The organism is Parvimonas micra (assembly GCF_037482165.1).
In the GTDB taxonomy this organism is placed as follows: domain Bacteria; phylum Bacillota; class Clostridia; order Tissierellales; family Peptoniphilaceae; genus Parvimonas.
Map to the genome: position 1 here is coordinate 1 of NZ_CP148048.1, position 57,671 is coordinate 57,671.

At 29.3% G+C, this 57,671-nt stretch carries 51 protein-coding genes and 1 other annotated feature (1 of these 52 running past the window's edge); of the genes, 46 read left to right on the forward strand and 5 right to left on the reverse strand.

The features are described from left to right. The 20 genes from dnaA to WFJ11_RS00100 all read left to right on the forward strand — a co-directional run bounded on the left by dnaA (position 1) and on the right by WFJ11_RS00100 (position 26,785). Positions 1–1,416, forward strand: a complete 1,416-nt coding sequence (dnaA, locus tag WFJ11_RS00005; protein ID WP_009354385.1) for a chromosomal replication initiator protein DnaA — start codon at positions 1–3, stop codon at positions 1,414–1,416. Positions 1,417–1,692: 276 nt separating this feature from the next. Next, complete coding sequence (dnaN, locus tag WFJ11_RS00010) at positions 1,693–2,799, forward strand: DNA polymerase III subunit beta (RefSeq protein ID WP_323988762.1); 1,107 nt, start codon at positions 1,693–1,695, stop codon at positions 2,797–2,799. 9 nt (positions 2,800–2,808) lie between these two features. Next, positions 2,809–3,030 (forward strand): S4 domain-containing protein YaaA, encoded by a 222-nt coding sequence (gene yaaA, locus WFJ11_RS00015; protein ID WP_338817386.1) that lies wholly within the window; start codon positions 2,809–2,811, stop codon positions 3,028–3,030. Positions 3,031–3,032: 2 nt separating this feature from the next. After that, a complete protein-coding gene (gene recF, locus WFJ11_RS00020) occupies positions 3,033–4,133 on the forward strand; it encodes a DNA replication/repair protein RecF (protein WP_278478296.1) in 1,101 nt (366 codons plus the stop codon). After that, positions 4,126–6,042, forward strand: coding sequence for a DNA topoisomerase (ATP-hydrolyzing) subunit B (gene gyrB, locus WFJ11_RS00025; RefSeq protein WP_338817387.1), 1,917 nt, complete (start codon positions 4,126–4,128; stop codon positions 6,040–6,042). Before recF ends, gyrB begins: the two co-directional genes overlap by 8 nt. A 9-nt stretch (positions 6,043–6,051) precedes the next feature. After that, a complete protein-coding gene (gene gyrA / locus WFJ11_RS00030; RefSeq protein ID WP_338817388.1) occupies positions 6,052–8,481 on the forward strand; it encodes a DNA gyrase subunit A in 2,430 nt (809 codons plus the stop codon). Positions 8,482–8,490: 9 nt separating this feature from the next. Beyond that, a complete protein-coding gene (locus tag WFJ11_RS00035) occupies positions 8,491–8,796 on the forward strand; it encodes an STAS domain-containing protein (RefSeq protein ID WP_009354501.1) in 306 nt (101 codons plus the stop codon). A gap of 2 nt (positions 8,797–8,798) precedes the next feature. Then, the gene (locus WFJ11_RS00040; protein ID WP_041953162.1) at positions 8,799–9,146 is read left to right on the forward strand and encodes an ATP-binding protein; all 348 of its coding nucleotides are present in this window, start codon (positions 8,799–8,801) and stop codon (positions 9,144–9,146) included. 4 nt (positions 9,147–9,150) lie between these two features. After that, positions 9,151–9,915 (forward strand): SigB/SigF/SigG family RNA polymerase sigma factor, encoded by a 765-nt coding sequence (locus WFJ11_RS00045; protein WP_248111278.1) that lies wholly within the window; start codon positions 9,151–9,153, stop codon positions 9,913–9,915. Between the two features lie 465 nt (positions 9,916–10,380). Next, entirely contained in the window at positions 10,381–11,763 is a 1,383-nt protein-coding gene (locus WFJ11_RS00050) for a DUF4026 domain-containing protein (protein WP_338817389.1), read from the forward strand. Positions 11,764–12,699: 936 nt separating this feature from the next. Further along, complete coding sequence (locus WFJ11_RS00055; RefSeq protein WP_338817390.1) at positions 12,700–17,538, forward strand: S8 family serine peptidase; 4,839 nt, start codon at positions 12,700–12,702, stop codon at positions 17,536–17,538. A 457-nt stretch (positions 17,539–17,995) separates the two neighbouring features. Further along, entirely contained in the window at positions 17,996–19,132 is a 1,137-nt protein-coding gene (locus WFJ11_RS00060) for a cysteine desulfurase family protein (RefSeq protein WP_338817391.1), read from the forward strand. Beyond that, positions 19,132–20,304 carry a tRNA uracil 4-sulfurtransferase ThiI gene (gene thiI, locus WFJ11_RS00065; protein ID WP_313961391.1) on the forward strand — a complete coding sequence of 391 codons (1,173 nt, stop codon included), beginning with the start codon at positions 19,132–19,134 and terminating at the stop codon, positions 20,302–20,304. Before WFJ11_RS00060 ends, thiI begins: the two co-directional genes overlap by 1 nt. A gap of 170 nt (positions 20,305–20,474) precedes the next feature. Continuing rightward, entirely contained in the window at positions 20,475–21,272 is a 798-nt protein-coding gene (locus tag WFJ11_RS00070) for a DUF6612 family protein (protein ID WP_338817392.1), read from the forward strand. Positions 21,273–21,401: 129 nt separating this feature from the next. Beyond that, the gene (locus tag WFJ11_RS00075) at positions 21,402–22,247 is read left to right on the forward strand and encodes a DUF6612 family protein (RefSeq protein WP_313961393.1); all 846 of its coding nucleotides are present in this window, start codon (positions 21,402–21,404) and stop codon (positions 22,245–22,247) included. Positions 22,248–22,365: 118 nt separating this feature from the next. Next, the gene (locus WFJ11_RS00080; protein ID WP_338817393.1) at positions 22,366–23,085 is read left to right on the forward strand and encodes a DUF6612 family protein; all 720 of its coding nucleotides are present in this window, start codon (positions 22,366–22,368) and stop codon (positions 23,083–23,085) included. Between the two features lie 257 nt (positions 23,086–23,342). Continuing rightward, positions 23,343–24,191, forward strand: coding sequence for a DUF6612 family protein (locus WFJ11_RS00085; RefSeq protein WP_338817394.1), 849 nt, complete (start codon positions 23,343–23,345; stop codon positions 24,189–24,191). A gap of 130 nt (positions 24,192–24,321) precedes the next feature. After that, a complete protein-coding gene (locus WFJ11_RS00090; RefSeq protein WP_009354831.1) occupies positions 24,322–25,233 on the forward strand; it encodes a DUF6612 family protein in 912 nt (303 codons plus the stop codon). A gap of 135 nt (positions 25,234–25,368) precedes the next feature. Further along, the gene (locus WFJ11_RS00095) at positions 25,369–26,253 is read left to right on the forward strand and encodes a DUF6612 family protein (RefSeq protein WP_293439801.1); all 885 of its coding nucleotides are present in this window, start codon (positions 25,369–25,371) and stop codon (positions 26,251–26,253) included. A 28-nt stretch (positions 26,254–26,281) separates the two neighbouring features. Further along, a complete protein-coding gene (locus WFJ11_RS00100; protein WP_338817395.1) occupies positions 26,282–26,785 on the forward strand; it encodes a hypothetical protein in 504 nt (167 codons plus the stop codon). A 551-nt stretch (positions 26,786–27,336) separates the two neighbouring features. On the opposite strand, the gene WFJ11_RS00105 is transcribed toward WFJ11_RS00100, so the two are convergent. The 4 genes from WFJ11_RS00105 to brnQ all read right to left on the reverse strand — a co-directional run bounded on the left by WFJ11_RS00105 (position 27,337) and on the right by brnQ (position 31,021). Then, positions 27,337–27,837 carry an HXXEE domain-containing protein gene (locus WFJ11_RS00105; protein WP_338817396.1) on the reverse strand — a complete coding sequence of 167 codons (501 nt, stop codon included), beginning with the start codon at positions 27,835–27,837 and terminating at the stop codon, positions 27,337–27,339. 82 nt (positions 27,838–27,919) lie between these two features. Next, positions 27,920–28,657, reverse strand: a complete 738-nt coding sequence (locus WFJ11_RS00110; protein WP_338817397.1) for an ABC transporter permease — start codon at positions 28,655–28,657, stop codon at positions 27,920–27,922. Next, positions 28,650–29,561 (reverse strand): ATP-binding cassette domain-containing protein, encoded by a 912-nt coding sequence (locus WFJ11_RS00115; RefSeq protein ID WP_323988740.1) that lies wholly within the window; start codon positions 29,559–29,561, stop codon positions 28,650–28,652. The genes WFJ11_RS00110 and WFJ11_RS00115 overlap by 8 nt, the downstream gene beginning before the upstream one ends. Positions 29,562–29,686: 125 nt before the next feature. Then, positions 29,687–31,021 (reverse strand): branched-chain amino acid transport system II carrier protein, encoded by a 1,335-nt coding sequence (gene brnQ, locus WFJ11_RS00120; protein WP_338817398.1) that lies wholly within the window; start codon positions 31,019–31,021, stop codon positions 29,687–29,689. A gap of 100 nt (positions 31,022–31,121) precedes the next feature. Then, positions 31,122–31,345: a binding site (T-box leader), on the reverse strand. 192 nt (positions 31,346–31,537) lie between these two features. Here brnQ and WFJ11_RS00125 point away from each other — a divergent pair. From WFJ11_RS00125 to WFJ11_RS00180, 12 genes are all read left to right on the forward strand, one after another. Then, complete coding sequence (locus WFJ11_RS00125; protein WP_313961402.1) at positions 31,538–32,230, forward strand: Crp/Fnr family transcriptional regulator; 693 nt, start codon at positions 31,538–31,540, stop codon at positions 32,228–32,230. 521 nt (positions 32,231–32,751) lie between these two features. After that, positions 32,752–33,570, forward strand: coding sequence for a molybdate ABC transporter substrate-binding protein (gene modA, locus WFJ11_RS00130; RefSeq protein ID WP_338817399.1), 819 nt, complete (start codon positions 32,752–32,754; stop codon positions 33,568–33,570). 43 nt (positions 33,571–33,613) lie between these two features. Next, on the forward strand, positions 33,614–34,276 hold the full coding sequence (gene modB, locus WFJ11_RS00135; protein WP_338817400.1) for a molybdate ABC transporter permease subunit: 663 nt from the start codon (positions 33,614–33,616) through the stop codon (positions 34,274–34,276). A gap of 19 nt (positions 34,277–34,295) precedes the next feature. Further along, positions 34,296–35,339 (forward strand): sulfate/molybdate ABC transporter ATP-binding protein, encoded by a 1,044-nt coding sequence (locus WFJ11_RS00140; RefSeq protein ID WP_338817401.1) that lies wholly within the window; start codon positions 34,296–34,298, stop codon positions 35,337–35,339. 21 nt (positions 35,340–35,360) lie between these two features. Further along, positions 35,361–36,302: a GTP 3',8-cyclase MoaA gene (gene moaA, locus WFJ11_RS00145; protein WP_338817402.1), complete on the forward strand. Its 942-nt coding sequence runs from the start codon at positions 35,361–35,363 to the stop codon at positions 36,300–36,302. A 1-nt stretch (position 36,303) separates the two neighbouring features. Then, entirely contained in the window at positions 36,304–36,789 is a 486-nt protein-coding gene (moaC, locus tag WFJ11_RS00150; RefSeq protein WP_338817403.1) for a cyclic pyranopterin monophosphate synthase MoaC, read from the forward strand. Then, on the forward strand, positions 36,789–37,220 hold the full coding sequence (locus WFJ11_RS00155) for an MOSC domain-containing protein (protein ID WP_338817404.1): 432 nt from the start codon (positions 36,789–36,791) through the stop codon (positions 37,218–37,220). The genes moaC and WFJ11_RS00155 overlap by 1 nt, the downstream gene beginning before the upstream one ends. Positions 37,221–37,813: 593 nt before the next feature. Then, positions 37,814–38,818, forward strand: coding sequence for an ABC transporter ATP-binding protein (locus tag WFJ11_RS00160; protein ID WP_313961409.1), 1,005 nt, complete (start codon positions 37,814–37,816; stop codon positions 38,816–38,818). After that, on the forward strand, positions 38,818–39,753 hold the full coding sequence (locus WFJ11_RS00165; protein WP_313961410.1) for an ATP-binding cassette domain-containing protein: 936 nt from the start codon (positions 38,818–38,820) through the stop codon (positions 39,751–39,753). The genes WFJ11_RS00160 and WFJ11_RS00165 overlap by 1 nt, the downstream gene beginning before the upstream one ends. A 1-nt stretch (position 39,754) precedes the next feature. Next, a complete protein-coding gene (opp4B, locus tag WFJ11_RS00170; protein ID WP_313961411.1) occupies positions 39,755–40,711 on the forward strand; it encodes an oligopeptide ABC transporter permease in 957 nt (318 codons plus the stop codon). Positions 40,712–40,727: 16 nt separating this feature from the next. Beyond that, on the forward strand, positions 40,728–41,642 hold the full coding sequence (locus tag WFJ11_RS00175) for an ABC transporter permease (RefSeq protein ID WP_313961412.1): 915 nt from the start codon (positions 40,728–40,730) through the stop codon (positions 41,640–41,642). Positions 41,643–41,847: 205 nt separating this feature from the next. Beyond that, complete coding sequence (locus WFJ11_RS00180) at positions 41,848–42,279, forward strand: hypothetical protein (RefSeq protein WP_009354526.1); 432 nt, start codon at positions 41,848–41,850, stop codon at positions 42,277–42,279. A gap of 651 nt (positions 42,280–42,930) precedes the next feature. On the opposite strand, the gene WFJ11_RS00185 is transcribed toward WFJ11_RS00180, so the two are convergent. After that, positions 42,931–43,347, reverse strand: a complete 417-nt coding sequence (locus tag WFJ11_RS00185) for a hypothetical protein (protein WP_338817405.1) — start codon at positions 43,345–43,347, stop codon at positions 42,931–42,933. A gap of 234 nt (positions 43,348–43,581) precedes the next feature. Here WFJ11_RS00185 and greA point away from each other — a divergent pair, with 234 nt between their 5' ends. The 14 genes from greA to WFJ11_RS00255 all read left to right on the forward strand — a co-directional run. Beyond that, complete coding sequence (gene greA / locus WFJ11_RS00190; RefSeq protein WP_009354343.1) at positions 43,582–44,064, forward strand: transcription elongation factor GreA; 483 nt, start codon at positions 43,582–43,584, stop codon at positions 44,062–44,064. Between the two features lie 35 nt (positions 44,065–44,099). Then, complete coding sequence (gene lysS / locus WFJ11_RS00195) at positions 44,100–45,557, forward strand: lysine--tRNA ligase (protein WP_338817756.1); 1,458 nt, start codon at positions 44,100–44,102, stop codon at positions 45,555–45,557. Positions 45,558–45,566: 9 nt separating this feature from the next. Then, positions 45,567–45,956 (forward strand): hypothetical protein, encoded by a 390-nt coding sequence (locus WFJ11_RS00200; RefSeq protein ID WP_338817406.1) that lies wholly within the window; start codon positions 45,567–45,569, stop codon positions 45,954–45,956. Between the two features lie 12 nt (positions 45,957–45,968). Then, positions 45,969–47,159, forward strand: coding sequence for a DegT/DnrJ/EryC1/StrS family aminotransferase (locus WFJ11_RS00205; protein ID WP_313961646.1), 1,191 nt, complete (start codon positions 45,969–45,971; stop codon positions 47,157–47,159). 2 nt (positions 47,160–47,161) lie between these two features. Further along, entirely contained in the window at positions 47,162–48,046 is an 885-nt protein-coding gene (locus WFJ11_RS00210; RefSeq protein ID WP_338817407.1) for a UTP--glucose-1-phosphate uridylyltransferase, read from the forward strand. Positions 48,047–48,048: 2 nt separating this feature from the next. Next, on the forward strand, positions 48,049–49,875 hold the full coding sequence (locus WFJ11_RS00215; protein WP_009354424.1) for a polysaccharide biosynthesis protein: 1,827 nt from the start codon (positions 48,049–48,051) through the stop codon (positions 49,873–49,875). Between the two features lie 418 nt (positions 49,876–50,293). Next, positions 50,294–51,214, forward strand: coding sequence for an aspartate carbamoyltransferase (pyrB, locus tag WFJ11_RS00220; protein ID WP_338817408.1), 921 nt, complete (start codon positions 50,294–50,296; stop codon positions 51,212–51,214). After that, positions 51,214–51,657, forward strand: a complete 444-nt coding sequence (locus tag WFJ11_RS00225; RefSeq protein ID WP_009355043.1) for an aspartate carbamoyltransferase regulatory subunit — start codon at positions 51,214–51,216, stop codon at positions 51,655–51,657. Before pyrB ends, WFJ11_RS00225 begins: the two co-directional genes overlap by 1 nt. Then, a complete protein-coding gene (locus WFJ11_RS00230) occupies positions 51,641–52,828 on the forward strand; it encodes a dihydroorotase (protein ID WP_338817409.1) in 1,188 nt (395 codons plus the stop codon). The genes WFJ11_RS00225 and WFJ11_RS00230 overlap by 17 nt, the downstream gene beginning before the upstream one ends. Further along, on the forward strand, positions 52,828–53,682 hold the full coding sequence (gene pyrF / locus WFJ11_RS00235) for an orotidine-5'-phosphate decarboxylase (protein WP_338817410.1): 855 nt from the start codon (positions 52,828–52,830) through the stop codon (positions 53,680–53,682). The genes WFJ11_RS00230 and pyrF overlap by 1 nt, the downstream gene beginning before the upstream one ends. Next, entirely contained in the window at positions 53,672–54,400 is a 729-nt protein-coding gene (locus WFJ11_RS00240; RefSeq protein WP_338817411.1) for a dihydroorotate dehydrogenase electron transfer subunit, read from the forward strand. The genes pyrF and WFJ11_RS00240 overlap by 11 nt, the downstream gene beginning before the upstream one ends. Further along, positions 54,400–55,296 (forward strand): dihydroorotate dehydrogenase, encoded by an 897-nt coding sequence (locus tag WFJ11_RS00245; RefSeq protein WP_338817412.1) that lies wholly within the window; start codon positions 54,400–54,402, stop codon positions 55,294–55,296. Before WFJ11_RS00240 ends, WFJ11_RS00245 begins: the two co-directional genes overlap by 1 nt. 9 nt (positions 55,297–55,305) lie before the next feature. Beyond that, positions 55,306–55,887 carry an orotate phosphoribosyltransferase gene (gene pyrE / locus WFJ11_RS00250; protein ID WP_338817413.1) on the forward strand — a complete coding sequence of 194 codons (582 nt, stop codon included), beginning with the start codon at positions 55,306–55,308 and terminating at the stop codon, positions 55,885–55,887. A 407-nt stretch (positions 55,888–56,294) separates the two neighbouring features. After that, positions 56,295–57,671: the beginning of a Cna B-type domain-containing protein gene (locus WFJ11_RS00255; RefSeq protein ID WP_338817414.1), read on the forward strand. The gene runs 2,196 nt beyond the window's last position; only the first 1,377 of its 3,573 coding nucleotides appear in the window; it begins with the start codon at positions 56,295–56,297; its stop codon lies beyond the right edge, outside the window.

Sequence of the window (57,671 nt, forward strand, 5' to 3'; positions counted from 1 at the left end):
ATGTTTGAGAATGAAATAGTGGTTGATAGCTTATGGCTTGAAGTTTGCAATGAGTTAAAAGATAAACTCGGAGAAAGTCGATTTGCGACTTGGATTGAAGTTTTAAAGCCAATTTGTTATGAGAATCATAAGTTAATGGTGCTTTGTCAGTCTAATTATATTAAAACTTTTATTAATGGAAATTTTAAAGATTATATTGAAGATGCAATAAATAATCAACTTTTTCCTTTAACAAAAGAAAAAACTGAGCTTTTACCTGTTGTCGCTACTGATGAAATCTATCTAGAAGCGATTAAAAATTTAGGAGGTCAAACTTCTTTCTTTTCAAAATCTTCTGAAAAAGGCTCAAAAAAGGGAAAATTAAAGAAAATTTCTTCTTCAAATAATTCTTCAGCTTTTTCAGAGAGATTTACTTTTGATAATTTCGTAAAGGGTAAAAATAATGAATTTGCTATGGCTGCAGCTGAGGCAGTTGCCAAAAATCCTGCTGGTACTTACAATCCTCTTTTCATTTATGGAAATTCAGGACTTGGAAAAACTCACCTTATGAAAGCTATTGGTTATGAAATTCACAAAAATTTTGATTGTAAGGTCTTATATTTGAGTAGTGAGAAATTTACAATTGACTTGATTGACTCAATTAGGGATAAAAATCAAAATTCAGAATCTGAATTTAGAAAGAAATATAGAAATGTCGATGTTTTGCTTATAGATGATATTCAATTTATTGCAGGAAAGACTGCAACACAAGAGGAATTTTTCCATACTTTTAATGAATTATACAGTAGAAATAAGCAAATTATAATTTCATCAGATAGACCACCAAAGGAGATTAAAAATCTGGAGGACAGACTTAAGAGTAGATTTAATATGGGTCTAACTGTTGATATTCAACCACCTGATTTTGAGACGAGAATGGCTATTTTACAAGATAAGGTAAAGTATGAGCCTATAGCTCTTTCAAATGAAGTTTTAGAATTTATTGCAATGAATATAAAGACGAACATAAGAGAGCTCGAAGGGGCTTTAATTAATGTTTTGGCTCATTATAAATTGAAACAAGATGCTCCAATGACTGTTGATTATGTAAAGGGAATTTTATCCCAAAAACTTAATGAACTAAATAGGAGAGAATTGGATATTGATTTGATAAAGGAAACTGTAAGTGAATATTTTAAAATAGAAGTTTCCGATTTAAGCTCTAAAAATAGGGCTAACTCAATTGCTTATCCAAGACAGGTTGCGATGTATCTTTGTAGAAATATGTTAGACTGTGCTTTAGGAAATATAGGTTCAGCCTTTGAGAAAGATCATACTACCATAATGCATGGGGTTAAGAAAATTGATGAAAAGATAAAGACTACTGAATCTGTAAGAAAAGATATAGAAAACATAAAGAAAATGTTAGAAGATTAATATTACAAAAAAGTAATATTATTTTTAAAGAAATTTTTAGTTATTCGACTTATACTGTTTATAAGTATGTTGATAAGTTGTTGATAACTTTGTAAGATTTTTTTAGTTGTTAATATGTTTATAAGTCTATAATTATTTTGTGATTTATACAGTAGTTATACAGTAAATAAATATTGATATTTCAATGTTTAAAAGGGTTGTTTAAGATATCCACAGCCCCTACTACTATTACTACTAAATTATATATTTTTTATATGTGAAAAAAAGGAGAAAATTATGGAAATAAAGATAATGCAAAATGAACTTTTGGGTTTGATAAATATATCTTTAAGAGCTATAAGTTTAAAAAATAACACTTCAATACTAGAAGGAATTTTATTTATTGCAAAGGATAATAGATTAACTTTAAAGTCAACTGATTTGGAACTTGCAATTGAAACTTCAACTGAATGTAAAGTTGAAAAAGAAGGAGAAGTTTTACTTAATGCTTCAATGATTTCTAATATAGTGAGAAAATTACCTAATGATGAAGTATATATAAAGGTTGATAGAGAAAAAGTCTTTATTCAAAGTGAAAATGCGAAATTCAATATAATTGCAATGGATATTTATTCATATCCTGAATTTCCAACTTTTGAAAACAAAGTGGACTTTTATGTTCAAGAAAATTTGCTTAAAGTTGCAACTAAACAAACTATTTTTGCAACAGCTATTGATGATTATAGAATAGTTTTAAATGGTGTTGATGTTGAAATAGAAAATAAAAATGTTGATTTTGTTGCACTTGATGGACATAGAATTGCAAAGAGAAGTTTTAAGATAGAAGAAGATATTGAGAAAAAAGTTATAATTCCACCAAGAGCTTTAAACGAAATTTCAAAGATTGTTCCTGAGGGCTCTGTTGTTGGAGTTTCACTGGTAAGAGGAAGTGCGATTTTCACTTTTGAAAATACAATCTTTTCAACAAGAGTAATTGACGGAGAGTATTTGAACTACAAGGCACTATTCTCTTATGAACATAAGACAAAAGTTATTGTTTCAAGACGTGATTTAATAAATGCAATTGAAAGAGCAAATATTATCTATAAGGCAGAAAAGGGCGATTTAGTTACTTTTACAATAGATGATAATAGTATTTTAGTTGAGGGATCATCTGAAATTGGAGATTTAAAAGATATTATCGACATCAAAAAAGAGGGAGATAATTTAAAAATAGCCTTTAATTCAAAATATGTTTTAGAGGGATTAAAGACGATTGAGCAGGATTTTGTTGAAATTACATTTAATGGTAGAGCAGGAGCTTGTATCATAAGACCTGAAGATGAAAATATAGATTATACTTATTTAGTTTTACCTGTTTTGTTGCAAGATTCTCAATACTAGGAGTTTAAAATGGAAGAAATTATTATTGATACCGAATTTATAAAATTGGATTCGTTGTTGAAATATGCAGCTGTTGTTCAAACTGGAGCTGATGCTAAATTCTTTATTTCTGAAGGATTAGTTTTAGTTGATGGAGAAGTTGAAACAAGACGTGGTAGAAAAATTTATGACGGAATGACTGTTAAGATATTGTCAGACGAAGAAGTAAATTTGATTGTTAAAAAGAGGTAGAGTTGATAGTTGAAAAAATACATTTGACCAACTTTAGAAATTTAAAAGATATTTCTTTTGAGTTTAAAGAGAATATAAATGTTTTTGTCGGAAAAAATGGAATCGGAAAGACGAATGTTTTGGAGGCGATTTATATTTCTCTTGTTGCGTCAAGTTTTAGGCAGGCAAAACAAGAAGATTTTATAAGTTTTGGAGAGAATTTTACGAAAGTTGATACTTTCGTAAATGAAAAGGGATTTGAAAATAAAATTTCTTTTTTATATACTGACGATAAGAAAAAAGTTTTTAAAATTGATGATATTAAACTTAAGAGTATAAATGAACTTTACGACTTTTCAAATGTTATTGGATTTTTCCCTGATGAACTTAAAATCATCACAGAAAGTCCAAATTTTAGAAGGAATTTTTTTGATAGCTTTATTATGAAGATGACAAAGGGCTATAAACAAAAATTAAATTTATATAGAAATGTTATTTTCAGAAGAAATTTACTCTTAAAGGGAATGAATTTATCCAGTTTTTATAAGCAGGAGATGAATGCTCTTACAAAAAAACTTGCTCTTTTGTGCTATGAAATAAGTATGGAGAGAAAAAAGCTGATTGATTTGATAAATATGGAAATAAATTCAATTCATCAACAATTATCAGGAGAAACTCTTTCTATAGAGTATGAGTCAATTTTATCAGATTATAAAAAATCAGAAAATGAATGTCTAAAGGAAATTTTAGAAAATTTTTCTAAGTCCTATAAATTGGATAGTGAAAACAAGACTACAAACTTTGGTATTCACAAGGAAAATTTTAAATTTATCTTAAATGGTAAAGATGCAAAGAGTTTTTCTTCACAAGGTCAAAAGAGAAATATTATAATTACAGTTAAGATGTGTCAAAAGAATATTTTTGAAGAGTATAAGAGAGTAAAGCCAATAATTTTACTCGACGATCTATTTAGTGAATTGGACGAAGATAGAAGATATGAAATTTTGGAATATTTAACGGATAATCAAGTCTTTATAACGACTACAGATAAATCTTTTGTAAATAATTTTAAGAATATTAATGTTATAGAAATGGAAAAAGTGAGAAAGGAAAAATATGAGTAAAGAAAAAATTAGAAATTACGGGGCGAAAGACATTAAGGTTTTAACAGGTCTTGAACCAGTTAGACTTAGACCTGGTATGTATATAGGTTCGACAGGAGTAAAGGGACTTCACCATCTAGTTTATGAAGTTGTTGACAATAGTATTGACGAAGCTTTGGCAGGAGTTTGTGATACAATTACAGTTACAATCTTTGAAGATAATTCTGTAAGAGTTGAAGATAATGGTAGTGGTATTCCAGTAGAAGTGCATCCACAAACAGGAAAATCAACACTTGAAACAGTTTTGACAATTCTACATGCCGGAGGTAAGTTCAATAACAATGCTTACCAAGTTTCAGGGGGACTTCATGGAGTTGGGGTTTCTGTTGTAAATGCTCTTTCAGAATGGCTTATTGCAAATGTAAAAAGAGATGGAAAACTTTATGAACAACAATTTTCAAGGGGAAATGCGACTTCAAAGCTTGAAGTGGTAGGTACTTCAAATGAAACTGGAACAATAATAACTTTTAAACCTGATTCTGAAATTTTTGATACAATTATCTATGAAAAAGAAATTTTAAGAAACAGATTTAGAGAAATGGCATTTTTAAATAAAGGTGTTAAAATTATTTTTACAGATGAAAGAGAAGATTTTACAGAAACTTTTCATTATGAAGGTGGAATAAAATCTTTTGTTGAGTATATGAATAGAAATAAAAATAGTCTTCATAGCGAAGTTATTTATTTTCAAGGACAAAGAGGAGATTCACAAGTTGAAATTTCTATGCAATATACAGACGGATATTCTGAAAATGTCTTAACTTTTGCAAATAATATCCATACACCTGAAGGTGGAAGCCATTTAGTAGGATTTAAGACTGCTCTTACTCGTACTTTAAATGACTATGGAAGAAAATACAATTTAATTAAGGATAAGGATGCAAATCTTCAAGGTGACGATACAAGAGAAGGTCTTACTGGAATTGTTTCAATAAAACTTCCTAATCCACAATTTGAAGGACAAACTAAGGCAAAACTTGGAAATAGTGAAAGTCGTGGTATTGTTGAAGCTTTCTTATATGATAATTTAATGACTTTCCTAGAAGAAAATCCAAAAGTTGGTAAAATTATTATAGAAAAGGCTCAAAGTAGTGCAAGAGCGAGAGAAGCTGCAAGAAAGGCAAGAGATTTAACTCGTAAAAAATCCATTCTTGACAATACTACTTTACCTGGTAAATTATCCGACTGCCAAGAAAGTGATATTTCTGTAAATGAAATTTATCTTGTCGAAGGTGACTCTGCGGGTGGCTCTGCAAAACAAGGTAGAGATAGTAAATTCCAAGCAGTTTTACCACTTAAAGGTAAGATTATGAATGTTGAAAAGGCAAGAATTGACAAGATTTTAGGTTATGAAGAAATTAAGTCAATGATTACTGCTTTTGGAACAGGAATCGGAAAAGATTTTAACTTAGATAATTTAAGATATGGAAAAATAGTTATAATGACAGATGCCGACGTTGACGGTGCACATATTAGAACTTTGATTTTAACATTTTTCTATCGTTATATGAAAGAATTAATCGAACAAGGTCATGTATATATTGCACAACCACCACTTTATGGAATTATTAAAGGTGTTAAGGTTGTAAAATATTGTTGGACTGATGAAGAATTACAAGCAAGTTTAGATGAACTTGGTCGTGATTCACATAGAATTCAAAGATATAAAGGTCTTGGGGAAATGAATCCTGCACAACTTTGGGAAACAACTATGAATCCTGAAAACAGACTTTTCCTACAAGTAAATATTGATGATGAAGAACTTGTGTCAATAGATGAAACTTTCTCAACTCTTATGGGAGATAAGGTTGAACCAAGACGTGAATTTATAGAACAAAATGCGAAATATGTTGAAAATATTGACGCATAGGAGGAATAGATGGCTGATATAGAAAATAAAATGAATATAGTCGATGTAGATATCGAAAAGGAAATGAAAAAGTCATACCTTGAATATGCCATGAGTGTTATTGTTGCAAGAGCTTTGCCTGATGTTAGAGATGGTTTAAAGCCTGTTCATAGAAGAATTATTTATGCAATGCAAGGTCTTGGACTTTTACCAGACAAGCCTTATAAAAAATCTTCAAGACTTGTTGGGGAAGTAATGGGTAAATATCACCCTCATGGTGACTCTGCAATTTATGATGCAACAGTTAGACTTGCGCAAGATTTTAACTTGCGTTATCCTCTTGTTGACGGTCAAGGTAACTTTGGTACTATTGACGGAGACGGTGCTGCCGCTCCTCGTTATACAGAAGTTAGAATGCAAAAACTTGCTCTTGAAATGTTAAGAGATATAAATAAAGATACAGTTGACTTCGCACCAAACTATGACGAAAACGAAAAAGAACCGGTTGTTTTGCCAAGTAAATTTCCAAATCTTTTGGTAAATGGAGCAGCGGGTATAGCCGTTGGTATGGCTACAAATATGCCACCACATAATTTAAATGAAGTAATTGATGCAACTTGCGAATATATCGACAATTTCGACATTTCCGTTGAAGAACTTATGAAATTTGTAAAAGGTCCTGATTTTCCAACAGGTGCATATATTATGGGACTTGAAGGAATCAAACAAGCTTATCATACAGGACGTGGAAAAATTACTGTAAGAGCTGTTGCAAATATTGAAGAACATAATAATAAAACTAGAATTATAGTTACAGAAATTCCATATCAAGTTAATAAAACTAATTTGATTATGAAGATTGTTGAACTTATCAAGGATAAGAGAATTGAAGGAATTTCAGATCTTAGAGATGAAAGTAATATGAAAGGGATTAGAATTGTAATCGAATTAAAGAGAGATGCTAATCCGAATATTATTTTAAATAATCTTTATAAACATACACAAATGCAAACTACTTTCGGGGTAATAAATCTTGCACTTGTAAATGGTGAACCTAAAGTTTTAAATTTAAAGGAATTAATCGGACATTATGTTGAACATCAAAGAGATGTAATCACAAGACGTTGTAGATTTGAACTTAAAAAAGCTGAAGACAGAGCTCATATTGTTGAAGGACTTTTAAAAGCGATTGATCATATCGACGAAATAATTAAGATAATTAGAGCTTCTTACTCAGACGCGCAAGAAAAACTTATGGAACGTTTCGGTTTTACTAAAATTCAAGCTGAAAGCATCCTTGAAATGCGTTTAAGAAGACTTCAAGGTCTTGAAAGAGAAAAATTACAAGATGAATATAATTCTTTGATTAAAGAAATTGCAAGACTTAAAGAAATTTTAGGAAATGAAAGATTAATCTTAAATATAATTAAAGAAGAATTAATAGAAATTAAAGAAAAATTTGGCGATGACAGAAGAACTGAAATCAAACCTAATTTTGATGAAATTGAAATTGAAGAGTTAATCAAAGAAGAAGATGTTGTAATAACTCTTACAAAACAAGGTTACATCAAGAGAATTCCTTCCGATACTTACAAAGTACAAAACAGAGGTGGAAAAGGTGTTGTTGCCCTTACTACAAAAGAAGATGACTATGTTGACAGTCTTTTCGTAACTTCAACTCATAGCTTGATTTTATTCTTTACGAATAAGGGAAGAGTATATAAACTAAAGGCTTATGAAATTCCTGAAGGAAAAAGACAAGCAAAAGGTCAAAATATTATAAATCTTTTAGAATTAATGCACGGAGAAAAAGTAAATGCAGTAATTCCAGTAAAAGATGCAGAAGCTGATGAATACTTGATTATGGCTACAAAGAAAGGTACAATCAAGAGAACATCTGTTGAACTTTTCAAATCAATTAGAAAAGTTGGAATGAAAGCAATTAATTTAGTTGACGATGACGAACTAATCCAAGTTAGAGTTTCACCAGTTGAGGACTCAGCAATTCTAGTTACAAAAAAAGGTCTTGCTATTAAATTTGCACTTTCAGATCTTAGAGAAATTGGAAGAACAGGACAGGGTGTAAGAGGAATTAAACTTGATAAAGATGACGAAGTTGTTTCAATGAATCTTGACTCTGAAGGAAAACACCTACTTGTATTCTCTGAATATGGCTATGGAAAGAGAACTTTAGCTTCAAACTACAAAGTGCAAAACAGAGGCGGAAAAGGTGTTAAAACTTATAAAGTAACTGAAAAAACTGGTTTTGTAGTTTCATCTAAAATGGTAAATCCAAATGATGAAGTCATCGTACTTTCACAAAGTGGAGGAATTATTAGACTTCTTGTTAAAGACATACCAGTAAAAGGTAGAGATACACAAGGTGTTATAATAAAAGATGTAAATAAAGACGAAGATAAAATCGTTGCAGTTGCAAAATATGTAAATGATGTTGAATAAGGAGATGCTATGGAATTAAAAGTTGATTTAAGACAAGATGGTGAAAAACTTTTTGTAGACTTACAAGGTGATTTGGATATAAATTCCAATAAAGAATTTAAAGAAAAAGTTAATTCCGTTCAAGGAGTAAAAAAAATAACAGTGAATTGTGAAAATCTTTCGTATATTGATTCAACAGGACTCGGTGCTTTTATAAGTATCTACAAACATATAAAAGAAAAGGGAGAGAAACTTGTTATTACAGGCTTAAAACCACATATCAAAAAAATCTTCCTTATAACTGACTTAGATAAAGTTTTTGAAATCGAGGGGTAATTATGGATAAAATATTTGTAAAATTTCCTTCAGAAAAAAAATACATTTCAACTTTAAGACTTTCAATCTCTTCCATAGCTAATACAATCTCTATGGATATTGAAAATATTGAAGATTTAAAAGTTTCAATTTCTGAAGTTGTAAATTTATTTGTAGATGAAAGTGAATTTTTTGAAATCAGTATGGATGTCTTTGATGATAAAATTGAAATTGAAGTAATGCCTGACATTTCCCTTTTAGGAATTCAAGAAAAAGAAGAAAATAAATTCGCTTTACTAATTTTGGAAAATTTAGTTGATAAAGTAGAATTCAGAGAAAATAGTGTACTTTTAGTTAAAAATAAAGGATAAAAAAATGAAAAAGGTATATAACAAACCGGACTCAGAACAAATAAAAGCTCTATTTAAAGAGTATTTTGAAAATCCCACACCAGAACTTAGAGACAAACTAATAGAAAAAAATCTATATATGGCTGAAATCTTAGCTAAAAAATATGTAAATCGTGGAATTGATTATGATGACCTATTCCAAGTTGCAAGTCTTGGCTTAATCTATGCCATAGATAGATATGACATCTCAAAAGGCTTTGAATTTTCAAGTTTCGCTATGCCGACTATCGTTGGAGAAATAAAGAGATATTTCAGAGATAAAGGTTGGGTAATTCGGGTTCCAAGAAGAATACAAGAGAACTCTAAAAAAGTTAATAATGCAAAATATCATTTAACACAAGAGCTTGGAAGAACTCCAACAATTAAAGATATTGCCGACTATGTAGAACTTTCTGAAGAAGAAGTGTTGGAAATTATGGAAGCTAGTAAAGTTTATACACCTCAATCATTAGATCAAAGTTTTGAAAATTCAGATAGTGAAGACAAAGACACAAACTTAATTGATATTGTTGGAGAAGAAGACAAAGAATTTGACTTTGTTGACAATCAAGATTTTATTAAAAAAACTTTAGAAAAACTAACTGAAGTTGAAAAACAAATAATACTTGGAAGATATTTTGAACAAAAAACACAAGTTGCCCTTGCAAAAGAGCTCAACATTTCACAGATGACAGTAAGTCGTCTCGAAAAAAAAGCCCTTGCAAAATTTAGAGAAGAATTAAATATGTAAATTTAGGAGAAAAATCAACGGAAAGCCGTTGATTTTTTTGTTTTTAGGAAATTTGTTTAGGAAAGATTGTTGATTTAAAATAAATATTTCACGTCATATAAGTTAGCAAAGGAAAGCCTCCAACACGTCATCTCGACCGGAGTGAAACGGAGTGGAGAGATCTCAACTATTGCTTGTAAACAAGCAATAGTATTTCTGAAAGAAATCCTAATAAATTATTTTATGTATCTTCGATACATTTACTTTTGCTGATGCAAAAGTATGAGATCTCTCGACTACGCTCGAGATGACGTATAAGGAAAGTACCTTCGTTTAATAGCTAGACGTTAAAAGTAAATAAGCTAACGAAAACGAAAAATAATTTTATAAAATTACAATATCTTTAGTACGAAAAAACATTGAATCTACTCAATTATTGTGATATACTTCTTATAAGTTTTTAATTAATTACAAAGGAGAAAAATAATGAGTTTTTTAAAAAAAGTTATTAACGGATTATTTAATGATTCAAAAGAAAAGAAAGAAGAGCATTCTAATGACGAGTATTCTCCTACTTTGATTAAAGAAGCACCTCTTACTTATTGGGAAGAATTTTCATATATGTTGGCTTTAGTACCTGAAAATTACACAATTACAGAAGATACTTTTGCTAATATTAAAGCTATAGATGGTGTTGAAATTAAAGAAAAAATTATGCCAAGTGAGGATTTACCAGGAAAACTTGTTATATCATACGATGGAGTAGAATATGATGTAGGATTTTATCTTGGAGATTTTTATACAGAAGAAATGTATCAATGGCAATTACAATATTTTACGGAAGAGGAAAAAGAAGAGATTTTAAAAGTAAAGAATGCCTTAAATGTTTATATGAAGTTTGAAGGCAATCCTAAAAAGTGTTATCATTTACAGCTAAAACTTGTATATGCTATGATTCCTGAAATGGTGGCTCTTTGTGATGAAAGTGCTGAGAGAATGTTAAATAAAAAATGGGTTGAATTAGTAGCAAATTCTAATGTACTTCCTGCTCCTACAAGTTTATATACTGTTCAAGCTGTTTATGATGAAAATGAAGTTTGGCTACATACACATGGATTATGTAGATGTAATTTGCATGAAATTGAAATTTTAGGTTCAAATAAGGACGACTCCGGAACACATTATGACTTAATTTCAAGTTATGCTTGTAGATTGTTAGATGAAAATAATCCTGTTGAAGAGGATGATGGAAATGAAATTGGTGAAGAAACTATAAATATGGGAGTTTTTTACGATGGAGAACCAATAGTTGCTACATCTAAAAAATGGATAAATGTCTTGAAATATTATCATAAGGATATTCTTGGAGGTATTGAAGATAGAAAAGAATCACATAATTCTAAAACAAATATACTTTTCCTTTATGGGAGTGAAGAAGAGTTTAATAAAAATTATTTAAGAAAGCCTACAGAGTTCACAAAAAAACTGGAGAATAATCCTCTGTATTATATAAGTTCTGAAGAAACTGCAAGAATGAGTTCTTTGGCGAGAGAAAGATTTTCTTATGTTGAAAGAATGCTTAAGGAAAAACAAGATGGTAAAGATATTGGGATTATTATTAAATTAGGTCTTGAAACAATTGATGAAGATGGTAATTTGGATAGTGAAAATCGTGAACATATTTGGTTTGAGGCTCTTTCTATGGAAGGAGATAGTTTTAAGGCAAGATTGACTCAAGAGCCTTATAACATTCCTAATTTACATGAAGGTGATGAAGGGACTTATTCTATAGATTATGTGAGTGATTGGAGAATTCATACTGAAAATGGTGTCGTAAGTCCAGAGACTGTATATTTATTGGATTTATAAGGAGAATAATATTTAAAATAGTGAAAAAATCAACGAAAATTCGTTGATTTTTTATTTGGATAAATATGTAATTTAAATAATTTTATGTATTTACGATACATTTACTTTTGCTAAAGCAAAAGTATAAGATTTTCACAGTCGATTGTACTCAAATCAAAGATTTGAACAATCTTTGCGTCAGACCTACTTTTGTTTACAAGTAAACAAAGTTAGGGATAGATTGACTACGTTACACTTCGCTCAAGATGACGCATAAGGAAAAAATCTTCGTTTGACAGCTAGACGTTAAAAGTAAATAAGCATCATATTAAAAAAGAATAGAATAAAATATTTTACGTCATAATACTTTGCTGACAAAAGTCCCCAACACGTCATTTCGACTGTAACGTTAGCGAAATGGAGAAATCTCAACTATTGCTTGTTCACAAGCAATAGTATTTCTGAAAGAAATCCTAATAAATGATTTTATGTATCTGCGATACATTTACTTTTGCTAACGCAAAAGTATGAGATCTTTCGACTACACTTCGCTATGCTACGTTTCGCTCAAGATGACGTATAAGGAAAGTACCTTCGCTTAATATTTAGACGTTAAAAGTTAATAAAATTGCCCTTAAATATTGATTTATCCCTTAAAATATACAATATTTAAGGGCTTTTTTACATTGAAGATTTATGTCCGATGTATTCATATATTAAGACTTTTATATTTTTTAGTAAGGAATAATGATTAAGTAAATAAGGTTGGATAATAAATTTTAAAAAAATGCTCCTTTTTTATTGTGTTTTTAGAAATATTTTTTAAATTTTATCACGTCTTCGGAAATATTACTTTAAATAGTATATACAAAACTAAATAAATATGTTATACTGATAAAGTAGTATATTTTATACTCAAGAAATTTATTTATTTTTACGTTTAAGGAGGATTTTTCTATGAAGAAAAGATTTTTGACTCTGCTATTAACGTTTTCATTATTATTAGGAAGCACAAGCACTCTTTTTGCTAATGAAAAAGTTAATACAGCTCCAAAAATTACAAAAACTGAAAATAAGTTTAAAGGCGACGAAAACGAAGAAAAAACTTATATTGTAGTTTTAAAAGAGGATTCTAAAGTAGATTTTGAGAGCTTAAAGACAGCAGAAGGAAAGAAAGCAAGAGAAGCTAAAAGTAAAGCATTAATCAAAGCTTTTAAAGATGAGCTTGCTAAAGCTGAAATAGGTTATGAAGCATATTATGAATATGACTTATTATTTGCTGGAATTGCCTTAAAAACTAAGGTTAAAAATATTAAAACAATTTCAAAAATGAATTCTGTTGAATCCGTTGAAGTTTCAAATGAATATTTAAAACCTACAGTTAAAGAATCTAATAAAGAATTTAATTCTAAGAGAAGAACAAGAAGTTTAGATTCAAACAATCTAATGAAAGTTACAGACGAACTTAGAAAGAAATATAATGGTCAAGGTCGTGTTGTATCTGTATTAGACACAGGTGTTGATATAAATCATGATATCTTAAGAGTTACAGATGTTTCAAAAGGAAAATATCCAACTAAAGCGTCTATGGATGATAAGATGAAAGAAGCTGGAATTAGTTATGGTAGCTGGAGAACTGACAAAGTTGTTTATGCTCATAATTACAGCACAAACGGAAAAAATGTAAAAGAAGAAATCAGAGAAGAATCTCACGGTATGCATGTTTCCGGTATTTCAGTAGGTAATCCTAAAAATGAAGCTGAATTTAATAAAGAAGATGGAACAACTAAAAAAGAAAGAATTATAGGTACTGCTCCTGAAGCACAACTTATTTTTATGGGAGTTTTCCAAGGACAATCAACATTTACTCATATCTATGCGAAAGCTGTTGAAGACTCTGTAAAACTTGGTGCTGACAGTATTAACTTAAGTTTAGGTGCTCCTAACGGATCTATCGCATCTGTTGGTAAAGCTATGGAAAAAGCTATTGCTTATGCAAGAAAAATGGGAGTTATCGTAGCTATCGCAGCTGGTAATGACGGCCATTTTGGTGCATTCAATGACAAACCTCCTGTTACAAATCCTGACTATGGTACAGTTGGAAGTCCAGGGGTTGCAAAAGACGCTTTGACTGTTGCAGCTATGTATACTGATGTTGAAAGAGTAAGAACTATAAGTATTGAAGGAGTTAAGGGTGGATTAAAGACAGGTGATTTCTTCCCTGCTTATGATGATGAGGGAGATCCTATTCCTGAACAAAACTTTATTCCTTCTGGTCAAGATTCACAAAGCTATAATGTAGTTGATGCAGGTCTTGGAAATTCAGAAGCTGACTATAAAGATAAAGAAGTTAAAGACAAACTTGTTATTGTAAAAAGAGGTGGAGCTACTTTTGCAGATAAGATTATTATGGCTCACTCTAAAGGTGCAAAAGGTGTTATAATATACAACCACGAAGACGGTGGAGATGATATCATCAATATGGCATTTGGAGAACAAATGTCACAAGTAAAGATTCCATCTGTATTTGTTGGAAACACAGCAGGTAAGAAAATTCTTGCAAATTTAGATAAAAAAGTTAAATTTACAAAACAATTAAGCATTATACCTTATGCTAATGGTGGACAACTAACAGATTTCTCATCTTATGGTTGGGCATCTGACGGAACTTTTAAACCTGATATAACTGCTCCAGGTGGACTTATTTATTCTTCAATAAATAATAATAAATATACAACAATGAGTGGTACTTCAATGGCAACTCCTCATATAGCAGGTGCTGTTGCTCTTATAAGAGAAAGTTTAAGCCAAAGACATCCTGAAATTAAGGGAGAACAAGAATATGATATTCTAAAGGCAATGATGATGAGTACAGCAGATCCTGTTAAGGAAGCTGGAACTGAAAATTATGTTTCTCCTAGAAAACAAGGTGCTGGTGCTATCAATGTTGAAAAAGCTACTTCAAGTGAACTTTATGTATTAGATAGCAATAATAATCCAAAAGTTTGGTTAAATGATGTTGATAGTAAATTTGATATCAAATTAAAAGTTGTAAATATTGGAAATGAAGCAAAAACTTTAAAATATAAGACAGTTTTAGGTACTGATGAAAATGATGGTAAAAAATTTGCTTTAAAGACAAGAACTCTTGAAACAATTCAAGGGAAAGAAATCACTGTACCTGCAAAGGGTTCAGTAGATGTAACAATAACAGTTGATGCAAGTAAGTTTGAAGAAAAATTAAGTAAACAAATGCCAAACGGTTACTTCTTAGAAGGCTTTGTATTCTTTGAAGATGCAAAAGACGGAACGAAAGAAGTTAATATAGCATTTAGTGGATTTAAAGGAAAATGGGCAAATGTACCTCTTTGGGAAAAACCTATTTATGAATTTGATTTAAACAAAGAATTTCCAATGTATATGTTACAAGGAAATACTTATACAGGAGATGTTACATCTCTTGTAACTTCTGAAAATAATCCTTATGCAAGAGGAAAACAATGGAATGACGGTAAAGGAACACAATATAATTTTGTTGGAAGCAAGGGAGAAATTCCTTTAGGTTTCGATGCTGGTAATTTCAAATTTTCAAAAGAAAACTTGGCAATCTCTCCAAATGGAGATAATAATAAAGACTTTGTTGCATTCAAAGGTGTGTTCTATAGAAATGCGCAATATATAAAAGCTAGTGTTTACGATGAAAAGGGAAATCTTGTTTATGAAAATGGCTCAGGTTATGCATATAAAAATAGTGATAACTACAGTGCAGATGCTTCAAGATCAAACTATGTAAATCAAACTTATTGGGCTGGAACAACAACTGATGGCAAAGCTCTTCAAGAAGAAAAGTACAAATATGTTATAAGTGCTAACTCTGAAACAGGTGGTTCTGCTTTTGCTGAACAAAAAACAGAATTTGAAGTAAAAGTTGACGTTACTGCTCCAAAGATTGCTAAACCTAAGGTTGAAGGAAATATCTATAAACCAGAAATTACAGATAATCTAAGTGGTGTTGAAGAAACATTCTTAAGATATATTGATAAAGATGGAAAAACTCAATGGATTACTGCTAAAGATGATGGTACTTTTGAAATTCCTGAAGGAATAGATCATAAGAATATTTATATTCATACTTTTGACCATGCAGGAAATATCGCATCACTTAATTTAGATGGCTCAGAATATGGTGCACCTGAACAACAACCAGAAGATTTAGGAGCAAATATTAAGCCAGTATTTAGAGTAACAAATTATCAAGACTTTGAAGGAAAACATATAGAAGGTTCTGAAAAACTTAATATGTTCCCAATTGAAATTAATTGGAGAGAAAAAGTTTGGATTAACTCTAATGGACAAGGTTGGAATTCTATGAGTGCATTTAACTATGTTAATGGATTACTAAATGTTACTCCAGGAAGTCATGAATTCTATATAGACCAAATTCCTGATGTTTATGAACCTTTGAAAGAACAATCAAAGACTGTTAAGGTTGAAAAAGGTAAAGAAGCAGAAGTTGTTTTTGAAACAAAACAAAAAGAAGAAAAGATTCCAAAGGGATTTGGAGAAGTTAATATCAGATTACAAATAAACGACTATTCTGATAATTATATGGGACCAGGCGCTACTTATGTAATCAAAGATAAAGACGGAAAAGAAATTAATAGAGATACTTTAAAAACATATACTAAACTATATGAAACTGCAGTAAAAGATAAAAATGGAAAACTAACAGGACTTAATTTCTTTAAAGATTTAATGACTATTTTACCTGTTGGAGAATATACTGTAGAAATTAAAACAAAAGATGATTCTCTAAAATTTGAAACAACTTCAATTAAATTTACAGTTGAAGAAAACAAACCAAAGAGAGTAGTTTTCAAAACACAAGAAACTATCAATGATATTGTAAATATTTCCTTTGAAGGTTTAGATAAACTTCCTGAAGGAATCAAAGTAACTCTTGAAAATCTTGAAACTAAAGAAAAAATTGCTCTAAAAGAAAGTAAATTTAATAAAAAAGTATTCTATGGAGATATTCCAAATGGTAAATACAAAGTTACAATAAAAGTTCCAGAAGGATACAAAGTTGATAGAGATTCATTTGATATTACAGTTAATAATGCTAAAGTTAAAGAAATTGTAAATATTAATAAGTTAGTAACATTAACAGACAAAAACAAGAAAGTTACAGTTTCAAGTTTTGATTTAAAAGAAGATTGGACTTTAGTTGCTGAAGTTAAGGATAAAAATTCAGTTGAAAAACTAAAAGATTCTGAAGCTGATTTATACGACATTTACTTCCTTGATAAAAATGGTCAAAAGATTAAATTACCTAAGGGAGAATATAATGTTTCTATAGTAAAGGCTGAAGGAAAGACTGCAAAAGATGTTTACTATGTAAATGAAAAAGGCGAACTCGATGCAGAAAAATTTAAAATTAAACAAGACGATAAAAATGTAACATTTACAACAACTCACTTCTCAGGTTATGCAGTTGATTACGGTAAGATTAATCAAGATCCACAAAAACCAGAAGACCCACAAAAACCAGAAGATCCTCAAAATCCAAATCCTAACCCAGGACAACCAGGACAACCGGGAGATGATAATAATCAAAAACCTGGACAAGATGGAAATAACCCAACAAATCCACCTAAAGATAATAGTAGAAAGGGTTCTAAGAAAAAAGGACTTGTTAAGACAAATCTTGATTCTAAAGTTTTAGGACTTGTTGTAGTTGCAATTGGCTCTTTGGGAATGACAGTAGTTGTAGGTAAAAAAAGAAAAAATAAATAGAAAAAGATAATTTAAAAAGTGGTTACAATGTAACCACTTTTTTGTGTCTTTTTGTAAATATTTATTAAAGGACTTAAAAATAAAAGGATAAAATAATTATGAAAATCTCTTAAAGTCATATTTAATAAGAAAGTTTTACTTTTATGTATCTACGATACATTTGTTTTACTTGTAAACAAAAGTAGGTCTGACGGAGTCGTTGTATATAAAAATGAAATAACTCACGTCACAATACTTTAAATAGAAATTTTCCTTAACACGTCATCTCGACCGGAGTGTAACGGAGTGGAGAGATCTCATACTGTTATTTGTTTACAAATAATAGTAAGTCCTGCAAAGGACTAAAAAATAAAGTTATTATGTAAGTCGTTTAAATGCTTATTTATTAATAAAGTTGCTTATTTCCCAATTTTATATTAAAATATTGTTAATGAAATGAGTTTTTTAAGGAGTTATTATGATTTATTTAGATAATGCCGCGACTACAAGAGTTCGCGATGAAGTTATAGATATTATGGTCAAATATTTAAAAGAAAATTATGGAAATCCATCATCTCTTTACGATTTTGGATATTCTGTTTCTAAAGATATAAATTCTTGTAGAGAAGTTATAGCAAAATATATAAATTGCAAGGCTGAAGAGGTATTTTTTAACTCCTGTGCAACAGAAGGAAATAATACTGCAATTTTTGGAGCGATTTCAACTGCAAAGGGGAAAAATATAGTTTCAACGGAGATTGAACACTCCTCTGTTTTTAATGTCTATAAATTTTTAAAAGAGAAAAAAGAGATTAGATTTTTAAAATTGGATGAATTAGGCTATATCGACATTGAGAGTGTAAAAAATCTCGTAGATGAAAATACTGAAATAGTTTCAATAGCCTATGTTCATAATGAGCTTGGCATTATTCAAGATGTTGAAAGCATTGGAAAAGCTATTAAGGAAAAGAATAAGAAATGTATTTTTCATGTTGACTCTGCACAGGCTTTTGGGAAAGTCAATATTGATGTAAAAAAATCCAAGATTGATATTTTAACTTTGAGTGGACATAAAATTCATGCTCAAAAGGGAATTGGAGCAATCTATGTAAATAAAAATATAAATTTAAGACCTTTTGTTTTAGGTGGAGGTCAGGAAAAAGACTTTAGATCAGGAACTGAAAATGTTGCTGGAATAATGGGTTTAAAAGTCGCTACCGAATTTATGTATGAAAATCTGGAGAATAGAAAAAAATATTTGGAAAATTTAAGAGATATTTTGATTTCAGGTATTTCAAAAATTGAAAATCATAAATTTTTAACTAATAAAGACGGAGTTCCAAATATTGTAACAGTCGCTTTTGAAAATATCAGAAGTGAGGTGCTTTTACATTTCTTGGAGAGTGAAAAGATTTATATTTCAACAGGATCTGCTTGTAGTAAGGGTAAAAAGAGTAGAACTTTTGATGGAATAGGTCTTGATAACAAATATAATGATGGAGTTGTAAGGATTTCTCTTTCCGAGTTTAATACAGAAGAAGAAATTAAAGTTTTTATTGAAAAATTAGAAAAGTATGTAAATGAAATTAGAATGATTATGAAAAGAGGAAGATAATGGATTATTTAATCAGTGTCAGCTTTGGAGAGCTGACTTTAAAGGGCGATAATAGAAAAGATTTTGAAAATAGAATAATAAGAAAGATAAAAAAGGCGATAGCGGATTTTGAAGTTGAAGAATTTTACAAAGAGCAGGGAAAAGTCTATATAAAGGCAGATAGAGAGCTTTTTGATGAAATGATTGAACAAATTAAAAAAGTTTTTGGAATTTTTTATATCTGTGAAGTTTTAAGAACTGAAAAAAAGCTTGAAAATATAAAAGAAGCTACAAGAGTTTTAGTGAGTGATTTAGGAATAAATGAAGAAAAGACTTTTAAAGTTTTTGTAAATAGAGTTGATAAGAAATTTACTCCAAAATCTCCTGAACTTTCAAGAGAGCTTGGAGGAGTTGTACTTAGAAATTTTGGAAATCTTTTAAAGGTTGATGTTCATAATCCACAAATGCCGATTTTCGTAGATGTTAAAGAATATGTTTATGTTTATGTAAAGAGATATAAGGGCTTTGGTGGGCTTCCAATAGGCTCAAGTGGAAGAGGACTTTTGCTTCTTTCAGGTGGAATCGACAGCCCCGTTGCTGGTTTTGTCATGGGTAAAAGAGGTATGGAAATTGGTGCAATACATTTTCATTCCTATCCTTTTACAAGTGAAAGAGGAGAGGAAAAAGTTAAAGACCTTGCGAAAATCCTTTCAAATTATGTTGGAAAATTCACAATGACAAGCATAAATCTTTTACCTATTCAAAAGGAAATTGCAAGTAAATGCCCTGAAAAAGAAATTACTATTCTAGGTAGAATTTTTATGATGAAAATTGCAGAAAAACTTGCGATTAAACAAAATTATCATGCACTAATTACAGGAGAAAGTCTTGGACAGGTTGCAAGTCAAACTATTCAAGGAATTACAGTTGTGGATAAATCTACTGAAATTTCAATTTTAAGACCTTTAATTGCAATGGATAAAACTGAAATCATTGACATTGCAAGAACGATTGACACTTATGAAACAAGTATCTTACCTTTTGAGGACTGTTGTACTGTGTTCTTGCCAAAACATCCGGTAACAAAGCCAAAGATTGAAGATATAAATAATAGTTTAGCTCTTTTAGAAGTTGATAAACTTATTGATGAAGCATTGGCAAATAAGAAAGTGTATGAAATAAACGAACTATAATATAGAAGAATTTTATATACAATTATGTGAATAGCTTTATTAAGGATTTGAACTAAAATAGTGTTTTTTAAGAATAATTTCAGATAATATTAAGTAAATTAATTTAATCACTTTACTTTTTATTAGAAATGTATTACTATATAGTTATACATTTATTAAGGAGGTGTATTATGAAAAAAATACAAAAAATAATGATGGCTCTTGCTCTTTGTTCAATTTCTATTGGAGCGGTTGCTTGTTCATCTAGTAAGATAAGCAATGAAGACCTTGTTAAAAAAGTTAATGAAGCTACAAAATCAGTAACAAGTTTAAAATCTAAAAATGCAAGTACAGTAAGTATAGATGTTAATAGTAAAAAAGTAACAACTAAATTTGATTTAGAAACTGAAATGACTAAAGAACCATCAGTGGTAAAAATTAGTGGAAAGTCTGAAACTTCCGGAAATACTGTTATTAATAATCAGTATATTACTACAGATACTTATTATTTTCAAAATAATTATAATAAACAGTGGTATAATCTTAAAGAAGAAAGTACTAGAAAATTATATGATGGTCAAAAAAATTCAGCTGATTATGCAAATATAGTTGAACTTTTGACTGCTTTGGAAAAGAATTTGAAAATAGAACAAAAAGATTCAAACTATGAAGCTACTTACTCAGGAACTGATGATGCAATTAAGGAACCTTTGAAAAAAGTTATAATAGCTAGTCAACCTACTTCAAAAGGTGTTCTTAATAATGATATAGAATTGGAACAATTTGATGTAAAATTTATAATTGATAAAAAAACATTTAACCCAACAGAATTTAATATAAAAACTAAATTTAAAGTTCTTGTTGCAAAACAAACATTAAATATAGATGTAGATTTTAATATTAAATATTCTGATGTAAATGGTGTTAAAGAAATAACTATTCCTGATGAAGTTAAAAATTCTCAAGAATGGAATAACAAAAAAAATTAAATATAAAAAATTTTTAATACAGATAAGCTCTAGTTTGTCTGTATTTTTTTACGAAATTTATTTTAAGTCTTTACATTTTTAAAAAAATATATTACTATATAGTTGTACATTTTATTTAGGAGGTATAATATGAAAAAAATAAAAAGAATTTTAATGGCATTAGCTATTTGTTCACTTTCTATAGTTGCAGTAGGATGTTCTTCTGATGAAAAGAAAAATACTACTAACAATACGAATGAAACAAAAGAAACAAAATCTGAAAAATTATCAAATGAGGAAATTGTAAAGAAGATAAATGAAGCTACAAAAGAAATTAAGAGCTCAAAAATACAAGCTGAAAATAAGATGGTTATGAATTTAGCCGGTAACAAAACAGAAACAGCTATAAATATGAATATGGAAACAAGCTCTGATCCTGTTGTTGTTAAAATGAGTGGCTCAATGAATGCAATGGGACAACAAGTTAGCTTAGATATGTATTTTACAGAAGATGCTGTTTATTCTAAAAATGTTATAACAAAAGAATGGGTTAAGATTACAGATCCATCAATGAGAAAAACAATGGAAGCTCAAAAAAATGCTTCAAATATGGATCAAATGTTAAGTATTATGGATTCTGTTCAAAAAAATCTAAAAATTGAAGATAAAGGTTCAGAATATGAAATTTCTTACTCAGGAAATGATGAATCAGTTAAGGAAGCATTGAAAGAAGCTATAGCTAAGAGCCAACCAAACTTAAAAAATTATATGCAAAATGTAAGTATTGAAAAATTTGATTTCTTCTATAAGGTTGATAAAAGTACATTTATGCCAAAAGAATATTCAATGAAAACTGTTATAAAAATTTCTCAAGGTGAAAAAGAAATGTCTTTTGATATGGATTTAAAAGCAACACTATCAGATATCAATAAGGTTGCTCCAATTACATTACCTGATGAAGTTAAAAATGCAAAAGAAATGAAAACTAATCAATAATTAAAAAATTAATGCAGATAAACTCGTGTTTATCTGCATTTTTTATGCAATATTTTAAGTCTTTACTTTTTTAAAAAAATATATTACTATATAGCTAGATATTTATTTAGGAGGAGTTATGAAAAAAACACAAAAAATTCTAATAATGCTAGCAATTTTTTTGATTTCTATTGGGGTAGTTGGTTGTTCTTCAAATAAGGAGGAAGATAAGAAAAATATAGCAACTCAAAAAAAGGAAAATAAATCTAGTAAATTATCAGGTGAAGAAATTTTTAAAAAAGTTAATGATGCCACAAAAGAAATTAAGAGTTCAAAAAGAAAAATGGATTATAGCGAAATTATGTCGGCAGCTGGTAAGAAAACTGAAACATTAGTAAATACAGAGGCAATAACAACTGATAATCCAAGCATTACTAAATTGTATAGTACAGTGAATTTACTAGAAAAAAAATCTAGTGTTGAATCATATTTTACCGATGGAGTTGTTTATGCTAAAAATGAGAAATCAAATGAATGGTTTAGTATTGAAGATGAGGAACTAAAAAAATCATTATACACAGAAAAAGAATTTACAGAAATTAATGGAATTATGGAAATTATGAATTCTGTAAAAGATAAGTTAAAAATGGAAGAAAAAGATTCTGAATATGAAATTACCTATTCAGGTGCAGATGCATCCATTAAAGATTATTTAAAAAAAGTTACTTTTACGGATGAAGATGTTTTAGAAAAACTTCTGGATATAGTGGATATAGAAAAAATTGAGATAAATTATAAAGTTGACAAAAGTACTTTTATGCCAAAAGAATATACTCTTCAAATTAAACTAAAAATATGAGAAGGCAAAGAAGATGATCATTTTAAAATAAATTTAAAAGCAGTATATTCTGAAATCAATAAAGTTGAACCAATAAAATTACCAGATGAAGTAAAAAATGCACAGGAATATAAAGGTAATTAAAATTTTAAAATTTTAAAATTTTAAGCAGATAAACTAGAGTTTGTCTGCTTTTTGACTTAAAAATAATCAAAAACTTTACTTTTTATTAGGTATGTATTACAATATAGTTGTACATTTTATTTAGGAGGTATAATATGAAAAAAGTACAAAGAATATTAATGGCTCTTGCTATTTGCTTAGTTTCTCTTGTAGCAGTAGGATGTTCATCAAAAGATAACAACAATAATAACAACAATAATAACAATAATTCAAATAATAATCAAAAAAAAGAAAATGTTATATCAGCTGAAGAACTTTATAACAAAGTTTTAGAAGCTTCAAAAAATGTAAAGAGTTCAAAAGTTAAAGTTCAAAGTAAAGTAACAAGTGATATTTTTGGGAAAGGTGCGACTAGTAATTCGGAAATTGAAGCAACCATTTCATCAGAACCACTTATAGTTAAATTAGATGGTAAGACTACTATAGTTGGACAAAAATCTAGTGAATATGGGATGTATTTTACTAAAGAAGAAATGTATTTTCTATCATCATTGGATAAAAAATGGTATAAAGTTAAGGAAGGAAATTTCAAAAAAATTTTTGGACAACAAAAGAATGTTGGAAATTTAGATGCTATTCCTGAATTAATTAAGGTTCTAGGAGAAAATCTTTCAATAGTTGAAGAGGGTTCAAACTATGTAGTTTCTTATTCTGGAAAGAACGAAACAGCTAAACAAGCACTTACAAAATCCATACTTTCAACTCAACCTACTTTGGCAAAATCATTTGAAAATATGACAGTTGAAAATTATGAAGTAAAATATGTAATTGATAAAAAAACATTTTATCCGGTAGAATCTGAGACAAAGATAAAAGCTACTGTTAAAAAAGAACAAGGGTCTGTATCATTTGATTCAGAAACGAAATTTACCTATTCTGATATAAATAAGGTTGAGTCGTTAAAAATACCAGATGAAGTTAAAAATGCAAAAGAAATGAAATAAAGGAAAAAAACAGAAATATTTTAATGCAGATAAAATTCGATTTATCTGCATTTTTTATATTAGTTTAAGGCTTTACTTTTATGAAAAAATATATTACTATATAGTTGTACATTTATTAAGGAGGTTTAATATGAAAAAAGTACAAAGAATTTTAATGGCTCTTGCTATTTGTTCACTTTCTGTTGTCGTGGTAGCTTGTTCATCTAAAGAGGATAAAAAGAAAACTACTACAACAGAAAATAAAGATAATAGTAAAAAAGAAGAAAATAAAAAAGAAGAAGAAAAAGGAACTAAAGTAGATAGTTCAGAGTTTCTTCAAAAATATACTGAAGCAATTAAAACAGTAAAAAGTTCAAAGGCTGTTGTTGAAAAAAAACAAACAATAAATGGTGATAATGGAACATTTGTTTCTACTGTAACTATGGATATGTCAATGTCTGATAATCCAACTATTATAAAAATTTATCGTACTAGTCTAAGTTCTGAAAATAAAAAGACAGATAATGAGCAATATATTACAGATAGTGTAATTTATAGTCAACATTATCAAACTAAAGAATGGTCAAAAGCTACATTTGAAGCCATTAGAAAGCTAAGTGATGGAAGAAGAGATCTTGTAAACTATAAGAATGCTCTAGAATTTTTGACATCTGTAAAAGATAATTTGACTGTAGTACAAAAAAGCTCAACTTATGAAGTTACTTATTCAGGAAATGATTCTTCATTTGGAGATGTAATTTCAAAGGTCTTAATTTATATTGATAGGAGTACAGAAAAATTACTTAAACAGGTAAAATCTAGTGGTTTTGAATTTAAATTTATAGTAGATGCAAAGACTTTTTTACCAACAGAATTTTATATTAAAGCTAATTATGATTATTATGAAAACGGGCAAAAAGTTGATGGACTTGGAATGGTTGAAGAAATATCCGCAAAATATTCAGATGTAAATAATGTTGAAGCTATAACAATTCCTGAAAATGTTCTAAATGCGAAAAATGCAGATCCAAATTTGCCTGAAGCACCTTCAGTTCCAAAATAATGATGTGAACCCCTAAATCTGAACAAAGACTTTGGGGGTTTTTGTATGTCAAAATATAAATACTCCAAATATAGCAATTCATTCCTTATATTTACTTTTTATTATAAATATATTACAATTTAGTGGGGGTTTTATATGAAAATAATGAAAAAAATTCTTTTTGTTTTTTCTATTTGTCTATTTTTTACCATAGCAGTTGGCTGTTCATCTAAGGTTGACAATACTAAAAATGATGAATTGGTCAAGAAAGTAACAGAAGCTACAAAATCAGTAAAAAGTGCAAATGCAAAAATAGAAACTATACAAAATTTTACAAGTCCAGATCAAAATGCCCACTCAATTATAAAATTAGATACATCAATGACAGTAAATCCAGCCATTGTAAAAATAGAACGTAATGCAGAAAGAGATGGACAGAAGTTTGAGAGCATATTATATATTACAGATGATACTATCTATATAGAAGATATTAAAAATACAAGTTGGAAGAGGGCTACTAACGAGAAGTTTAGAGAAGGATATAATGGAAAAAGAAAACTTACAAACTTTGAAATAGTAACGGAATTTCTAACTGCTATTCAAAATAAAATGAAAGTAGAAGAAAAGGAATTAAGCTATGAAATTACTTACTCAGGAAGTGAAACCGTTGTTAGTAAAGTCCTTAATGAAATTCTAGACTCTGTTCAAACAGGAACTGAAAAAATAAGAAAGCAACTATTGGTTGAAAAAGTTGAAGTAAGATATATAATTGATAAAAATACATTTTTACCAACAGAATGTGAAATAAAAGCTAAATTTGCATATTTCAAAGATGGGCAAAGAATAGTTTCCGTTTCTTTAGACGAAGAATTTACCGTAAAATATTCTGATATAGACGAAGTTAAGGAAATAATAATCCCTGAAGATGCTAAAAATGGAAAACTAATTGAAACTGATTTATCTTATAATAAGAACCCCACCCTTCCACGATGCTTTGCATCGGGAGGGTACCCGGGAACCTTGTTGTTTCACAATAAATAAAAAATTATCGAAAAGGAGTTAAAATCTGATGTATATTCTAGAAGGAATTGTAAAAGCAATAGGATTAGTTGTTTTAATATCAATTTTAATGTTCTTTGCAAAGAAACCAACAAAAGAAAATAAATTTGAAGCAAAAAAATACATAAAATGGATTATTTTAATAGAAATTATCTTGATTTTTTATGTAATATTAATGCGATTATATTTTGAATACAGTTTTCTTTCATATACATTTGTTATTGGAATAATCATATCCGTAACAACAGCTTATAGACTTATGGTTTATGTTAGAGAAATGGCTTGGTTATCGTTTTTTAAAAAATATGGAGATTATAGTAAAGGAAAAGCTCCATTATACTACTTTAAATATCATCTTTACAGTCTCTTTTTTGGAGAAAGAGATGGTGGGTTCCTTCTTTTTGGCTTTGTTGAAATAATACTTATACTATTTCCAATGGTAATATTTTCTAACTTACTAGCTTTTCTAATATCAAATTTGATTTTAGGAAATGGCTGGAGTATTGTAATATAAATAAAAAAAATTTTTTATAAAAAAGCAGATATGAAAAATACCTGCTTTTTGTGATAATTCTATGTTCGATGTATCTACGATACATTTACTTTTGCTAAAGCAAAAGTATGAGATCTCTCCGTTGCACTCAGCTTCGCTTCGTTACAGTCGAGATGACGTATAAGAGAAAATCTTCGTTTTATGTCTGGACGTTAAAAGCAGATAGGCATCAAATTATATATAAAATAAAATAGTTCACGTGAAAGTGCTTTGCAAAGAAATGCTCCTAACACGTCATCTCGAGCGTAGTCGAGAGATCTCAACTATTGCTTGCTAGCAAGCAATAGTATTTCTGAAAGAAATAAAAATTAAAATTTCTATATGTATCTACGATACATTTACTTTTAATTCTATGTACTACAAAGGACTTTTATAAAATTATAATTAATCAAATAAGAACCCCACCCTTCCACGATGCTTCACATCGGGTGGGTACCCGGGAACCTTGTTATTTCACAATAAATAAAAAATGCAGACTTAAATCTGCATTTTTTGTTGTTAAAATTATTTTTTTAATTATTAAATTTTTCACTTACTTTTCTCATCAATTTATGAATAAGCATTAAGTTAATTAGCATTATTATAAAACACAATAAAGAAGCTATAATTACACTAAATGTTGAATAATGAAGCTCAACAATTACTTTGTTTATTAAAAAGATACTTATAGGTAAAAGTAGAATACTAGTTGCAAGTGCTGGAATATATCTTCTTATTATAATACTAAGGATTATATGGATAACTAGATGTACTGCAAAAGCAATAAATACTCCAATCCAAAGAAGATAGATTTTAAAATAAATACTTAGAGCAGTTATGATTATAGATAACAAATACTCCTCTAAAACAGCAACCGAAAAAGCTTCTGTAGTTACATTTTGATAAATTTTTGAAATTCTGCTATATTTTTTTGTAATATCTATATTTTTTTCAAGCCAAATTCGAAGTCCTATTATCTCTTCCATTTCATGAACCATAAAAACAACTGGAAATAACCATAAAACATCTTGCATTTTATCACCTCTATCTTTGTAATTTTCATAAAAAGGGAGTCTATTGACTCCCATAATTAATTATCTTATTGTGGAATAAATCCTATTTTATATCTTGTTTTTGAAAAATTAAAATAGTTAAAGCTGAACAAACTATAATCCATACAAACATTGCAATAATAAATATTGTGGTACTCTTCGCTGTTGAAGCTCCGCTAGCAATAGTTGCTATGAAATTAGGGAAAAGTCTTGATATGCTCTTTGATTTTAAAATTAGTTGTTCAACTAAAGTTATAATTATTGTTGAGAATATACTTAAAATTATAGAAATTGCAATAGCGGCTCCTGAACTTTTAACTATAAAAGTAATTAGTGTATAAATTGAGCTAAATGCCCAAAGTGAAAGAATTGAAAGTCCTGATAATTTTAAAATTTCTATTAGTTCACTAGATTTTATTGAAGTTTTTGTAAATATAATCATTGTAACTAAAGCTGTAGCAACTGTTAAAGCTACAAAAACTATTGCTAATATATAACTCCAAATTAATTTTGAAAGAACTATTTCATGTCTCTTTATTCCTTTGGATGCAACATTTTTAATCGTTCCTGTTTTAAAATCAGTTCCTATAAACATACAAACAATTATCAAGAATATTAATGTTGAAGGATTTGTTACAGTTCTATAATAGGAAAAAGGAATAACTTTAGCTCCCAATTTTGATGCTCCAGCCGCAAATGTGAATATAGTCAAATCAGCAATAGCCATTGAAATTAATATACAAATCCACCAAAATTTTGATTTGTGTAATTTAAATCTGTCATAACTTAAAACTCTATTCATGTTTACCTCCTATAAGTTCCATAAAATAATCTTCCAAGTCAACATTCTTAAATCCATAAGATGTAGGAATTACACCTTTTGCAGTTATTTGTTTAAGAATTTCATCTGAATTTTCATTTTTGGAAATTGTAAACTTACATTTTTCTTTATCAAATGAGTAATCAATATTACTTTCTTTTAAGAAATCTTCTGCGCTCTGAACATCATCTTCTTTAACTTTTATTTCAAAGCCATCTTCTGTTTTTTCATCAAGTTCTTTAGCAGTAAATTCTTTAATAAGTCTGCCTTTATCTATAACTCCATATCTTGTTGCCAATTTATGAAGTTCTCCTAAGATATGGCTTGAAACTAAAACAGTAATATTCTTTTCTTTATTTAATCTTAAAATCAAATTTCTAACATCTCTAATACCTTCAGGATCAAGTCCATTTGTAGGTTCGTCAAGCACTAAAAATTCAGGATTTCCTACAAGTGCAAGAGCTATTGAAAGTCTTTGTTTCATACCAAGAGAAAAATCTTTAGCTTTTTTCTTGCCTGTAGATTCAAGTCCTACAACACTAAGCAAATCGTCAATTTCTGAACTGCTAAGTTTAACTCCTACAGCCTTAGATTGAGCAATTATATTATCTTTTGCTGTCATCTTAGGGAATAATGCAGGATTTTCTATAATACAACCTGTTTTATCTCTTCCTTCGCTTAGATTACTTGAACCAAAAAGCTCAATTTCACCACTATTTTTTTCACAAAGTCCCAATAAAATTCGAATTAAAGTAGTCTTACCAGCACCATTTCTTCCAATAAAACCATAGATATCACCACGTTGAATATTCATATCAACGTTATTTACGGCATAATTTTGTCCGAACATTTTAGTAAGACCTCTTATTTTTAAAATATCGTCCATAAAAACCTCCTTATAAAGTTCTTGAACTATATTTTAACACAAAACAGTATCTATATCAATATTATTGTGAAGTAATAAGGTTAATCTTGTTTATATGATGTAGAGCAACAATGAAGGTAGAGATTCTACTTATTGAATGCTGTACTTCTACTATTTTCAAGCAGTTTTGAACTCATTCCTACAAACCAAGTTAATACCATTGGAATTACCCAACCAAGACTTAAACTATAAAAAGGAAGACTTGAAACTAATTTAGTAACAAAAGGTAAAGTTAAATTTACACTTTGTAAAGATTCTACAACAGCTATAAAAGTTACTGTATAACAAACTAATCTATAAGTAAATTTATTGTATCCAAAATATTTTTCTGTAAGTCCAAGTAGTATTAAAACTATTGAAACAGGATAGATTGCAACTAAAACTGGAACTGACACTTTTAATATTGTGTTAAGTCCGAAGTTTGCAACTAGGAATGATAAAAATGTCCAGAAAACTATCCATTTATTATAAGATACTTTTTCTTTTGTCATAGTTTCGAAGAATTTACTTATACTTGTTATAAGACCTATACAAGTTGTTAAACAAGCTAGAGTGAATATACTTGCAAGTAAAACTATTCCGAATTTTCCAAATACATATTGTGAAACTGTTGTTAATATTTCAGCACCATTTTTGGCAGTTTCTGTTAAACCTGAAGTTGTCATTCCTATATAAGCAAGCATTGCATAGATTACAAAAAGGAATGAACCAGCAACTAAACCAACTTTTACAGTATAACCTATAACTTTTTCTTCATCGTCAACTTTGAAAGACTTTATTGCAAGTGAAATTACAAGGCCGAAATTTAAAGCAGCTATTGTATCCATTGTATTATATCCTTCTAAAAATCCTTTAACAGTTGAAGAGGTTGCATAATCTCCAACTGGGCTCGTTACTGCATTAGGATTTTTAAATAAAACTCCTATAAACATTACTGTTATAAGAAGTAAAAGAGCAGGAGTCAAAAATTTTCCCATTCTTGAAACCAATTTATTTGGCTTTAAACAAACTAAATAAGCTACTAAAAAGAATACAAAAGTGTAAACAAGTCTTGACACATTTACTGATACATTTTCTGGTAAAAATGGAGCAACTGCCATTTCAAAAGGAAGGCTTCCTGCTCTTGGGATTCCAAGTCCAGGTCCTATTGCCATATATATCATAGTAGTAAATATAACTGCAAAATATTTATCTACTTTTCCTGCTAGATTTGAAAGACCTTTAGTCTTTGCAACACAAACAACACCTAATATTGGGAATACAACTGCTGTTACTCCAAAGGCTAATAAACTTTGAAAACTTGCAGAACCTGCTTGTTTTCCCAATAGAGGAGGGAATATTAAATTTCCTGCTCCAAAAAATAAACCGAATAGCATTATTGCTACACTAAAAAATTGTTCTCTTGATAAATTGTTTTTCATAAAAACCTCCTAAAATTTAATCTTGGACATTTTGTTTAAATAATCTCATTATATAAATGGTGGTAAATTATTTCAAAAAAAAGTCCTTTGTTCTAATAGAACAAAGGACGAAATAACTTTCCGCGGTACCACCTTAATTTTTCAAAAAATGAAACACTCAAACATCTAACAATGTCGGGTTTTTGTAACGCAAACCACTGCGGGATTCCTTACTCATTTCACGAATCCTTTGTAAAAGATGATTTTCAAAAATTTTCCGTATTAGTTCACACCAACCACTAACTCTCTTAAACTTTCAATTTTCTACTCTTTCTTTCAAATTTAAAATTTATTTTCATTATTTTATCATCTAAAAAAATATTTGTCAATACTTTTTTAAAATTTTTTTGTCCAGAACTTTAAAATAATACAACATTAAAATAATTATTCTCTCATCAAGCGAAAAAATATGAATATGTTGATTTTATTTATAATAAATGTTAGAATTAAAATTACAAAATAGTCAAGGAGGTTTAAATGAAAAACAAGGATATTAATTTACAAAATTTGCTAATTTTTTCTGATTTATCAACTGAAGAGATTGATACTTTTAAAGATGAATTAAATATAATGAGATACAAAAAAAATACATTTTTATTTAAACCTGGAGATAAAGCCAATACCATGTATATAATTGTAAGTGGTAAAATAAAAGTCTTTACGATAAGTAGTTCTGGAATTGAACAAATGCTATATATCTATCAAAAAGATGATTTTATAGGTGGACTTAATCTTATCAAAAAGACTGGTTATATCTACTATGGACAAGCTATTGAAGATACTTATGTAATCTCTCTTTCTAAAGAAAACTTTGACAAGATTATAAATAAATATCCAAAAGTTACAATAAAGATTTTGGAAGAATCCTTTTTAAGAATCCGTCATGCAGAAGACTTAGTAACAAGACTTATAGAAAACAGCGCAGATGTAAAAGTAGCATCACTTCTTTTAAGTTTAGCTAGAAACTTTGGAGTAAAAAAAATAGACGGAATAATGTTGGAATTAAATATAAGTCGTGAAAATATGGGCTCATTCGCAGGACTTACAAGAGAAACCGTAACTCGAAAACTTGCAGAACTAAATGCAAAGGGAATAATAGAACTGATTGAAACGAAAAAAATACTAATAAAAGATGTAGATTATTTAAAAGATATTATAGTACAGAGATAATGGAAATTATCTCTTTTTTATTGTGAAAAATAATAGTAGTACTGACGAGATTATTATATGAAACAAAATAGTTCACGTCATAGCACTTTGTAAAGAAATGCTACCAACACGTCATCTCGAGCGTAGTCGAGAGATCTCAACTATTGCTTGCTAGCAAGCAATAGTATTTCTGAAAGAAATAAAAAATTTCTAAATGTATCTACGATACATTTACTTTTGCTAAAGCAAAAGTATGAGATCTTTCGACTTCGTTACACTTCGCTCAAGATGACGTATAAGGGAAAAATCTTCGTTTAGTAGCTAGACGTTAAAAGTAGATAAATATCAAAATATCATTATAAATATAATAGTAAAAAATAAAAAATTTATATAATTATTAAAAACCCCACACCTGCAATGGTTATTTTAATAAAAAACGTTCGATTTTTTTTAAGACAACTTAACCATAGTTATTGACTTATTTTCCTTTAGATGATAAGATATATTTGACTAAAAGTCAAATATATCTTAAGGAGTATTTTATGAAAAAATTACTAAGAATATTTTTAGTTTTAACTATGATTCTTGGAATTACTGCTTGTTCTTCAAACCCTGCAGAAAAGAAAGAAACTACAGTTGAAAAGACAGAAAAGAAAAAACTAAATGTTTATTGTGCAGCCTCAATGACTGAAACAATGGAACAAATCAAAAAAGTATATGAAGAAAAACATAAGGATATTGAATTAGTTTATACTTTTGATTCTTCAGGAACTTTAAAGAAACAAATCGAACAAGGAGCTGAAGTAGATATCTTTATTTCTGCTGCTCAAAAACAAATGAATGCTTTGGATAAGACAAAAACTCCAGAAGCTAATGTAGTTATTGATGAATCTTCTAGATTTAATCTTTTGGAAAATAAGGTTGTTCTTGCTGTTGCAAAGGGAAATTCTTTAGGTCTTAAAGATTTTACAGATTTAACAAAGGCAGAAATTTCGAAAATCGCTCTTGGTAACTCTGATGTTCCAGTTGGACAATATTCAGAAGAACTTTTGAAAAACTTAAAAATCTGGGATGAAATTCAAAAGAAAGTTACTTTCGGAAGTAATGTTAAAGAAGTTACAACTTGGATTAAAGAAGGGGTTGCAAACTGTGGTATAATTTATGCAACTGATGCTTATTCAGCAGGACTTGAAGTTGTTGCAACTGCAAAAGAAGGAATGATTAAGACTCCCGTTTTATATCCAGCTGCAATTATGAAAAATTCTAAAAACTCAAAAGAAGCCAAAGAATTTTTAGAATTCTTAAAAGGTGATGAATGTAAGGCAATTTTTGAAAAAGTTGGCTTTACAATGGCGAAATAATTTAAATAAAAATACAAAATAGTAATAAGAAAGGGAAGTGTTTATGGATCTTTATCCTCTTTTAAATTCGCTAAGAATTGCATTAATTTCTTCAGTGATAACTTTTTTTATCGGGATATTCTTAGCATATTATATTTCAAAACTTAATAGATTTGTAAGAGGAATTTTGGATGTTATCTTAACACTTCCTTTAGTATTACCACCAACGGTTATCGGCTTTTTCATTTTGAGATTATTATCTCCGAAAAGTGCAATCGGAAGTTTTTTCTTGGAAAAATTTTCAATAAGACTTGTTATGAATTGGTATTCTGCAATCTTTGCAACTGTAGTCGTAACTTTTCCTCTAATGTATAGAATAGCCAGAAGTTCTTTTCAAAATTTCGATATGAATTTAAAATATGTTGCTCAAACTCTTGGAAAGAGCAACACTTGGATTTTTTGGAGAATAACTTTACCTAATTGTAAACAGGGAATTTTGGCAGGACTTGTTTTAAGTTTTGCAAGAGCTTTGGGCGAATATGGAGCGACAAGTATGGTTTCAGGCTATACTCCAAATGATACTGCGACAATTTCTACAACTGTTTATCAACTTTGGAGAACGGGAAATGACGCTTTAGCTTACAGATGGGTGCTTGTAAATATTGTAATTTCATTTACAGTTCTTATCATTATAAATATGTTGGAAAAGAAAGCAGTTAAAGATTAAATAAAAATTGGAGTAATTTATGATTTATGTTGATATTGAAAAAAATTTCGGAAAATTTAATTTAAAAACGAAATTTGAATTTGACAATGAAGTAATGGGACTTTTAGGAGCATCAGGAAGTGGAAAAAGTCTTACTTTAAAATGTATTGCAGGAATTGAAAAACCCGATAAAGGAAGAATTGTATTAAATGATAGAGTTCTATTCGACTCTGAAAAAAAGATAAATGTTTCTCCAAAAGACAGAAAAATAGGTTATTTATTTCAAGACAATGCCCTTTTTCCTAATATGAATGTCTATGAAAATATTAAAGTGGGTATAAGAGAAGGAGAAAATTTTGATAAATTAATTATGGAAAAACTTGAAGAAATGAGGATTTCCCATTTAAAAGATAAAAAAATAAATGAAATTTCTGGTGGAGAAAAACAGAGAGTTGCTCTTGCGAGATTACTTATAAATAAACCGGAAATTATCCTTTTAGATGAACCTTTTTCTGCATTAGACGACTATTTAAAATGGAAAATAGAATTGGAAGTTTCTGAAATTTTAAGAAAATACAAAATTCCTACAATTCTAGTTTCACATAGTAGAGAGGAAGTCTATAGGCTTTGCAATGAAATTTGTGTAATGTCAAAGGGAAAAAGCGAAGAGCTTATGAAAAAGAAAGAACTTTTTAAAAATCCAAAAACTTTTTCATCCTGTCTTATTTCCGGTTGTAAAAACTTTTCTGAAATTGAAAAGATTTCTGAAAACAGACTTAGAGCAAAGGACTGGAATGTTGAGCTTGAAACTAGCGATATGATTTTAGAAAATCATAAAGTTTTAGGAGTTCGTGCTCACTTTATCGAATTTATAAAATCAGAAAAAAACTCATTTGAAGTTGAAATCGACAAGGTTATTGAGGATGTTTTTACTTTTATAATCCTAGTTCGTAAAAAAGGTGCAAGAAAATCCATAAGAGTTGAAGTAACTAAAGACATTTGGAAAAAGGTTGAACACGAAAAAAATCTTTTTATAACTTTAAGAAAAGAAGATTTAATTTTGTTGGAAGCAGAAAATAATTAAAAAATCTAGATAGGAGATTATATGAAAGATAGATTTGGAAGAAATATCACCTACCTTAGAATTTCAGTTACTGATTTATGTAATCTAAGATGCAAATACTGTATGCCCGAAAGTGGAGTTGAAAGTCTTTGTCATAGTGATATTCTATCCATTGAAGAAATTGTTGAAATAGTTAAAGTCGCATCGAAAAACGGAATAAAAAAAATTAGGTTAACAGGCGGGGAACCTTTGGTTCGTCGCGGTTTTATTAATTTGTGTAAACAGATTTCTGAAATTAATGAAATTGAAGATATTGCAATAACGACAAATGGAGTTTATCTAAAAGAGATGGCAGATGAACTTTTTGAAAATAAAGTTAGAAGAATAAATTTCAGCCTTGACACTTTGATAAAAGAAAAGTACAATGATATAACAAGGAGAAATGATTTTGATAAGACTATGGAAAGTCTTTTTTATGCAATAAAAAAGGGCTTTAAGGTCAAAATAAATGTTGTTCTAATCGGTGGCTTTAATGATGATGAAATAGAAGACTTTCTAAATTTAGCAAATAAATACGATTTGGAAGTTCGTTTTATAGAGCTTATGCAAATTGGAGAAACGGCAAATTGGTCTAAGGATAAATTTGTTTCAAACAAAATTGTTTTGGAAAAAGTGCCGAAATTGCAGTTTGACGGAGTTTCAGGAGTTGCAAAAATTTACAAAATAAAGGGGCAAAAGGGGAGAATCGGACTTATAAGCCCGATAAGTTGTTCTTTCTGTGAAGATTGTAATCGTATAAGATTAACAAGTGATGGAAAACTAAAACCTTGCCTACATTCAAAAGATGAAATAAATCTTAAAGGTTTGAGTGGAGAAGAGCTTGAAGAAGTTTTTAAGAGAGGAATTTTTGAAAAACCTGAAAAACATCATCTTGAAGACGGAAAAAGTGAAAGTGCAAGAGATATGAATAAAATCGGAGGTTAAAATGGAAGAAAAAGTTTTAACTCATATTAATGATCAAGGTCGTGCAAAAATGGTCGATGTTGGAGAAAAAGAAAAAACTAAAAGAATTGCTAAGGCTTTTGCAAAAGTTAAATTAAATGAAGAAACTTTTAATATAGTTGTAAATGGAAAAGCTAAAAAAGGTGATGTTTTAGCTGTTTCTCAAGTCGCTGGAATTATGGGAGCAAAAAAAACTTCCGATATAATTCCGATGTGCCACCCGATAAATTTAGTAGGCGTTGATATAGAATTTAATATGAATTATGAAAACTTTGAAATAGAAATAATTGCCACAACTAAATGTGTTGGAGAGACAGGGGTTGAAATGGAAGCACTGTCAGCAGTTTCAATAGCTGCTCTAACGATATATGATATGTGTAAGGCAGTTCAAAGAGATATTGAAATAACGGAAATAAAATTATTAGAAAAATCTGGTGGAAAAAGCGGAGATTTTGTGAGGGGTAAGTAATGAAAGTTTTAGCAGTAAGTATAAGTGAAAGAAAGGGAATAAAAAAACATCCCGTAGAGTACATAGAATTAATTGAAGATTACGGAATAGATGGCGATGCACATGCAGGAAAATGGCATAGACAAGTAAGTTTGCTTGGAGTTGAAAGTATGGAAGCTATGAAAGAAAAACTTCCGGAACTTTCAGCAGGAGATTTTGCAGAAAATATCTTAACTGAAGGAATTGTCCTTTACAAATTGCCAATTGGGACAATCTTAAAAGTAGGAGACTGTATTCTTGAAGTTACACAAATAGGAAAAGAATGTCATTTAGGCTGTGAAATCAGACATATTGTTGGCGACTGTGTTATGCCAAGAGAGGGAATTTTCACAAAAGTTTTAAAAGGCGGGAAAATAAAGGCAGACGACAAAATTGAAATCGTAGAAAAATAAATTATACTTAAGACATCTAAAATTTAGATGTCTTTTTTGTGTGAAATTTTATGAAAATTTAAGAAATTAATTTCACAAATTTTTTTAATTAGTTCAAAAAATCACAAAAAATTCTTTGATTAACTTTCTACAATCTGTAAAATTATTCAAAATTTCATTTTTGTATGGGATATCTTAAATCAATATAATTGGTTTAACACTTAATGTAGTATATTACAAAAGTTATGACAAAATAAAAATAAGAAAGGAATAACAAAAAGATATTATATTTTTTAGATTATTTTCATAAAAAAGCATAATTATACATTTTTGAAATTACCTGCTATTTAGAATAATAAACTTAAAAAATGTTTTCAAGGTACTTGATTATTCATTTTAAATATTGTATAATTATAATTGAATTTATAACATAGATACATTGATTGTTAAAAATTGATTTATTTGTTAGGTTGATTTTTGTTTCATAAGGAATTATTTTTTAAACTTTTTATTCCTTTTCACTTTAGTTTTTTAAAAACGAATTTAGCTATCAAGATGTATTTATGCTTTTATAGAGAATAATACCAAAACACAAAGTTAGGGGGAGAGAATCAATGGATCAAAAGGAATTGCTTTTGGAAATTAAAGATTTACACACAAGTTTTAGAATCCGTGATGAATATTTTGACGCAGTTGATGGCGTTGATATGAAATTATTCTCTGATGAAATACTAGCTATAGTAGGAGAAAGTGGTTGCGGTAAATCGACTTTAGCTACTACTGTTATGGGTTTACACAATCCAAACTTCACTCGTTCAACAGGAGAAATTTTGTTTGAAGGAAAAAATTTAGTAGGTTTGTCAGAAAAAGAATTTAATGAAATTAGAGGGGAAGGGATTGGAATGATTTTCCAAGATCCGCTTTCAGCTTTAAATCCTTTACAAAGAATAGGAAAACAAATCGAGGAAGGTTTGATTTATCATACAAAAATGAATGCTGAAGAAAGAAAAGCGAGAGTTTTGGAATTGATTGAACAAGTAGGTATTCCTAATCCTCCTCGTGTTGCAAGACAATATCCACATGAATTATCAGGTGGTATGAGACAAAGAGTTATCATCGCAATTGCTCTTGCTTGTAAACCTAAGATTATTATTGCAGATGAACCAACAACTGCACTTGACGTAACAATTCAAGCTCAAATCTTAGACCTTTTAGTTCAAATTCAAAAGGAAATTAATGCAGGAATTATTTTGATTACTCACGATTTAGGAGTTGTTGCTCAACTTGCTGACAGAGTTTGTGTAATGTATGCTGGACAAATTGTAGAAGAAGCACCAGTTGTAGAATTATTTACAAATCCAAAGCATCCTTATACTAGAAGTTTGTTGAACAGTATTCCTCAAATGGACGCAGATGATGAAGATTTATATGTAATACAAGGGATGGTTCCTTCACTTAAAAATTTACCAAGACAAGGTTGTAGATTTAAGGCTAGAATCCCTTGGATAAGTGAAGAAGAACATGAAGAAAATCCTACAATGCATGAAGTATCACCAGGGCATTTAGTAAGATGTACTTGTTATAAGAATTTTCATTTTGATGAAAAGGGGGGTAATTAATGAGCTTTTTAGAAATTAAAGACCTAAAGGTTCACTATCCAATAAGAGGAGGCTTTTTCAATAGGATAATCGACCATGTTTTAGCTGTTGATGGCGTAGATATGGTTATTGAAAAGGGAAAGACTTATGGACTTATCGGAGAAAGTGGTAGTGGTAAAAGTACTATCGGTAAAGCTATAATTGGTCTTGAAAAAATTACAAGTGGAGAAGTTATTTTTGAAGACAAAAAACTTACTAAAAGAATGGTAAGAAAAGATAAAGAGTTTACAAGGGATGTTCAAATGATTTTCCAAGATAATATGGCGAGTTTAGACCCTAAGAAAAGAGTTATTGACATCATTGCAGAACCTTTAAGAAACTTCGAAAAGATGACTGTAACAGAAGAAAGAAAAAGAGTTTTAGAACTATTAGATATAGTTGGTATGCCTGAAGATGCATTATACAAATATTCATTCGAATTTTCAGGTGGACAAAGACAAAGAATAGGGGTTGCTAGAGCAATAAGTTTAAATCCTAAACTTATCATAGCTGACGAACCTGTTTCAGCACTTGACCTTTCAGTTCAAGCACAAGTTTTGAACTTTATGAAAAAGATTCAAAAAGATATGGGATTATCTTACCTTTTCATTTCTCACGACCTTGGTGTTGTAAAACATATGTGTGATTACATAAATATTATGTACAGAGGAAGACTTGTAGAAAGAGGAACAAAGGAAGATATTTACAAAGATCCACAACATATCTACACTAAGAGATTAATTGCAGCGATTCCTGAAACTGATCCTAGAATTAAGGAACAATTAATTGCAAACAGACTTAGAGTAGAAGAAGAATATAAAGAATTAGAAAAAGAATATTATGATGAAAATGGTAAAGTATTTGATTTGATTAAACTTACAGATACTCACTATGTAGCAAAAAAGGAGGTAAAATAATATGTGGAAAACCGTATTAAAGAGATTTCTTTTAATGATACCTCAATTAGTAATATTAAGCCTTCTTGTATTTATTTTGGCTAAGATGATGCCAGGGGATCCATTCTCTGGACAAATTACACCAACAACTGATCCTAAACAAATAGAAGCTTTAAGAATAAAATATGGTTTCTATGATCCATGGTACCAACAATATTGGAGATGGATTACTAATATAATGCATGGAGATTTTGGTACTAGTTATACATTTAAGTTACCAGTATCTACTCTTTTAGCTCAAAGAGTTAGCAATACATTTTGGTTAGCTTTACTTTGTGTAATATGTTCATATGCTGTTTCATTACCACTTGGTATGATATCAGGTAGATATAGTGGAGGCAAGTTTGATAGAGCAGTTACATTGTATAACTTCGTAACTTATGCGATTCCAGGTTATATCTTCTACTTAGTTATGATTTTAGTATTTGGTTATACATTACATTGGTTCCCAGCATCTGGTTCTGTTGATCCAGGGGTTGAAGGCTTTGCATATGTTATAAGTAGATTTAGACATATGATATTACCTGCAATATGTTATACTTTAATTGCTACAACAGTAACAGTTCAATATTTGAGAAATGAAGTTATAGATGCTAAAGGTTCAGACTATGTAAGAACTGCAAGAAGTAAGGGAGTTCCTATAGATAAAGTTTATTCACATCATATCTTTAGAAATTCTGTTTTGCCAATAGCCGCATTCTTTGGTTTTACATTAACAGGACTTATTTCAGGTTCTGTATTTATGGAAACAATCTTTAGTTATCCTGGAATGGGGAAATTATTCTTTGAATCAATTTCATCAAGAGATTATTCATTGTTAACAGCATTAATTATGATTTACGGATTTATGACTCTACTTGGAAGTTTGTTATCAGACATCATTATGAGTATAGTTGATCCAAGAATAAGAATAGACTAATAGGGGGAGTGATAAAATGAGTAAGAAAAAAGAAATGGAAAAAGATGCTTCCCTACATAATCAAGAAATTACACCAAGTGCTTTTCACGTAATTGTTAGGGAATTTAGAAAAGACAAATTAGCGACATTTTCACTTTTAGTATTTATTACGATAATATTAGTAGTGTTTATAGGAAGTTTGTTCTTCAATTTAGAAGAAGTAATGAAAGTAAATCTTATGGAATCATTCCTAAGACCAGGAGAAGGTGGACATTTGCTAGGAACTGACCAAGCAGGACGACCACTTTTAGGACAACTTTTCCTTGGAACTAGGAATTCAATCCTTATAGGTGTATCAGTAACTATTTTAACTAATTTAATTGGTATAATAGTTGGTTTGATTATCGGATACTATGGTGGTATAGTTGATAATATTATCATGAGAATTATAGACTTTATTCAAGTATTACCAATTCTTATGCTTATTATCGTATTCATAACATTAGTTCCTAGATACAATGTATTTACATTCGTAATCATAATGACTGTATTCTACTGGGTTGGTATTGCAAGACTTGTAAGATCAAAAGCTCTTTCTGAAGGAAGACGTGATTATATAAGTGCTTCTAAGACAATGGGAACGCCAGCTTGGAAGATAATGTTCGGTGGGATCTTACCAAATATCAGCTCAATTCTTATAATTAGTTTTATCTTAGATTTAGCTGGTAATATGGGAATTGAAATTGGGCTTACATTCCTTGGTTTCGGTTTACCAGATGGAATACCTTCACTTGGAACACTAATCAACAAGGCGTTAGATCCTATAGTTTTAAGAGATAGAATGTACATTTGGTTACCTGCATCATTATTAGTACTTGTACTAATGCTTTCAATTAACTATGCTGGACAAGCATTAAGAAGAGCATCAGATGCAAAACAAAGATTAGGTTAAAAATAATTTAATATAAAAAATTAAGCGTAGAGTGTTCTACGCTTTTTTTATTGTGAAGCTATTATATAAAAATAGATATATCGTAAATATTTATTATAAAAAGGTGCAAAAATCTGTTTACAATCATCATTTAATATGATATAATTTAATCACAGTATTAATTTAATTAAATGCTGTAAGTGGTTTATTTAAAGGAGGATTGTCAATGAAGAGATTTATTAAATATTTGTTAGTTTGTTGTTGTGTATTAGCTTTTTCAGGATATGTTTATTCTGAATGTATAACTTATGAAGAAATGAAACCTTTTACAAATAGAGACTATTTTTCCTATAAGGGATATCTTAGAATTTATTTAAATTCTACAGCAGTAGAATATAATAGAGAGGAAGATACTCTAAAGGTTGCCAAAAAACATGCTGATTTTATAGAGATAGATACAGATGGAGAAGATGAAAAAGGAGCTTATTCAATTCCTAAACTATATTATAATCCAAGAATAATTGAAAAAAATGGTAAAAAATATATAACAGCAGATGGAATTCCTGAAGACATCTTAATAAAAGACAAAAATTTATTAGTTATTGAATCAAAGAAACTTGAATATAATTTTGTTGATTTATTCGGAGATGCAGATTAAAATAAAATCAAAAAAAAATGGATGCTTTTGCATCCATTTTTTGTTTAGGAAAGTTAAATATCACAGTAAGTTAATTTATCTTTATAAAAATTGGGAGGATTTAAAAGGATTAATAACTATACTGTTAATATGTAAAATGTGGTAGCGAAGAAAAGGAAAACTTATGGGAGGAGTTTATTATCTTTAAACACTACCACACAGTTTATATATACCATAAAAATCAATTTTAAAACACAAAAAAATTTATTATTAAACATATTTAGCTGTGAAATTAAAACTGTACTATAATAAAATATGATAAAAGGCAAAAAAATAAAAAAAGAGTGATTTAATTTTCTATGAAATTCTTGCATGTTTTTTAGAATTTTTACTTATAGGAAAAATTTTTTAATCTTCATATCATATATTAAGCAGTTACAATTTTTTATATGTTATCTCGAACACGGTTAATCTAGCCCTAACTTTGTTTACTTGTAAACAAAAGTAGGTCTGACGGGGTAATTGTATCGTTAGATACAATTGATCTGGAAATCCCAGCTATTGCTTGCTGGCAAGCAATAGTATTTCTGAAAGAAATAAAAATTACAATTTATATATGTATCTTTGATATATTAAACAAAAAACTCCACTTGTGTGGAGTTTAGTCAATTCTTATTTTTTGCTGTCTTTATATAAATCCGGTAAGCATCTATAATTTACATTATCTTCTTCGTCTAAAATTGTATTTTCATCTACAACAACTAGTTTATATTTTAAATCTTTGGCAACAATATATTTTTTGCCATCTCTTTCTTCGATTTTTACACCAGAATATTCTTTATTTTTACTTTTTTCATATTTATCTCTATTTTTTTCAATTTGTTCGGGATTTGTATTAGGTTTAATTAGACTTGGGCCATGAAACATAAGTTTTGGAGACTTAAATTTTTCTTTTACTATAACCAATTGCGCTCCGCCATCTCCTTCATAAACCTTGTTTTCAATTTTTTTCAACATTCCTGTAGATGCACAAGAACATAATGCCAAAGAAACTAATAATAAACTAACAAGTTTTTTAAGTCTAGTCATAAAATCCTCCCTTTGTAAAATAACTATTTAAATACCTTTTACTTTATTATAAAAACAAAGTAAAACATTAATACTTTGACAAATACATTTTAACATATATTTAAACTTTAGTCAAGCAATTTCATAAATACAATTTTAGTATTTTATATGTAATATTCATAGTTTGATTGACTTTTTTTTATGTTTTTAGTATAATTATTTGAATAGTATTGTAGATTTTTAAGGAGAGATATTATGGACGAAAAAGAAATATTTTTAACCGCTGAAGGGTTAAAAAAATTGGAATTAGAATTAGAAGAATTAAAAACTGTAAAAAGACAAGAAATTGCAGAAAAAATAAAGATTGCTAGAGATTTTGGAGACCTTTCTGAAAACTCTGAATATGATGAAGCTAAAAATGAACAAGCTCAGATAGAAGAAAAAATAGTTAAACTTGACAATATGATTGCAAATGCAAAGATAATTGATGAAGTTGAATTAGATACAAAAACTGTAAATGTTGGTGCTACAGTTACTTTAGTTCAAGTTGAAAGCAAGAAAAAAATAGAATATACTATTGTAGGTTCTGCTGAAAGTAATCCACTTGAAGGAAAAATTTCAAATGAATCTCCGGTCGGTAGAGCTATTTTAGGAAAGAAAAAAGGAAATAAAGTTCAAGTACAATTACCTAATGGAAATGTTGTAGAATATAAAATACAAAATATTAAGGTAAATTAAGAGGTGATATAGTGGAAGAACAAAATTTAAATGAAATGCTCTTAGTTAGAAGACAAAAATTACAAGAGTTAGTTGATGCAGGAAAAGACCCACATGAGATAGAAAAGTTTGAAGGTACTATTTATTCAAAAGAGATAAAAGATAATTATGAAAATTATGAAGGAAAAGTTGTAAGACTTGCTGGTCGTATTAGAACAAAAAGAGGACATGGTAAAGTTTGTTTTATGGACTTGCAAGATTTTTCTGGAAAAATTCAACTTTTCAATAAGCTTGACGTTTTAGGCGAAAGTTATGAAGAAGTTAAGACTTTAGACATTGGAGATATTGTAGGGGTTGAAGGAGAAGTTTTCACAACTCATGCAGGAGAAATTTCAATAAGAAGTTCAAAGGTTGTCTTACTTACAAAATCTTTACAACTTTTACCAGAAAAGTTTCACGGCTTAAAAGATGTTGACTTAAGATATAGACAAAGATATGTAGATTTAATTGTAAATCCTGAAATCAAAGATGTTTTTGTTATGAGAAGTAAAATTATTTCTTCTATTAGAAAATATCTTGATAGTAGAGGATTTTTAGAAGTTGAAACACCTATTTTAAATACAATTGCCGGTGGAGCGAATGCAAGACCTTTTATAACTCATCACAATACTTTGGATATTGATATGTATCTTAGAATTGCAAATGAATTATATTTAAAGAGATTGATTGTAGGTGGTTTCGATAAAGTTTATGAAATGGGAAGAATGTTCAGAAATGAAGGTATGGATAAACTTCATAATCCTGAATATACTGCAATTGAGTTATATCAAGCCTATGTTGACTATGAAGAAATGATGACACTTTGTGAAGAAATGGTTTATACTGTTTGTATGGAAGTTGTTGGAAAGTCTGAAGTTGAGTTACAAGGTAAAGTTATCGACTTTAAACCACCTTGGAGAAGAATTTCAATGGTTGACGCTGTAAAAGAATATGCAGGAGTTGATTTTGAAACAATTTTAACTGATGAAGAAGCAAGAAAGCTTGCTATTGAAAAGAAAATAGAAGTTACTGAACATACTACAAGAGGAGAAATTATTTCTTTATTCTTTGAAGAATTTTGTGAAGAATATATGGTTCAACCTACTTTTGTTACTAAGCATCCTGTGGAAATCAGTCCACTTGCTAAGAGAGATCCTAAGGACAAGAGATATACTCAAAGATTTGAGGCTTTTGTAAATTGTGGAGAAATTGCAAATGCTTTTAGTGAATTAAATGATGCGATAGATCAAAAGCAAAGATTTTTAAAACAAGTTGAAGCCAGAGAAAATGGAGATGATGAAGCACAAATGATGGATTATGATTTCATCAATGCGCTTGAAATAGGTCTTCCACCAACAGGTGGTATGGGAATCGGAATTGATAGACTTATTATGTACTTGACTAATCAAGAATCCATAAGAGATGTATTACTTTTCCCAACAATGAAACCTATGGTTGAAAAGGATAGTGAATAGGAGTTCATTATGAAAAAAAGAAATTTAGTTGCGATTTGTTTAGTTTGTCTTTCTTTTGTTGGTTGTTCAAGTTTCCATACAGGAAAAGTTGTTGTAGACGATGAAAAGAAAGAAGATAAAGTTGAAAATGTTGAATATATTCTTGTTGATGAAGATGACAAAGAATCTTTAATTAAAAATATTAAAGAAGGCAAAGGTGCTGTTATAGATAAGAAGAAAAAATCATCTTCTGATAAGACTAATGAAAATACTGATAACAACAATAACAGTAATAATAGCAATAATAAAAATAACAGCAATACTAACAACAATAGTAATAGAAATAATAACAATACTAACAACAATAACAATAACAATAACAACAACAATAATAGAAATAATAATAACAACAATAGATAGGACAGTGATTATATGAGAATAGAATTTTCTCCACCAGATATTACCCAATTAGAGATTGATGAAGTTGTTGATACTTTAAAATCAGGTTGGATAACAACTGGTCCGAAAACTAAAAGATTAGAACAAGAACTATCTGCTTTTACAAATACAGATAAGACAGTTTGTTTAAACTCTGCAACAGCTGCAATGGAGCTTACTTTAAGAGTTCTTGGAGTTGAAGAAGGAGATGAAGTTATAACTTGTGCATATACTTATACTGCATCTGCAAGTGTTATTCATCACGTTGGAGCAAAAATTGTCTTAGTTGATTGTAATAAAGAAGATAAGTTTATGGACTTAAAAGCTTTAGAAAATGCTATTACAGAAAAGACAAAGGTAATTATTCCAGTTGATTTGGCTGGGAAGCCTTGTAAATATGATGAAATTTTTGAAATTGTAGAAAAAAAGAAAGCTTTATTTAAGCCTAATAATAAATTACAAGAAAAAATCGGTAGAGTTATAGTTATGGCTGATGCTGCTCATTCACTTGGAGCTGTATATAAAGGCAAACCGAGTGGAAGTATTGCTGATTTTACTTGTTTTTCTTTCCATGCAGTTAAAAATTTTACTGTTGCTGAGGGTGGATCAGTTACTTGGAATAGAGATTTAGGCTTGGATAATGATGAAATTTATAGAGAATTTCAACTTTTATCTTTGCATGGGCAATCAAAGGATGCTCTTTCAAAGATGAAACCTGGTTCTTGGGAGTATGATATTGTTGCTCCTAATTATAAATGCAATTTAACTGATATTGCTTCAGGTATTGGTTTAGCTCAGTTAAAGAGATATCCAAATCTTTTGAAAAGACGTTTTGAAATTGTAGAAAGATATAATAGAGGATTTGAAGGAACAAGAATTAAACCTTTTGTTCACTTTGAAGAAGATAGAAAATCTTGTTGTCATCTTTATATTGTAAATATCGATGGTGCAAGTGAAGAAGAGAGAAATGAAATAATTATAAAGATGGCTGAAAGAGGAATTTCAACTAATGTTCATTATAAGCCTTTGCCTATGCATACTGCTTATAAGAATTTAGGTTTTGACATCAAGGATTATCCAAATGCCTATGATAATTATAAATCAGAAATTACTTTGCCACTTCATACTTTATTGACAGATGAACAAGTTGATTATGTAATTGAAAATTTGAAGGCGTTGGTGTAGTTATGAAGATAAAAAAAGTCGTGATTCCAACTGCTGGACTCGCTACTAGAATGTTTCCTGCAACTAAAGGTGTTCCTAAGGCAATGTTGCCGATTTTTGACAAACCTACTTTACAATATGTTATTGAAGAAGTTGTAGAGGCAGGAATTGATGAGGTAATTCTTATTGTAAATGAAGATTATTTTACTATTGATAAGCATTTTAACTCTGAAATTGATCTAAGAGTTAAAAATTCGAATAATGTATCAAAAAGTGATATTGAATCTTTAGAAAAAATATTAAAATGTAAGATAAGTTTTATAATTCAAAAAGAACAAAAAGGATTGGGACATGCAATTCTTTGTGCAAAAGAAGCAGTAAATGGCGAAGATTTTTCAGTTGTTTTGGGGGATGTTATAATTGATTGTAAAGACAGTTCATGCACAAAAGAGCTTGTTGATATTTATAACAGATACGGAAAAACGGTAGTAGGAGTTGAAGTTGTGCCTGATGAGAAAAGACACAATTATGGCATTTTGGAAGGAAAAGAAATCGAAAAAGATGTTTTTGACTCAACTAGACTTATAGAAAAGCCGAGTATTGATGAAACAAATTCAAATTTAGCAATGGTCGGAAGATACATTGTTAAAAATGAAATCTTTGAAATTCTTGAAAATCAAAAAGCAGGAAAAAATGGAGAAATACAATTTACAGACTCCTTAAATGAATTGACTTTAAAAGGAGATTTATTAGGATATAAATTTGACGGAAAAACTTATGACGTTGGAAATAAACTTGGAGTTCTGATTGCAAGTGTTGAATATGGCTTAAAAGATGAAACAAATAAAAATGCTATTAAGGAGTATTTGAAAGAATTAGTTTCATCGGATTTTAAAATGGGAGAATAATAATGGTCAGAAAAATATTTTTAATAATACTGGATATTATAGTTATAAATCTTTGCTACTATTTAGGATTTTTATTAAAATTTGACTGGCATATTCCTGCAAATTATTGGTATATGTATAGCAAATGGATAATTCCTATAGTTTTAATAAAAATTATAGTTTTTGCTCTATTTGGATTATATAGAATAATGTGGAGATATGCTGATTTTAAAGAATTGTCTAGAATTTTTATGGCAATAGTTGTAGCAAATGTTCTAACAGGAATATTTTTGATTTCAATGAATGTAGGATTTCCGAGAAGTGTTATGGCACTTGTATTTGTAATTGATATGTTCTTTGTTACTGGTACAAGATATCTTTCAAAAGCTAGAAAAAATTTAGTTTTTTCAATCCCTGTTGAAAAACTTAAAAGAGTTTTAATAGTTGGTGCTGGAGATGCAGGGGTCTTAGTTCTTAATGAACTTAGAAAACATAAAGAATTAGGATATAAGGTTGTAGTTTTTATTGATGACGATAAAAATAAAATAGGAACAGAAATTTTAGGAATTCCAGTTGTTGGTGGAAAAGAAAAAATAATTTCAGCAATTAACGAATTTAGAATTGATGAAGTTATTTTGGCAATGCCTTCAGCAAATAGGGAAATTCAACAAGACATTTCAGATATTTGTTCAAAATTATCTATGAAGATTAAAATAATTCCTGGAATGTATGAATTAATTGATGATCAAAAATTAAATATAAGAGATTTAAGAGATGTTGAAATTGGAGATTTACTTGGACGTGATGAAGTTAAATTAGATCAAGAAGTCCTAAATGATTTCTTGAGAAATAAAACGGTCTTGGTAACAGGTGGAGGCGGTTCAATCGGCTCCGAGCTTTGTAGACAAATAGCGAAATTCAGTCCAAAAAGATTGATAATTTTAGACATCTACGAAAATAATGCCTATGAAATTCAAATGGAACTTGTAAGACATTATAAGGATTTGGATTTAGTTGTAGAAATTGAATCAATAAGAGATGCAGTAAGAATGGATATTATCTTTGGAAAATATAAACCGGATGTAGTATTTCATGCAGCTGCTCATAAACATGTTCCACTTATGGAAAACAGCTCAACTTCTGCAATTAAAAACAATGTTTTTGGAACATTAAATGTTCTAAGAGCTTGCGATAAGCATGGTGTTTCAAGATTCGTTTTAATTTCAACAGATAAAGCTGTAAATCCGACATCTGTAATGGGAACTACAAAGAGAATTTGTGAAATGTTAGTTCAAACATTTAACGAAAAATCTAAAACAGAATTTGTTGCAGTTAGATTCGGAAATGTTTTAGGTTCAAACGGATCTGTAATTCCACTTTTCATCAATCAAATAAAAGAGGGTGGACCTGTTACAGTTACTCACGAAGATATAATAAGATACTTTATGACAATCCCTGAAGCTTGCCAACTTGTATTACAAGCAGGAGCAATCGCCAAAGGGGGAGAAATCTTTATACTTGATATGGGTGAACCAGTTAAGATACTTGATTTGGCAAAGAACCTTATTAGACTTTCTGGCTATGAACCTTATAAGGACATCGACATAAAGATTACAGGACTTAGACCGGGCGAAAAACTTTATGAAGAAATACTATTAAATATGGAAAATTCAGTTGCAACTGAATATGAAAAAATATTTATAGAAAAACCGATAGTTCACGATGTAGAAGCTCTAAAAGATGGACTTGAAAGACTTGATAAAGTTAAAAACACTCTGGATAAAAAAGAAATTACAGACATCTTAAAAGATATGGTTCCGACATTTAAGCCGGACTTGTTGAATAAGTAGAATACTCCACCAAAAAGGTGGAGTTTTTTTGTGAAATCTTTTAAAAATGTATTGACAATATAGTTCTATTATTGTATAATAGTCAAAGAAAATTTGACGGAGGTAAATTTTATGACAAATTCAGTTAAAATGTCGGTTTTTAATAGCAAGAATAATTGTTTAATTGACTCTTCTGTTTTTGGTCTTAAATTTTCTCTTTTTAATAAACTTAGTAATTTAGCTAGGAATTCATTTTTTAAAAAATGTATTTCTAGCATTTTTTTTAAGTTTATAAAATTTCCTTTTATCAAAGCTGTTAAGGACTTTATAAAGGAATTATATTCAATATTTTTCGTTAATATTTTAAATTTTAGGAAATAACTTTTTGTTATTTCCTTTTTTTGTGATTATGACAAAATGACTTAATAGGAGGGATTGTATGAAAGAATTTAGAAATTTAGTTAGTAGTGAGGACTTTTCTTGTGAAGAGTTGCTTGAACTTATGGAGTTAGGAGCAGAGATTTATAATAATCCTGAAAAATTTTCAGAAAAATGTAGGGGAAAAGTTTTAGCTTCATTATTTTTTGAACCGTCAACAAGAACAAGATTGAGTTTTGAAGCAGCTATGCTTAGACTTGGTGGAAGTTGTATAACTGTTCCGGATCCTAAAGTTTCATCAGCAACTAAGGGAGAAAGCCTACAAGATACAATAAAAACAGTGGGTTGTTATTCAGATATTATAGCTATGCGTCATCCTCATGAGGGTTCTGCAGAGCTTGCAAAAGAAGTTACACTTGTTCCTTTTATTAATGCGGGAGATGGTGGACATCAACATCCAACTCAAACTCTTACAGATTTACTTACAATTTCTCAATATAAGAAAAGTTTGGAAAATATGACTATTGGTCTTTGTGGGGACTTAAAATTCGGAAGAACTGTTCATTCACTTGTTAAGACACTTTCAAAGTTTAAGGGAAATAAATTTATCTTTATTTCACCTGTTGAGCTTGTTATTCCAGAATATATTAAGATGTATCTAAATGATCATAATGTAGAGTTTATTGAAGTTAGAACAATTGAGGAAGTTATGGATAAACTTGATATTCTATATATGACAAGAGTTCAAAGGGAAAGATTTTTCAATGAGGCTGATTATGTAAGACTTAAAGATACTTACATTTTAGATAATAAGAAGATGAAAACTGCAAAGGATGATATGATAATTCTTCACCCATTGCCAAGAGTAAATGAAATTGCGACAGAAGTGGATTTAGACCCTAGAGCAAAGTATTTTAATCAAGTTAAATTCGGTATGATAATCAGAATGGCATTAATCTTAAAATTATTGGAGGTAAAATAATGTTAAATATTAATAGTATTTCAAATGGAATTGTAATAGACCATATTAAACCGGGTCTTGGCTATGAAATTTTTAAACTTTTAGAATTGGATAGTGCAGATTTTACAGTTGCACTTATAATGAATGCAGATTCTAAAAAATACGGCAAAAAAGATATGATAAAGATTGAAAATGTTATGGATATTGACCTTGCGATTTTAGGTTTAATCGACAAAGATTTGACTGTAAACATCATAGAAAATGAAAAAATCAAGGAAAAACTTTCAATGATTTTACCTGAAAAGGTAGAGGGCTTTATAAAATGTAAAAACCCACGTTGTATAACTTGCCATGAAAATGTTCAAAATAAATTTATATTAGTTAATAGAGAAAAGGGAATTTATAGATGTAATTACTGTGATAATTTATATTCTTGTGGAGGACATAGTGAAAAAAATAATTAAAAATGCAATTTTAGTGGATAAAGATATAAATAGAGTCGGAGAGATAAAAATTGAAGACGGAAAGATAGTAGAGATTGGTGAAAATTTAAGTTTTGATGATAGTTTTGAAATTATAGATGCAAAGGGAAAAACTGTTATGCCTGCATTTGTAGATTTGCATGTGCATTTTAGAGATCCAGGTTTTACTTATAAGGAAGATTTAAAAACAGGCTCACTTTCAGCTTTAAGAGGTGGATATACAACTGTAAATACAATGGCAAATACTAAACCGATTTGCAGTGATTTAGAAACTTATAATGATATAATGAAGAGAGCAAAGGAATTGGATTTAGTAGATATAAATCAAATAGTTGCAGTTACTAAAAATTTTGACGGAAAAAATTTGGTTGACTATTCAAAATTTGAAAATGCAAAATTTTTATCCGATGACGGTAAGGGTGTGCTTTCCGAAACTACAATGTACAGAGCAATTTTAGAGGCGAAAAAATACGATAAAATCATAATGATACATGCAGAAAGTGAACTTTCTCCAATTGATTATAGAATAGCAGAAGACCTTATGACTTTAAGAGATGTTTATCTTGCAAAGAGATTGGATGGAAGAATTCATCTTTGCCACGTCAGTACAATCGACTCTTTGGAAGCTGTAAGACGTGGAAAAAAAGAGGGAGTAAAGGTTACTTGCGAAGTAACTCCACATCATATTGCACTTTGGGATAATTCATACAGAGTAAATCCTCCGATAAGAACAAAAGCTGACGTTGATGCTCTAATTGATGGAATTTTGGATGGAACAGTTGATGCGATTGCAACTGATCATGCACCACATACTGCAGAGGATAAGGCAAATGGAAGTCCGGGACTTGTTGGACTTGAAACTGCCTTTGTGATTTGTAATACAAAATTGGTTAAAGAGAGAAATATTGACATAAGAACTTTGTCAAAAGTAATGTCCTATGGTGGAGCTAATTTAATGGGAATAAAAAAAGGTCTTTTAAAAGAGGGATATTTTGCAGATTTGGTTATAGTTGATACTGATAAAAAAATTGTTGTAGATTCAAGTAAATTTGCATCAAAAGCAAAAAATACACCTTTTGATAAAATGGAACTTTACGGAGAAGTGCTTATGACAATTAAAGCAGGAGAAATTAAATATAAAGGAGAATTTTAATGATAGTAGATAGATTATATGAAGCAGTAAAAGAAAAGGGATTTGTTTGTGTTGGACTTGACAGCCATTTAGATTATATTCCAAATTATATTAAAGAAAAGCACGAAAAACTTTCAGATATAATTTTTGAATATAATAAGACAATAATTGATGCAACAAGTGATATTGTAGCAATCTATAAACCACAAATTGCATATTATGAAGCAAACGGACTTGAAGGCCTTATTGCTTACCAAAGAACTTTAAGATATCTTAAAGAAAAGGGACTTTTAAGTATCGGGGATGTTAAAAGAGGAGATATTGCAAGTACTGCAAAGGAATATGCAAAGGCACATTTTAAAGGAGAGTTTGAAGCGGATTTTATAACTCTTAATCCATATATGGGAATGGATAGTATCACACCTTATTTAGATTATTTAAAAACCGGAGAAAAGGGAGTTTTCGTTTTACTTAGAACTTCAAATGAGGGATCAAAGGATATTGAATGTCTTGACTACAATGGAGAAGCTCTATACTTCAAAGTTGGAGACGAACTTAAAAAATTTGCTGATGAATTGACTTCTGAATGCGGATATTCTCCTTTGGGATTTGTCGTAGGAGCAACTCATAGTGAAGAAGCTAAAAAGATAAGAGAAAGATATAAAAATATTTTCTTCTTATTACCGGGATATGGGGCACAAGGTGCAAAAGCAGAAGACATCAGAACTTATTTGAATGACTTTAATGGTGGAGTTGTAAACTCTTCAAGAGGAATTATAAAATATTATCAAAAATTTGAAGACGGCGAAGAAAGATTTGCTCATTATACAAGAGAAGCCGTTTTGAATATGAGGAAGGATATTTATGGAGAATAAATCATACGAAAAAGTTGAAATAATTTTAAATGAAAAAATTTCCGAAGGCATTTACAAAATGAATGTCAAGGGAGAATTTAAAGCTAAAGTTGGACAATTTTATATGGTTAAATGCTTTGAGGACGGGACTATGCTTCCCCGTCCGATAAGTATCTGTGATATGGAAGATGATAAATTGACTTTTCTTTATGCAGTTGTGGGAAAAGGTACAAAGATTATGTCCGAAAAGAAAGTTGGAGACAGCATAGAAATTTTAGGACCACTTGGTAACGGCTTTCCGATTGATGAATTCAAAGGAAAAAAAGTCGCACTTGTTGCAGGGGGAATTGGAATTGCACCAATGCTATATCTTGCAAAGAAATTGGAAGCGGATGTCGATTTATATGCAGGCTTTAGAGATGAAATATATTTTACTGAAGAATTTAAGGAATTTACAAAAAATACATATATCGCAACAAATACAGGAAGTGTAGGACATAAGGGTTTCATAACTGAAATAATAAAAGATGATTATGATGTAATCTATTGTTGCGGTCCAAATCCTATGATGAATTCTGTAAAAAATTTAGGCTTTGACATACCTGTCTATGTTTCTTTAGAGAGTAGAATGGGTTGTGGAATAGGAGCTTGTCTAGCTTGTAGTTGTAAAACAAAAAACGGAATGAAAAGAATTTGCAAGGAAGGTCCTGTATTTGAAGTTAAGGAGGTGAATTTTTAATGTTGGAAGTAGATATTTGTGGAGTTAAATTTAAAAACCCCGTTATCGGAGCATCAGGAACTTTTGGCTTCGGTAGAGAATATGCTGAATATATCGACTTAAACAGAATTGGCGGTATTTCTACAAAAGGACTTACTTTTGCAGGCAAGGACGGAAATACGGGAATTAGAATTTACGAAACACCTGCAGGGATAATGAACAGTATCGGACTTCAAAATCCTTCAGTACCAACTTTTATTGAAGAAGATTTACCTTTTATGGAAAGTTTTGATACACAGATTTTAGCAAACATTGGAGGTTCACAATTAGAGGATTATTTAAAATCTATTGAACTTATCAATAAAACAAATATAAAAATAATTGAATTAAATATATCCTGTCCGAATGTAAAATCAGGCGGAATGGCTTTTGGAATAAAATGTGATATTGCAGAGGGAATCGTAAGAAAAGTTAGAGAAAATACTGATAAAGTCCTTATGGTAAAATTATCTCCAAATGCTGAAAATATAAAAGAAATGGCAAAAACTTGTGTTGAAGCGGGAGCGGATTGCCTTTCACTTGTAAATACATTTAATGCTTTGGCAATAGATATTTATAATAGAAAAGCAGTTTTTGATAATGTAACGGCAGGACTTTCAGGAGCTTGTATAAAACCTATTGCTTTAAGAATGGTAAGAGATGTCGCTTCAGTTGTAGATGTTCCGATTATTGGAATGGGCGGAATAATGAATTGGCAAGATGCAATTGAATTTATTATGGCAGGATCAACCGCAATTCAAGTCGGAACAGCAAACTTTATCAATCCTAGGGCTATGATTGATATAATTGAAGGAATGGAAAAATTCTGTAAAGAACAAAATATAAAAAATTTAGAAGAAATTAGAGGAATTATTTAGGAGGAAATTATGGAACAAAGAGTATTGGAATTATTAAAAGAAAGTGAAGCGTTATTAGAAGGACATTTCCTATTATCATCAGGAAAACATAGCGACAAATATGTTCAATGTGCAAAACTTTTGATGTATCCAAAAAAAGCTGAAGAAGTTTGTAAGGTAATCAAGAAAAAACTTGAAGATGCAAATGTAAAAGTTGATGCAGTAGTTGGGCCTGCAATGGGTGGAATTGTAATTGCTTACGAATTGGGAAGAGCCTTGGGAGTAAGAGCGATGTTCACAGAAAGAGAAAATGAAATGATGACTTTAAGAAGAGGATTTTTCATAAATGAGGGAGAAAATGTACTTGTAGTTGAAGATGTTGTTACAACAGGAAAATCTTCATTAGAAACAATAAAAGTACTAAAAGAACATGGAGCAAATGTAGTTGGAATCGCTTCAATAGTTGATAGAACAAATGGAAAATCTAACATAGAATATCCACTTTTCCCTGCAATTTCATTAAATGTTCAAGCGTTTGAAAAGGATGATTGTCCACTTTGTAAAGAAGGAAAAATCGAACTTGTAAAACCCGGTAGTAGAAAAAAATTCTAAGCTATAAAAATACTCGTATAAAAACGAGTATTTTTTTTATAAAAAATTTTTGGAAAAACATTTTTTTCGAAATTTTAATAATTTTTTTAAAAAAGATAAACTAATAAAAAAATTTGATATTTACTGAAGTCTATATGTTTCATCATAACACTTGAGTATTGAATTGCAATATACTTTATTGTCGTTAAGCTGTATTAATTTAAATATATATTTAATTTATTTGACCTATAGATATAAAAATGTTATCATTATTATGATAGTTGAGTAAATTTTATTAAGTAATGAAATTTATTCAAATTGAGTTATTAGTTTTAGGCTCTAATAACTATGTATTTTTAAAAATAATCGCCATTATATTTTTAAAAATAGGTATAATATCAAACACATTCTATGAGGAGGAGCAAACAATGAAAAAAAGATTTTATTGTATGATGTTGAGTGTACTTATGGTATTAGGTACTCTATTACCTGCTTTCAGAGTTTCAGCTGAATCGGGTAGAAATATTTCACCACAGGTAAATATTACAAAATTTACAATTACAAATGGGCAAGGACAAGAATTAAAGAAATTCTATAGCTGGAGTAGATTTAGAGTTAATTTAGAATGGAATGCTCAAAAGTATGGAAATACTTTGAAAAAAGGTGATTACTTTGAAGTTAAACTGCCAGATAAATTTAAGTTTATAGGAGATTCTGCAGCAGTTAATTTTCCAATCTATGGACTAGATGGAAAAACAGTTTATGGACAAGGACATATTGATGTTAAAAAAGATGGGGGAGGAACTTTAAGAGTAACTCTAAATGAAAAAGTTGAAAATCTTTACAATGTAAAAGGTAAAGTTTCAATGGAATCTTTATTTAATTATAGCAAAATAAAGGCTGGAGGAAGAAATAGACTAGAAATAGAGATTAATGGTAAAAAAATTCCTAAAGACATTGATATAGAAAAGCCAGGGAAAATAGATGAAATTTTAACTAAATGGCCTAGCAGAATAAATGAAAATGCTAATGAAGTAAGATGGAATGTTCGTTTTAATGTAAATGGTAAAAAATTTAAAAATGTTTCTTTTGAAGATAAATTGACAGTTGAAAAAGGCGATTTTAGTGGACTTCGCTACATAAAAGAAAGTTTCGTTCTTCAAAAGGTTAAATTTGACAAATATGGAAATATAACAAGAGTTTTATCAACAGAAAATATCGGAGATAGAGTTCAATTTTCTGAAAATGGAACAAAATTTAGATTTGTACTTGGAGATATTAATAATGGCGAACAATATATGTTAAGATATAAATCAACTTACAAGCCTAATATTGTGATAAAAAATAGATTAAAGATGTTTTCACAAGGTGAAAGTAAAGAAGTGTCAAGTAGATATAAAAGTGCACTTTCAAACGGAAGCATTGAAGGTGATTTGTTAGGAAAGATAAAGATTATTAAAGTTGATGCTGAAAATAAACAAATGCCTTTAAAAGGTGCTAAGTTTAAAATTACAAATAAGGTAACAAAACAAACTTTTGAATTAGTAACTGACGAAAAGGGAGAAGCTGTTTCTGATAAATTAGTTAAAGGAACTTATGAAATCACAGAAATTGAAGCTCCTGCAGGTTGGATAAAGAATGACGAAATTATTAATGTTGAAGTAAAAGATGATGTAGCTGTAATAAAAACTATAACTAATAAGAGAGCAAAAACTGAAGTAAAAGTTAATAAGACTTGGGTTGGTAAAAAAGCTTCAAGTGTTAAAGTTAATTTATTAGCTGACGGCAAAAAAATCGATCAAGTT

Coding starts and splice junctions, on each gene's coding strand:
- WFJ11_RS00035 (WP_009354501.1), top strand. CDS start 8,491: ATGGAATTAAAAGTTGATTTAAGACAAGATGGTGAAAAACTTTTTGTA.
- WFJ11_RS00175 (WP_313961412.1), top strand. CDS start 40,728: ATGAGTAAGAAAAAAGAAATGGAAAAAGATGCTTCCCTACATAATCAA.
- WFJ11_RS00100 (WP_338817395.1), top strand. CDS start 26,282: ATGTATATTCTAGAAGGAATTGTAAAAGCAATAGGATTAGTTGTTTTA.
- WFJ11_RS00215 (WP_009354424.1), top strand. CDS start 48,049: ATGGTCAGAAAAATATTTTTAATAATACTGGATATTATAGTTATAAAT.
- WFJ11_RS00245 (WP_338817412.1), top strand. CDS start 54,400: ATGTTGGAAGTAGATATTTGTGGAGTTAAATTTAAAAACCCCGTTATC.
- WFJ11_RS00115 (WP_323988740.1), bottom strand. CDS start 29,561: ATGGACGATATTTTAAAAATAAGAGGTCTTACTAAAATGTTCGGACAA.
- WFJ11_RS00075 (WP_313961393.1), top strand. CDS start 21,402: ATGAAAAAAATAAAAAGAATTTTAATGGCATTAGCTATTTGTTCACTT.
- WFJ11_RS00200 (WP_338817406.1), top strand. CDS start 45,567: ATGAAAAAAAGAAATTTAGTTGCGATTTGTTTAGTTTGTCTTTCTTTT.
- gyrB (WP_338817387.1), top strand. CDS start 4,126: ATGAGTAAAGAAAAAATTAGAAATTACGGGGCGAAAGACATTAAGGTT.
- yaaA (WP_338817386.1), top strand. CDS start 2,809: ATGGAAGAAATTATTATTGATACCGAATTTATAAAATTGGATTCGTTG.
- opp4B (WP_313961411.1), top strand. CDS start 39,755: ATGTGGAAAACCGTATTAAAGAGATTTCTTTTAATGATACCTCAATTA.
- WFJ11_RS00185 (WP_338817405.1), bottom strand. CDS start 43,347: ATGACTAGACTTAAAAAACTTGTTAGTTTATTATTAGTTTCTTTGGCA.
- WFJ11_RS00155 (WP_338817404.1), top strand. CDS start 36,789: ATGAAAGTTTTAGCAGTAAGTATAAGTGAAAGAAAGGGAATAAAAAAA.
- WFJ11_RS00205 (WP_313961646.1), top strand. CDS start 45,969: ATGAGAATAGAATTTTCTCCACCAGATATTACCCAATTAGAGATTGAT.
- WFJ11_RS00070 (WP_338817392.1), top strand. CDS start 20,475: ATGAAAAAAATACAAAAAATAATGATGGCTCTTGCTCTTTGTTCAATT.
- lysS (WP_338817756.1), top strand. CDS start 44,100: ATGCTCTTAGTTAGAAGACAAAAATTACAAGAGTTAGTTGATGCAGGA.
- WFJ11_RS00090 (WP_009354831.1), top strand. CDS start 24,322: ATGAAAAAAGTACAAAGAATTTTAATGGCTCTTGCTATTTGTTCACTT.
- modB (WP_338817400.1), top strand. CDS start 33,614: ATGGATCTTTATCCTCTTTTAAATTCGCTAAGAATTGCATTAATTTCT.
- dnaA (WP_009354385.1), top strand. CDS start 1: ATGTTTGAGAATGAAATAGTGGTTGATAGCTTATGGCTTGAAGTTTGC.
- WFJ11_RS00125 (WP_313961402.1), top strand. CDS start 31,538: ATGAAAAACAAGGATATTAATTTACAAAATTTGCTAATTTTTTCTGAT.
- WFJ11_RS00210 (WP_338817407.1), top strand. CDS start 47,162: ATGAAGATAAAAAAAGTCGTGATTCCAACTGCTGGACTCGCTACTAGA.
- WFJ11_RS00165 (WP_313961410.1), top strand. CDS start 38,818: ATGAGCTTTTTAGAAATTAAAGACCTAAAGGTTCACTATCCAATAAGA.
- WFJ11_RS00225 (WP_009355043.1), top strand. CDS start 51,214: ATGTTAAATATTAATAGTATTTCAAATGGAATTGTAATAGACCATATT.
- WFJ11_RS00045 (WP_248111278.1), top strand. CDS start 9,151: ATGAAAAAGGTATATAACAAACCGGACTCAGAACAAATAAAAGCTCTA.
- WFJ11_RS00160 (WP_313961409.1), top strand. CDS start 37,814: ATGGATCAAAAGGAATTGCTTTTGGAAATTAAAGATTTACACACAAGT.
- WFJ11_RS00060 (WP_338817391.1), top strand. CDS start 17,996: ATGATTTATTTAGATAATGCCGCGACTACAAGAGTTCGCGATGAAGTT.
- moaC (WP_338817403.1), top strand. CDS start 36,304: ATGGAAGAAAAAGTTTTAACTCATATTAATGATCAAGGTCGTGCAAAA.
- WFJ11_RS00080 (WP_338817393.1), top strand. CDS start 22,366: ATGAAAAAAACACAAAAAATTCTAATAATGCTAGCAATTTTTTTGATT.
- WFJ11_RS00055 (WP_338817390.1), top strand. CDS start 12,700: ATGAAGAAAAGATTTTTGACTCTGCTATTAACGTTTTCATTATTATTA.
- gyrA (WP_338817388.1), top strand. CDS start 6,052: ATGGCTGATATAGAAAATAAAATGAATATAGTCGATGTAGATATCGAA.
- pyrE (WP_338817413.1), top strand. CDS start 55,306: ATGGAACAAAGAGTATTGGAATTATTAAAAGAAAGTGAAGCGTTATTA.
- WFJ11_RS00085 (WP_338817394.1), top strand. CDS start 23,343: ATGAAAAAAGTACAAAGAATATTAATGGCTCTTGCTATTTGCTTAGTT.
- modA (WP_338817399.1), top strand. CDS start 32,752: ATGAAAAAATTACTAAGAATATTTTTAGTTTTAACTATGATTCTTGGA.
- WFJ11_RS00105 (WP_338817396.1), bottom strand. CDS start 27,837: ATGCAAGATGTTTTATGGTTATTTCCAGTTGTTTTTATGGTTCATGAA.
- WFJ11_RS00110 (WP_338817397.1), bottom strand. CDS start 28,657: ATGAATAGAGTTTTAAGTTATGACAGATTTAAATTACACAAATCAAAA.
- brnQ (WP_338817398.1), bottom strand. CDS start 31,021: ATGAAAAACAATTTATCAAGAGAACAATTTTTTAGTGTAGCAATAATG.
- WFJ11_RS00050 (WP_338817389.1), top strand. CDS start 10,381: ATGAGTTTTTTAAAAAAAGTTATTAACGGATTATTTAATGATTCAAAA.
- WFJ11_RS00140 (WP_338817401.1), top strand. CDS start 34,296: ATGATTTATGTTGATATTGAAAAAAATTTCGGAAAATTTAATTTAAAA.
- greA (WP_009354343.1), top strand. CDS start 43,582: ATGGACGAAAAAGAAATATTTTTAACCGCTGAAGGGTTAAAAAAATTG.
- dnaN (WP_323988762.1), top strand. CDS start 1,693: ATGGAAATAAAGATAATGCAAAATGAACTTTTGGGTTTGATAAATATA.
- pyrF (WP_338817410.1), top strand. CDS start 52,828: ATGATAGTAGATAGATTATATGAAGCAGTAAAAGAAAAGGGATTTGTT.
- WFJ11_RS00040 (WP_041953162.1), top strand. CDS start 8,799: ATGGATAAAATATTTGTAAAATTTCCTTCAGAAAAAAAATACATTTCA.
- pyrB (WP_338817408.1), top strand. CDS start 50,294: ATGAAAGAATTTAGAAATTTAGTTAGTAGTGAGGACTTTTCTTGTGAA.
- WFJ11_RS00180 (WP_009354526.1), top strand. CDS start 41,848: ATGAAGAGATTTATTAAATATTTGTTAGTTTGTTGTTGTGTATTAGCT.
- WFJ11_RS00095 (WP_293439801.1), top strand. CDS start 25,369: ATGAAAATAATGAAAAAAATTCTTTTTGTTTTTTCTATTTGTCTATTT.
- thiI (WP_313961391.1), top strand. CDS start 19,132: ATGGATTATTTAATCAGTGTCAGCTTTGGAGAGCTGACTTTAAAGGGC.
- moaA (WP_338817402.1), top strand. CDS start 35,361: ATGAAAGATAGATTTGGAAGAAATATCACCTACCTTAGAATTTCAGTT.
- WFJ11_RS00240 (WP_338817411.1), top strand. CDS start 53,672: ATGGAGAATAAATCATACGAAAAAGTTGAAATAATTTTAAATGAAAAA.